The sequence below is a fragment of the Hwanghaeella sp. LZ110 genome (assembly GCF_048892525.1).
Taxonomy (GTDB): Bacteria; Pseudomonadota; Alphaproteobacteria; order UBA8366; family Aestuariispiraceae; genus Pacificispira.
The window spans coordinates 114,216-170,734 of record NZ_JBLZHT010000006.1; the positions used below are offsets into that span (position 1 = coordinate 114,216).

Here is a 56,519-nt window from a genome sequence, read left to right on the forward strand (position 1 = left end):
CATCAGCCATTCCTGCCCAAAGCCTGAATGCGTTGCAAAGGTCAGGGACCGCACTTCATCCTGTCGGCGCAATGCTTCCACGACCTGGGCGATATCCCCGAACCCGGTATTGACGGCATGCCACAGTCGAAGACCCGCCTCTGTCAGGGCGATGCGGTTATGACTGCGCACAAATAGCGGCCTACCCAATGAGTCTTCAAGCCCGCGAATATGACGGGTGACCGCAGGCTGGCTGATCCTTAACTCTTCTGCTGCCTTGGTAAATCCACCCAGACGCCCGGCGGCCTCAAAGACCGCCAGCGCATTCAACGAAGGCAGGCTGTGTCGAATTTCTTTCATAACTTTATGTTATGATAGGCATTGCCATTTTATGGGTTTTTTTGCGACACGAATTATTGAATTTTCCACCACAGTAGATAATGGCGAAAGGGCGTACCGTGGCTGGTTTTCAAATGAACTGGGAGTCCGGGTTTCTGGAATTGCACCATCAGGGTCAGGTCATCCCCCTGACAGCAGAATGGCTGCGGCAATTGAGCGATGCGCCAGACCAGATTGATCACAACAGCTATCAGCGTTTCTATGATCCAACCCAATTGCCCATCGACCTGGCAATTGTGGAGGCGGTGGCGAATGACCAGGGTGTCGACCTTCTGTTTTCCGATGGTCACCGGCATTTCTACCCGCTGGAGCGGATGATGATAGAGGCCGGGTTACAGACCCATCCTGACGACCTGCCGCAACCGACCCCCTGGACCATAGACACACTAGTGCCGCCAACCCTGCACTGGGAAAACCGCCATGACTCCTGGACCCGGCTTCAGGTTCTGGATGGATTCTTCAAATATGGATTTGCCCTGTTGCGCGACACGCCCAGCACGGAAGACAGCCTGTTGGATATCGCGCAGGTCTTTGGCCCCATCCGCGAAACCAATTGGGGGCGGCTGTTCAATGTCCGAACTGAAGCCGTGGCAACGGATCTGGCCTATACCGGGCTGGCGCTGACCGCCCACACGGACAACCCCTATCGCCGGTCAGTGCCGGGGATTCAGTTCCTGCACTGTCTGGCCAATGACGCCACGGGCGGTGAAAGTACGATTGTCGATGGATTGTCGATCTGCACCGCGCTGAAACAAGAATCGCCTGCGGAATATGATGTTCTAAGCAGCCTGCCGATTTCATTCCGATATCTGTCCAAGGATGTGAATGACCGGGAGACTGCGCCGATGATCCGATTGGATTCGTTTGGCAATCTGCGCCAATTGCGCCTGTCGACCCGCCTGGATTTCGCCCCTGCCGTTGACCCGGAAACTCTGAAAACCTTTTATGCAGGGCGTCGGCATCTGGCCCGTCTTGCGGCGGAACCCCGCTTCGTCTTTTCCTTCAAGTTAAAGAAGGGGGATTGCCTGATGATGGACAATCACCGCACCCTGCATGGCAGGACAGCCTTTGCCGAAGACGGATTTCGCTTTCTTCAGGGCTGCTATATCGACCATGATGGGCCCGAGAGCCAATATCGCACGTTAAGCCGTCATCTAAGGCAGGCACAGGACGCCCAGACGGCCGCTGCATAATCCCGACAAACGGGATCGATTGTAATTTGAGGAGAAGAGTGATGAGCACGGTTTCCTTCACCCGCATGAGAGATGGCACCCAAGCCGATTATGATCTGCTGCATCATTATGAGCAGGAATTCATCAATGGCCTGGCTGATCGCGTGCTGGACCATTTGAAAATGCTGGACGGGTCCCTGGGCGGCTATCAGATCAGCCGCTTTGAACATTCTCTGCAATCAGCGACACGGGCCCAAGCCGATGGCGCGGATATTGATTGGATCGTCACGGCGCTGCTGCACGATATGGGCGACACGCTGTCCCCGATGAACCATGATTCCATGGCTGCTGCTGTCCTGGCCCCCTATGTCCGGGAAGAATGCACCTGGGTCCTGAAACACCATGGCATTTTTCAGTTGAAATATTATGGGGCCAAGATCGGCGCCGACCCGGAAAGCCGCGCCAAATATATCGATGATCCGAATTATGAATCCTGTGTGACTTTTTGTGAGCGCTGGGACGAAAACTGCTTTGATCCCGGCTATAAAAGTGCACCGCTGTCACATTTTGAACCCATGGTGCGTCAGGTTTTCGCCCGTAAGGCTTGGGATCCGACTGTTCTGCTGCCAGGGGTTCAGGTGCCGATGATAGTTGAAAGCGCGAAGGTCGCCGCCTCAGCCTAGAGCATCATGCGCTCGCATAAGCGCAGGCAGGATACTCTAACCACTTGTTTTTTAATAAAATACGTCGTCACAAATGATTCAGTTTGTTCGGGGTTTGCTCTAAGCGAAGCAATTCGATGAAATGCTGCGCGGATGTCACTTCGCGCAATAATCGCTGATGCCGTTTTTCCGCCTCTTCATCCGTGCCCCATAACTCAGCCTGGAATGTCTCATCCACACGCGAGATCGCAAGGGCCTCCGGGGCTGTCAGGCGTCCCTCCACCACGGCAAGCGCCAGAAGGAAGGATCCATAGGCCGTGGTCATGACATGCAACGCTGTCAGGGTATGGGGATCAAAAGCCAGAGCGACTGCGGTGAACCGTGCCTTGTTCTCAGCAGGTTGTTCAACCGGCATGATCCCTGTCGTAACTGAAAAAGTGACATCATAGCGGGTCCTGGCCCAATCCAGGAGCGGATCCCACGCGTCTGCCTGACGCTGCGCCAGTTCGATTGGTTGATCGGCGCGGTAACACAGCAAGTCCGACGCCGCAAAACCCGACGCTTCCGCCGCAACGGCCTCCATTGCTCCGGAAACCCGATCAATCGCGGTGGAAGCAAAAGACATCAAGGGCATTGTATCAGGGATGATTTTATCCCCCTGAGCATTCCATTCCGCCGCCACGGCTTCCCCAAGAGCCAAACCTGGCAAAACAAGCGGTGCGCGGGCCGGCGTGCGCACGGGGCGACCATCCAAATTAACCATGTACCCGCTTTCCGTTTGCACGGTCGCAGCAGATTTATAAAATCGCTTCATATTTACTCCAAATCTTTGGGTTTTCTTAAACTTTATCCCATATGGTCAGATTATTGAGTTTTGGTCTTACAGATGAAATCGCTTGTGTGCATGCCAGATAGGTGCGCCTAAGTAAACGGTATAGGATTTTATAGGGTGATAGGATTTGGATCAATGCGAGGGCGATTGCTCTCAATTGTTGCTTTGGTTTTGGCAGTGGCGTTTATCGGCACAACAGCGACCAGTTATCACGTAACCCGGGATGCCCTGAAACAGAGCGTTGTAGAGACAGAGCTGCCGCTGACGGGCGATACGATCTATTCTGAAATTCAGGCCGACCTGGTCCAGCCGATCTTTATTTCCTCGCAAATGGCCAATGACACTTTTTTGCGGGATTGGATTTTGTCCGGCGAGACAGACCCCGAGGCTGTTACACGCTATCTGGAGTCGGTGCGGTCGAAATATGGATTTTTCACTGCTTTTTTCGTTTCTGAATTTTCCAGGCACTATTACCACTTTAGTGGCGTTACCAAAGCAGTCGATGAAAACGATCCCCGCGATGAATGGTTCTTTCGGGTACGGGGGATGACATCGGATTATGAAATCAACGTCGACCCCAATCAACAGCAAGACGACAAAACCACAATCTTCATTAATTATCGTGTTTATGACTACCAGAACCGTTTCATTGGTGTGACCGGTGTCGGCATGGATCTGGACACGATGGGGCAGATTATTAACCGCTATCGCAGTGATTTCAGCCGCACCGTCTATTTCATTGATCAAACCGGCAATGTCACACTGCATCCCAATCGAGAGATCAGCTATAAAAAGAGCATCACCGCCATTCCGGGCATAAGCGACATTGCCAATACCATCCTGAAAAATCCTGGAGAAAACTTTGAGTTTCAGCGGGACGACGAAACAATTTTGCTGAACACGCGCTATATTCCAGAGCTTGAATGGATCCTGATGGTGGAACAAAGCGAGTCGGACGCCACAAAAGCGGCGGGGCGCGGCATCACCTTAAATGTCATTATTGGCCTGGTTGCGATTCTTGTAACGGGGCTGGCCATATTCCTGGCGATTGCGCGGTTCCAAAACCGATTGGAAGAAATGGCGACGACAGACCCCCTGACGGGGCTGAACAATCGCCAGGTTTTTGACATTGCCTTGCGCCACGCCGTCGAACGAGCCAAACGGACTAAACAGCCGCTGTCAATTATCATTATCGACCTGGATCATTTTAAACTGATCAATGATCGCCACGGGCATCTGACCGGGGATGAGGTGCTGAAGTCTTCTGCAAACCTGCTGAAAGCCTCCGTCCGCACATCGGATATCCTGGCCCGATGGGGGGGTGAGGAATTTGTACTCCTAATGGAAAACTGCTCTCAGGAAGCCGCCCTTGAAGCCGCCGATTCACTGCGCCGGAAACTCAGCGAAAGCACACCCGTCAACACCTTGAAGGCCCTGAAACAAACAGCCAGCTTCGGTGTTGCCACATTGTCTGGAAACGAACAGCCAGAGGCATTGGTGGATCGTGCAGATCGGGCGCTGTACAAGGCCAAGCATGATGGGCGTAACTGCGTTCGTGCAGCCACGCCCACCCCAAACTAACCAGAGCCCGCTTTAGTTACCAAACAGGCCTTTCAGCGCACCGCCAACACCTTCTTCGATGGCCTTGCCAGGATCCTTGAGAACATCGGCCGGGGCAGACTGTTGCTGCGCTGGGGCATTCTCAACCTGTTCTTTGCTTTCCTCGACCTCTTTCTTACACGGATGATCCGCCGGAAGGTCACCAACCACTGCCAGCAGGGCGGGTGCAATACCGCCCGTCAACAGGCCCGTAACAATTCCCAAACCAATCGCCTTTGGATCCGGAATAACGGATGGATTGGCAAAGGTCCCTGTAATTGACAATGGAACACTGGTCAAACCACCCCCACCAGCAGGCTTTGCAGTCAGGTTCAGCTCTTCCGTCTTAAGGTTGATATTACCTTCTGTAATGACTGTGATTGGACCAGAGGCTGTATAACCCGCCTTGGTTTCCATCAGGCCATCTTTCAGATCATAGTCCAACACGGTGCAATCCATCACGACCCAGCCATTCTCGGTCGCCAATAAACCTGCCAGAGTATCGCCCATCGCATCCTCAAAAGCCTTCTTCAAGACGCGACTGTCATACAGGCTGACCAGGGTATTGCCTGTCAGAGAGCCTGCAATGGCACGCGGCGAGGCCCCGGCCCCTTTCAAATCGATATTCACATCCAAAGGTCCAACGATCTTGTCCCGCATACCGGCCCCGGCCAACAGCGACTCCAGACCCATTTTCTTACCCTCTATGGACACAGAGACAGATGGGTTGTCCTGGCTGCCATCCAGCGAGAGCGCACCATCCAGGGTGCCTGCGCCGACACCCGCTTTAAACGGGCTGACATCCAGCTTGCCATCCTCAAGCACGATTTTGATTTCAAAATCGGTCAGTTCCGCAACCGCTGCAACGAAGGTTGCTGCCTTGTATTCGATATCCGCATTCACAGACTTCATCACATCCAACGGCAGCGGATCATTCGGGATCAAGCGCCCATCAGACGAAGCGCTAGAGGTGCCCCCGCCCGTTGTTCCGCCAGATGTTGAGGCCTTCGAGGCACCCCCCTTGGCGGGTGGATTGACATCATTGATGTCGAACCGGGTTGAAGACAGCCGCGCCACAATGCTGGGGACGTCGCCTGTCGCATCAATGGTCGCGGTCCCAGCTATATCGCTGCCTCCAATTTTCGCTGTGAAGGGGTCCAGGGTTATGGGCTTGCCATTATCCCCCTTCAAACTGCCCGACACATCAACCGGCCCAATCGGTGGAATGCCCGGGGCCAGATCAGACAGGACCGACAGATTGGGGGAGATCACCTTAAACGCGACATCCGCCCCTGACAGTTTGACTAAATCGGTCACCGTGCCCTTGGCTTCGACCAGCAGCGTTTTTTCCGTGCCAAGGTTAAGGTCAAGCTGGCTGAGCGTCAGCACATCCTGTGCATCGCCTGCAACCTTCAAATTCAAATTCAGCGGGCCCAATGCGGGAACGGATGCATTGGAGAATGCCTTAACCAACGGAGACAGATTGCCAACTTCCGGTGACACGGCCTTAACCGACAGATCAACTCCCTTTTGCGCCAACAAATCCTCTATACCGCCATTGACCTGAACCTGAATGGTTTCAGGCTTGCCAAAGTCCACCGCCAAATCTGTCAGACCCAGGCCAGCCTCCATGCCGCCATTGACTTTCGCCGTCATCGACATCGGACCCATGTTGGGAATGCTTTGACCAGAGAATTCCTTAGCAATTGGAGACAGATTTCCAAGCTCCGGTGAATCGGCCGTAATATCCAACGCGATGCCATTCTGCTTCATGATATCCTTGATACCACCGCTAACGGCAAGCGTGACCATCTCCTGGGTGCCAAGATTGAGCGATAGGTCTTCGACGGACAGTTCATCTGCCAAATCACCGCGCACATTCAATGAAACATCCAATGGACCCAAAGCCGGGACTTTCTGACCGGAAAACTTCTGCGCAATGGGTGACAGATTGCCCACCTGATTGCTTTTTACCATAACGGCCAGATCGACACCTTCGGTCGCGACCGCGTTTTCAATTGTCCCATTCACCGTCACATGGATGACATCGGGAGATCCCATATCAACCACAAGCGGGTTGACTGACAGGTTATCCCCGTCGCCTTTCAGCGTTGCATCAACCTTGAAACCACCCAGCCGCGGCACATCGATACCCGCAATCTGGGCGACATTAGCCAATTCTTGCCCCAAGGCAGATACCTTAACATCAATGCCTTCCTGCCCGGCCAGATCTTGAATCTGGCCCTGAATTGCGACGTCGATTCCCGCCAGATTACCGACAAAATCAATCGGCGTTGGCTGACCGGAATCCGTCATTGTTTGCAAGGAGCCCATTTCGCCAGACATGACCAGATCCAGATCATCAAAAGCGGCATCCAGATTAAGCTTCAATGGATCGGTTTCCGATTGGCTGCCCAAGGTTAGTTCCGTCAGGGTAAACACCCGGTCCGGACCCAGGGCCGGGTCTTTCATGACCACTTCGACATCCGCAATGCGAACGTCGCGCAGAATCGGTAACACCAGATCGCCACCACCACTATATCCGCCACCGCTATGGCTTTCACCCGCATCGGATTTCATGTCAGCGTCGCTGGCGCCCGCCGTCTGAAACTGCGTATTGCTGACGCCTTGTTCATTCTTTTCGAGTATCGCACGGACGCCATCCACATGGGCCAGCGTGATATCCGGGGTGGATCCCAACAGAGAGAACAGCTTCAGGCTGACCTCAACAGAATCCACTTCCACCATATTTGGGCGAGACCCCCAATCGGCGTTACTGAGCGCAATGCCCGTCGCCTTCAACCGGGTATCGGTGCCCAATTCGAATTCAATCGGCCCCTCAATCACCAATGTGCGGCCGGTCGCATCCTTGACGGCGCTTTGGATTTCAGGTTTCCAATCATTCAAATCAATATTCAGGATATAGACGATTGCGCCGACCGATACGACGACCAGAACCGCCAGAAATCCGCCAAGAATTTTAATAAAACGTCGCATTATTCCGTGCTCCATAGGTTTTCAATTAAGCCGGGCAACTCAGCAAAGTGATTGGCAATCACACTGGCCCCGGCCTCTTTCAGCATCTCCGGGGCATGATACCCCCAGGAAACGCCGATTGCCTTGGCCCCGGCGCGCACCGCCATCGTCACATCAAAGATGGTATCGCCAATCACAACGGTTTGCCATGGGGAAACGCCCATTTCCGCCATTGCATTTATTAAGATTTCGGGGTGCGGCTTGCCGGGTCCGTCCTCACTTGTCTTCAGAATGCTGAAATGATGCGCAATGCCGTGACGCTGCAAAGTGTGGTTCAGGCCGCGTCGCCCCTTGCCGGTCGCAACACCCAGAACATAATGATCAACCTCGGACAGCGCCTCTAAGACACCACTACAGCAATCATAGAGCGGTTCTTCATACTTTCCAGCCGCGCGATCACTGACAAAGGCCTTGCGGCAGGCCAAAGTCAATTGCTGTAGAATTTCGGGGTCCCCATCCGGATGCAGGGCCCCGATCGCGTGATCCAGAGATGTCCCGATCTGATGGCGTATCTGGTCGGGCGTCGGCGGGACCAATCCCGCCCCTTGCCAAACCAGGGTCATGGTATCGACAATGATATGCCCGCTATCAACCAGGGTTCCGTCGCAATCAAAAACGATCAGGCGGGGTGTCGGCTCACTCATTGGTCATCTCACCCGCAGTCTTACTGTTCAAGTTCGGCGAAGGGATCTTCTATATCGGGACCCGATGTATCAAATTCAAACAGCGCAAGTGTACGCCGGAAATGGGAAGGCGGGGCCGCCTTGATCAACGTGCCCGCCCCAGAAATGCCGGGCGGCAGAACGATGGAGCGCGCATGCAGATGCATCCCCTTGGGCAATTCATCCCCGTCTGGAAAGGCCGCCTTGCCGCCATATTTCCCGTCACCCAGAATTGGCGTGCCCAGGGCGGCCAGATGGGCGCGAATCTGATGGGTGCGCCCAGTCCTGGGCCACAATGCCACCAGCGCCATCTTCTGGGCTGCCTGGTCCAGCACCTTAAATTCGGTGATGGCGACATCGCCATTTTCCTCGTCCGGTACGACTTTCTCGCCCCCGGGTCCACCGAGCTTCGACAGCGGTAAATGGATTGATCCTTCGTGAGGGGTCGGAACACCAACGGTGATGGCCCAGTAAATCTTTTTGACCTCTCGCCCTTTTAGCGCCTGCCCAAGAGCCGCAGCGGAATTCCGGTTCCGCGCCAGCAACATCACGCCGCTGGTATCCTTATCCAGGCGGTGCACCAGGCGGGGCCGGTCAATTTCCTCGAAATGCAGGAATTCCAGCATGGCATCGACATGCCGCTCTGTCTTGCTGCCACCCTGGACCGCCAGGCCCGGCGGCTTATCAATCGCCAGAACGGCGTCATTGCGGAAAATCACCAGCTTCTTGGCAAAGGCTTCATCTTTTGGATCAACCGGCTTGGGGGGGCGTTTATGGGGGGCCGTGGAGGCAGGTTCATAGGGTGGTACACGCACGGTTTGACCGGCACCGACGCGGGCATCGCTTTTCACCCGTCCGCCATCAATCCGCAGTTCCCCCTTGCGCATCGCCTTTTGCAGGCGACTGTGGGGCATGTCTGGAAACTTCAACTTGATCCAACGATCCAGCCGCATGCCGTCTTCATCATCGCGCACTTCCAGTGTTTGAACACCTTGCACCACAGTCTCTCCTAGAAATTATAAGGGGTCAGCCCAGAATTGCGCGCGCCAGCATCATGCCGGCATAAAGGCCCAACACAGCAAGGCAAACCGACCCCAGAGTGTAAAGCGCCGCCATTCCAAGATGCCCCCGGTTCAACAGGGAGACAATCTCCAGCGAGAATGTCGAAAATGTCGTAAAGGCACCCAGAACACCCACCGCCAGAAAGGCGCGCAGATTTGGCATCGGTTCCGCCAGATGCATAAAGACCTGAACCAGCACGCCCATCAGAAAGGATCCCAGAACATTCGTGACGAAAATTCCCCACGGGAACCCATCCCCGGTCCAGCGCATAACCTGGGCGGCGAAATAGTGACGGGCCAGCGCACCAACAGCGCCCCCCGCCGCAATGGCGATAATCGGGTTCATAAAAGACGTTATGCTGCGCCAATCAGCCAGATGCAAGGGCTGCTATCGGCAATTTCGAAACTCTGCCAAGACTAGTGCACCTGTCCCTTTCGCTTTCGGGTGCGCCTGGCCAGCATATTCAAAGCCTCAACACCGCCAGAAAATGCCATCGCCGCATAGACATACCCTTTTGGAACATGGACGCCAAAGCCATCTGCAATCAACAACATCCCAATCATCAGCAGGAAGCCCAGCGCCAACATCACAACTGTGGGATTCTGCTCAATAAACCGCGCCAGGGGACCACTGGCGACCAGCATCAGAATGACCGACACAATCACAGCACAGATCATGATGGGCAAATGTGGAGTCATCCCCACGGCGGTCAGGATACTGTCCAGAGAGAAGACCAAATCCAAGGCCAGAATCTGGACAATGGTAAGGCCGAAATTCATCACAACAGCGCGTTTGGGGTCGATTTCTTCTTCCACATCCGGGTCAACGGAATGGTGAATTTCCGTGGTGGCCTTCCAGACCAGGAACAATCCGCCCGCAATCAGTATAATGTCACGCCAGGAAAACTCTTCCCCAAAAACAGCAAATATCGGGTCGGTCAACCCGACCAGCACGAACAACAGACTCAACAGTAACAGGCGCATGATCAGCGCCCCGCCGATCCCGATCGTGCGGGCACGGGCGCGGTTTTCTTCCGGCAATTTATTGGTCAGGATGGAGACAAAGACCAGATTGTCGATCCCCAGCACGATCTCCATAACGATCAGGGTCAAGAGCGCAATCCAGGCTGCTGGGCTGACGACTAATGTGAGTATCTCTTCCATTCCAGGTCCCCTAATCCGTATCTGTTTCGCGGCGTTTGCGCCGAAGGCCATCCCAGTATTCTAAACGCTTCTTGATTTCCCGCTCGAACCCACGTTCCACTGGTTGGTACAGGGAAACGCGCGACATGGATTCTGGAAAGTAATTCTGGCCCGAAAAACCATCCGGGGCATCATGATCATAGGCATAGCCTTTGCCATAGCCCTGGTCCTTCATCATCGATGTCGGCGCATTCAGGATGTGTTTGGGCGGCATCAGGGAGCCGGTTTCCTTCGCCGTGCGCCGCGCCGCTTTATAGGCTGTGTAGGCAGCATTGGATTTCGGGGCGGTCGCCAGATAGATTACCGCCTGAGCCAGCGCCAGTTCCCCTTCCGGGCTGCCCAGCCGTTCATAGGTATCCCACGCCATCAAGGCCTGATGCGCCGCCTGAGGATCTGCAAGACCGATATCTTCATAAGCAAAACGCGCCAATCGCCGCGCGACATACAGAGGGTCTTCGCCGCCTTCCAAAATTCGGGCGAACCAATACAGCGCCCCATCACAATCCGATCCGCGTAAGGATTTATGCAAGGCACTGATCAGGTTGAAATGGCTATCCTGATGTTTGTCATAGACCGGCAGGCGTTTCTGAACCACACCGGCCAGGCCTTTCGGGGTCAGCTTTTCCGTGGTGCCCAGGGCAAACAGCGCTTCGGCCATGTTCAAAAGATACCGGCCATCGCCATCGGCCATGGCAATCAGGGCAGTGCGCGCGTCATCATCGACGGGCAGGCTGTGCCCTTCTGTTTCCTCAGCACGCTTCAGCATTTCACCCATCGCGGTCTCGTCCAGCCGATTGAGGACAAAGACCTGACACCGCGACAAGAGCGCAGCATTCAGTTCAAAACTGGGATTTTCCGTGGTCGCCCCGATCAGGATGATGGTGCCATCTTCCACCACCGGCAGGAATCCATCCTGTTGCGCGCGGTTGAAGCGATGGATTTCATCAACAAAAAGCAACGTTCCCTGCCCGGCCTGGCGACGGGAAAGGGCGCGATCAAAAACCTTGCGCAAATCCGCCACGCCGGAAAAGACAGCCGACAGGGGCTCGAACACCAATCCGCTGCCTTCTGCGATCAGGCGTGCCAATGTGGTCTTGCCACAGCCCGGCCCACCCCACAGAATCATGGAGGTCAGCCGCTTGTTATCCAGCATCCGGCGCAGGCTGCCCTGGGGCCCGATCAGGTGATCCTGACCATAGACTTCTGTCAGGTCCTTTGGGCGCAACCGATCCGCCAGGGGGCGGGGGGCATCTGCTTCGAACAGACCACCAGACAGTCCACCACCTGACACTCCGGGGGGCGGCGTTGCCATGCTGTCACCGGGCTTCGATGGTTCGGGTTTCCCCGTTGCGATCAAACACCATGCGCCATGTTCTGGGCGGATCAGACAAGACGTCGCGCAAATCTTCCGTCAGTTTGATCGCATAGTCATTCACAGATTTCAGCAAATCACCCGGACGCAGCCCCATCCGCGCGGCCGGTGATCCACGGGCAACTTCCATCACCATCACCCCAGAGCGATCCAATCGCAGATTTAATTCCTCCGTCAATGCCGGCGACAGATTAACAAAAACCGCACCCGCAAAGGGAGCATTGCTGCGCACCACGACCGGGTCTTTCGGGGGGTCTTCCGGCGGCACTTGCAACACAAAGTTTGCTTCCATCGCGGTGCCGTCTCGCAGAAATCTCAGTTTTACAGTCTGACCGACCCCTTTGGTCGCCACCCGGAAACGCAGGTTTTGGGCATCCTCAATAATCTTCCCATCTGCGCTGAGAATGATATCGCCCGATTTCAGGCCGGCCTGATCGGCAGGACCGTTCTGGCGCACATGTTCAACGATCAGGCCATGGGGAACATCCATTCCCAAGGCATTGGCAATATCCCAATCCACCACCTTGCTGTCAAAACCCAGCCAGGGGCGCAGCAGGGGCGTTCCAGATGTCGCGCTGGTCAGAATGGCTTTTACCATGATCGATGGAATGGCGAACCCGATGCCCTGGGACCCGCCGGTCTTTGAGAATATCGCTGTATTGATTCCGATGATCGACCCATCCATTGCAACCAACGCGCCCCCGGAATTGCCGGGATTGATCGCGGCATCGGTCTGGATAAAAGATTGATAGTCCGAGATATCCAGCGATGTTCGCGCCAGACCCGAAACAATCCCACTGGTCACCGTCTGACCAACGCCAAAGGGATTGCCAATCGCCAGCACCAAATCCCCAACCGCAACGGCATCAGAATCCCCCAGCCTGCCAACGGGCAAGGCCCCTTTTACATCGACCAATTGCAGGACCGACAGATCCGTGCGCTCATCCGATACCAGCACTGTTGCTTTAAATTCGCGCCGATCCCGCAGGATCACCTGAATATCATCCGCATCGGCGATCACATGATGGTTTGTCACAACCAGTCCAGACTCGGAAACAATGACGCCCGACCCCAGGGAGTTTTCCTGGCGGCGCTGTTGGGTACCGGGAAAGGCATTGCCGAAAAACCGCTGAAAGAAGGGATCGCTGAACAAGGGACTTTGCGGTCCCCGGGCGGCCACTGTCTTGCGGGTGTAAATATTCACAACCGCAGGAGCAACCGCATCCACCAAGGGCGCATAGCTGAGTCGTACCTGTTGCGCTGATTGGGGGACGACAGGCGTTGTTTCGGCGATGGCCCCTTGAGGAAGGGCCAACAGTCCGAAGAGCAGAACAACGCGGGGAATGAATTTCATGAATGTATCTCGCATGGCGGTAATCTAAGCATTCCATCGGTGTTTGGGAAGGCATTGCGACAATCCTTCCTGAACCAGACGCCGACAGAAAATCAGCCTAAAGAAAAAGGGCGGCCCGATTTCGGAACCGCCCTTCTGTCAATTCAGTGGCTTGCGCCTTATTCTTCAGTTTCGACCTTTTCAGCCACAGGACCGCTGTCCTGACCCTTGGCCAATTCGTCGCGTTCAACCAGTTCGATCACGGCCATCGGCGCGTTGTCGCCATAGCGGAAACCGGCCTTCAGAACGCGGGTATAACCGCCCGGGCGCGATTCATAGCGCGGGCCCAATACGTCGAACAGCTTCTTGACCATGGTTTCATCGCGCAGTTGCGAATAGGCCTGGCGGCGGCGATGCAGGCCACCCTTTTTGCCAAGCGTGATCAGCTTTTCCGCGACGCGCTTCAACTCTTTGGCTTTCGGCAGCGTGGTCACGATCTGCTCGTGTTTGATCAGGGCATTGGACATATTGGCAAACATCGCTTTGCGGTGTTCGGCTGTCCGATTAAGTTTCCGTCCGTCTTTCAGGTGCCGCATGGCTTTCGTCCTTTAAAATAACAATGGTTTCGGGTGCGTCTCCGCCGGTCGCTCTAGGCTACAGCCGACGGGGGACTTGAACGCGGTACTCTTACGCGCTGGGAAAGTCCTTCTTAAAAGGGCTCTTCCAGTTTCTTGGCCAGATCTTCGATATTCTCAGGCGGCCAATTGTTGATTTCCATACCCAGTGACAGACCCATCTGGCCCAGCACTTCCTTGATTTCGTTCAGCGACTTGCGACCGAAATTCGGGGTCCGGAGCATTTCCGATTCCGTCTTCTGAACCAGATCGCCGATATAGACGATGTTGTCGTTCTTCAGGCAGTTGGCAGAGCGAACCGACAGTTCCAATTCGTCGACCTTGCGCAGCATGTTCTTGTTGAACGGCAGTTCCGACGGGCGATCTTCTTCGGTACGGATTTCCGGCTCTTCGAAGTTGATGAAGACCTGAAGCTGATCCTGCAACACGCGGGCGGCCAGGGCTACGGCATCATCCGGGGTAACCGCGCCATTGGTTTCCAGCGACATGGACAGCTTGTCATAGTCGGTGACCTGACCAACGCGGGTATTTTCCACCTTGTAGGATACCTTGCGGACCGGGCTGAACACGGAGTCGACCGGGATCAGGCCGATTGGCGCATCTTCCGGACGGTTCTGGGTCGCAGGCACATAGCCCATGCCATTTTCAACGGTGAATTCGATGTTCAGTGACGCACCGCTGTCCAGCGTGCAGAGCGGCAGGTCGGGGTTCATGACTTCGATGTCATGGCCGGTTTCGATCATGCCAGCGGTCACTTCACAAGGACCTTCACAGGACAGGCGCATCTTCTTCGGGCCTTCGCCATGCATACGCAGAGCCAGGGCTTTCACATTCAAGACGATGTCAGTGACATCTTCCCGCACACCCTGGATCGAGGAGAATTCGTGCAATACGCCATCGATCTGGATTGCGGTGACCGCAGCGCCCTGCAAAGAGCTGAGCAAAACGCGACGCAGGGCATTCCCCAGCGTCAGGCCAAAGCCACGTTCCAGCGGCTCAGCAACAACAGTCGCGATGCGACGGGCATCATAGCCCGAGGCGATTTCCAGCTTCTTCGGCTTGATCAGGGCTTGCCAGTTCTTCTGGGCGTTCGCGGTAACATCATTCATGTTGGTTCTCGCCTCACAGCTAAAGTAAAAAAGGATCCTGCCTTATAATTCGATCCTATCAGATCGATGGCGGGATCGCGGCGCGCCCCATCCCGAAATCAGGGATGGGATCGCAAGCCGAAGAATTAAACCCGACGACGCTTGCGCGGACGGCAACCATTGTGGGGAATGGGGGTGACGTCGCGGATACCGGTAATCTGGAACCCAACCGACTGCAGCGCGCGCAGCGCCGACTCACGCCCTGAACCAGGACCCTTCACATTGACTTCCAGGGTCTTGACGCCGTGGTCCTGTGCCTTGGCACCCGCATCTTCCGCCGCCATCTGTGCCGCGAAAGGAGTGGATTTCCGACTGCCCTTGAAGCCCTTAGAGCCTGCAGACGACCAGGAAATCGTGTTTCCCTGCACATCGGTGATGGTGATCATCGTATTATTGAACGTCGAATTCACATGGGCGATGCCCGCTGCGATATTCTTCCGCTCTTTACGCTTACGAACCGGAGCCTTAGCCATAGTCTATTCCGTCCTTCATTTCGCACGCGGGTACAGAAATGCCCCGCGCCGCCCTGCCAACTGGCAGACCGTATTACTTCTTCTTACCAGCGATCGCGCGGGCAGGGCCCTTGCGGGTGCGCGCATTCGTGTGGGTGCGCTGACCCCGAACCGGCAGGCCCTTGCGGTGACGCAGGCCGCGATAGCAACCAAGGTCCATCAGACGCTTGATGTTCATCGCGACTTCACGGCGCAGGTCACCCTCTACCGTATAGTCCCGATCGATCACTTCACGGATCCGGGCCAGTTCATCTTCCCCCAGCTCGTTCACGCGCTTGGTGGGATCAATGGTGCATTTGCCCAAAATCTCTACAGATTTCGCAGGGCCAATGCCGGTAATGTAAGTCAGCGCGACCAGCACTCGCTTGTTGGTCGGGATGTTAACGCCGGCGATACGTGCCACGTCGCGTACTCCTTCAAACGTGTTTAGGAGACGTCTGCGACGTCTCCATCGATCAACTCAGATTACGATCAGATCAATTTTTTGAACTTTTTTAAGTCCGTCTCTTGATCTGCCTGGACCCTATCGGTCCCAAATTCGATTCAACTGCATGGCGTGACTCGCGAAGTCGCTTATATTTCAAGCGCTTCTGGACAACCACCCAGTAAAGCGCGCGGAGTATAGGGAAAACCGCCCGCTTGTCAACGCACCACCACCCTGAAAACATCCAGAGTTTCAGTTTTTCTTACACCATCATGACAAGGGTCTCGATCTTAACCGAGCACCTTCTCGATTTGACGGGTTACTTCGTCCATATCGGCCATGCCATCTACAGATTTCAGCATGCCCTTATCCGCATAATACGGCAGGATTGGCGCCGTCTGTGCGTGATAGGCTTCCAACCGTGATGTCACGGTTTCCGCATTGTCATCGGCGCGACGCTTAAACTCTGTCCCGCCGCATTTGTCACATATGCCTGGCTTTGCCGGCTTATGAAATGTGTCGTGATATCCCTGACCACAGGTCCCACAGGTATAACGCCCGGTGATCCGCTCTGTCAGTGCCGCGTCATCAACCTTCATTTCGATGACCGCATCCAAGGTCATACCTTTTTCTTCCAGCATCCCGTCCAGGGCTTCGGCCTGCGCAACCGTGCGCGGGAAACCGTCCAGGATAAAACCATTATTGCAGTCCGGCTGGTCAATGCGGTTGCCAATAATGCCAATCACCAGGGCATCGGACACCAGTTTGCCCGCATCCATCACAGCCTTTGCTTCCTTGCCCAGGGCGCTTTCGCTTTGTACTTCGGCGCGCAGCATATCGCCGGTAGACAATTGCACCATGCCGCGAGATTCTTCCAGACGCTTCGCCTGGGTTCCCTTCCCCGCGCCGGGCGGACCCAGCAGAATGATGTTCATCGTTTTTTCCCCCGCAGCTTGGACTTCTTGATCAGCCCTTCATACTGATGCGCAATCAAATGGCTTTGAATTTGCGTTACCGTATCCATCGTCACCGTGACAACAATCAACAACGTCGTTCCGCCAAGATAAAAAGGAACAGACAGGTTGGCGATCAGAATTTCCGGCAGGATACAAACGATTGCCAGATAGGCCGCACCAATCACCGTCAGGCGTGTCAGGACATAATCCAGATAATCAGCCGTATTCTTGCCGGGGCGAATCCCTGGAACAAAACCACCATTGCGCTTCAGATTGTCAGCGGTGTCGGTTGGATTGAACACAACTGCGGTATAGAAAAACGCAAAGAACACGATCATCGAGACATACAAGGCCAGATACAGGGGCTGACCATGGCCCAGATTGGCCGTCAGGAAGGACAGAATCCCACCATCAGTGCTGGACGGGCCAGAGAAATTAGCGACCGTCAACGGCATCAACAGGATCGAGCTTGCGAAAATCGGGGGGATCACGCCTGCCGTGTTAAGCTTCAACGGCAGGTGTGAGCTGTCGCCGCCAAACATCTTATTGCCAACCTGGCGCTTGGGATACTGAACCAGAATTCGGCGCTGAGCCCGCTCGACAAAAACAATGAACACAATCACAGCCACCGCCAGGATCAAAACACCCAGCAACAGGGGAGTGGACAGCTGGCCGCTGCGGCCCAGTTCAAAGGTCGCAGCCAGGGCAGCAGGGAAACCAGCCACAATCCCGGAGAAAATAATCAGCGAAATACCGTTACCGACGCCCCGCTGGGTGATCTGTTCGCCCAGCCACATCATGAAAACCGTCCCGCCAACCAGCGTGATAACCGCAGAGGCCCGGAAGAACATGCCCGGATCCACAACAGCACTGGCCCCGGTTGAGGTTTGCAGACCTTCCAGACCAACAGCGATCCCATAACCCTGAACCACAGCCAGAACGACGGTCAGGTAACGGGTATACTGATTGATTTTCTTGCGGCCGGTTTCGCCCTCTTTCTTCAATTGCTCCAGCGTTGGAAACACGGTGGTCAGCAACTGCATGATAATAGAGGCGGAAATGTATGGCATGATGCCAAGCGCAAAAATTGCCATGCGCCCGATGGCCCCGCCCGCAAAGGCGTTGACCATATCCAGCACGCCGCCGCGCTGTTGTTCGAAAATGTCATTCAGGATGGTCGGATCAATGCCCGGCAGAGGAATATAGGTTCCGATCCGGTACACAATCAATGCGCCAAGGGTAAACCACAGTCGCTGCTTAAGCTCTGTCGCTTTCGCGATCGAGCTGAAATTGAAGTTCGCTGCCAGTTGTTCCGCGGCTGATGCCATGGGTCTGTCCCGTCCTCATCCTCTGACCACCGGGGCGCGGATCCCACTTCTTCAGGAGGCTGAAGCCTGCAGGGACGCCCTGTGTGTGCACACATACCGTATATACGAGCATCGTATATAGGAAATGCGCGAGCGGGGCGAAAGGACTTTATCTCGTCTCATCGCCCCGACCCGCGCGTTACCGTCCGACCCTTACGGGCCAGCAGAAGTCTTACTTTGCGGCGAGCCGCGCCTCACGTTTTGTTGCCGCTTCTTTGCGACGCGCGACGCGCTTGCCTTCCTTCTTTGCAACCGGGGTCGGCACAGTGACAGAGCCACCGGCTTTTTCCACCGCATCGACTGCCGTTTTAGAAGCACCCGCAATGTCAAAATTGATCTTAGCCGTCAATTCCCCATTGCCCAACAGGCGCACGCCATCCCGGGCCTGGGTCAACAGACCGGACGCGACCAGCGCAGCCGCATCCACGGTCTTGCTGATGTCCAGCTTGCCGTCGTCGACCCATTTCTGGACGCGACCGATATTGACGGTGACAAAGTTCTTGCGGCTGACATTGTTAAAGCCGCGTTTCGGCACACGCCGATACAGCGGCATTTGCCCGCCTTCGAAACCATTGATCGACACGCCCGTGCGGGATTTCTGCCCCTTTACACCGCGACCACCGGTTTTGCCCTTACCGGACCCGGCACCACGGCCAACACGCATGCGGTCCTTGCGGGACCCTTCGTTGTCGACGAGTTCGTTGAGTTTCATGATACGCATCCTCAAACGCTTGCGAAAAGACGGTTGCTGGGGACAGCCCCCGGCGTTACTTGGTCTCTTCGACGATTTCCACCATGTGATGGACCTTGCGGATCATTCCGCGCACCGACGGGGTATCTTCCAACACCCGCGTGCGGCCCATCTTGTTCAGGCCCAGCCCGATCAGCGTGTCACGCTGTTCTTTGGGGCGACGGATCGGGCTACCGATCTGACGCACGGTCAGGGTTTTCTTATCAGCCATTGCTCATCGCCTCCTGGGCGCTGTTGTCCACGCCGTCATCACGACGACCGACCAGATCAGCGACCTTCAAGCCCCGACGGGACGCCACCATACGCGGTGACTGGCTGTTTTTCAGCCCGTCAAAAGCAGCCTTGATCATATTGTAGGGGTTGGACGTGCCAATAGATTTGGCAACAATGTCCTGAACGCCCAGGGCTTCAAACACCGCACGGGTTGGACCCCCTGCGATAATTCCCGTTCCCGGAGGGGCTGCGCGCATCATCACACGACCGGCACCGAAATGCCCCTTGATGTCATGGTGCAATGTGCGACCTTCCCGCAACGGCACGCGGATCATTGTCTTGCGGGCCTGTTCGGTCGCCTTGCGGATCGCTTCGGGCACTTCACGCGCCTTGCCTGATCCGAAGCCAACACGACCCCGGCCGTCCCCGACAATTACCAACGCGGCGAAGCCAAAGCGACGCCCACCCTTCACGACCTTGGCGACGCGATTGATCGCGACCAGCTTTTCGGTCAGATCCGGTTCGTTGCTGTCCCGGTTGCTATTGTCGCGGTCCCGATCGCGTCCGCGACCTTTACCACCACCATCTTCTCTCGGTCCTCGTGCCATATCAGCGGCTCCCGACTCTTAAAACGTCAGACCGGATTCACGCGCGGCATCCGCCAGCGCCTTCACCCGACCATGGAATTTATACCCGCCGCGATCAAAGACCACGACTTCTACACCAGCGTCTTTTGCCCGTGCCGCCAGCAATTTGCCGACTTCTGAAGCAGCCTCTACCGTTGCACCGGTCTTCAGCTTCCCTTTCAGATCCTTGTCGATCGAAGACGCTGCAGCCAGGGTACGCCCTGCCTGATCGTCAATGATCTGTGCATAGATCTGTTTGGAAGAGCGGAACACCGACAACCGCGGACGCCCATTCGCAAGTTTGCGGACCTTGAAGCGGGTCCGCTCTTTACGACGCTCGAATAATTCTTTCGTCTTGAGCATTTTACCCGTTCCTTACTTCTTCTTACCTTCTTTACGAAGGATGGTCTCGTCCGAATACTTAACGCCTTTGCCTTTGTAAGGCTCTGGCGGCCGATAGGCGCGAATTTCGCTGGCAATCTGACCGACGCGCTGTTTAGAGGCGCCGGAAATCGAGATCACGTTGCTCTTGTCGCCTTCCACAACGATCTTCAGATCGCTGGGGATTGGGAAATTCACGTCGTGGCTGAAACCAAGCGACAGCTTCAGGGTAGACCCCTGAACCGCCGCGCGATATCCAACGCCGTTCACTTCAAGACGCTTTGTGAAACCGGTGCTTGCCCCTTCAACCGCGTTTGCGATCAAGGCGCGGGTTGTACCCCAGGCCTGACGGGCGCGTTTGGTTTTCAGCAACGGGGTCACTGTGACCTTGCCGTCGTCAATCGTGACTTCGACATTTTCCAGAACCTTAACCAGCTGTTCGCCATTCTTGCCCTTGGCAGTAATGACGCCGTTGGCCAGCGTTACATCTACGCCGCTGGGGATCGTTACTGGATTGATACCAATGCGTGACATCGTTCTCTCCTCCCGATCAATAAACGCGGCAAAGGATCTCGCCACCGACATTCGCTTCGCGGGCTTCGGCGTCAGACATCACACCCCGGGGGGTAGAGAGGATCTGAATGCCAAGGCCGTTGTAGAAACGGGGCAAATCCTTAATTTTTGAATAGACGCGACGGCCCGGCTTGGACACGCGCGACACTTCCCGAATGGCGGGTTCGCCATCTGAGTATTTCAATTCGATCGACAGCTCCCGGATACCCTGGCGGACTTCCGACTCAGAATAACCACGGATGAACCCTTCGCGCTTCAATACGTCCAGAACACGCATGCGCATGTTGGATGCAGGAACCGGAACCACGGCCTTGCGGGCGTGTTGACCGTTACGAATGCGGGTGAGCATATCGCCAAGCGGATCACTCATAGACATGACTTGATCCTCCTTACCAGCTTGACTTGACCACACCGGGGACAAGGCCAAGAGAGGCCATGTCGCGCAGCGCGATACGGGAAATACGGAACTTGCGGTAGAAGGCGCGCGGACGCCCCGTGATTTCGCAACGATTGCGCACACGGATCGGGCTCGCATTCTTCGGCAGGCTATCCAGCTTGATCACCGCCGCGAACCGCTCTTCCGGAGCAAGGTCGCGATTGTGGATCAGTGCCTTAAGCGCCTCACGTTTTTTCGAATAACGCTTGGACAGCTTACGGCGGCGATTGTTCTTTTCAATGGAGCTTTTCTTAGCCATTGGATTTCTCTCCTCCGCCTTACGCTTTTTCGAACGGCATGTTGAACTTGGTGAGCAGGCTCAAAGCCTCCTCATTCGTTCCTGCCGTCGTGCAGATGATGATATCCATGCCGCGAACGTCTTCTACCTGATCGTATTCGATCTCAGGGAAAACAATCTGCTCGCGCAGGCCCATGGCATAGTTGCCGTATCCATCGAAGCTTTTGGCACTGATACCGCGGAAATCGCGAACGCGCGGCAGCGCGATGTTGATCAGACGGTCCAGAAATTCCCACATGCGGTCCGCGCGCAGCGTAACCTTGCAGCCAATTGCCATGCCATCACGGATTTTAAAGCCCGCGACGGATTTCTTGGCTTTGGTCGATACCGGCTTTTGCCCGGTGATTTGCGCCATTTCCGCAATTGCGTTCGTCAGCTTCTTACGGTCTGCCGACGCTTCGCCGACACCCATATTGACGACAATCTTGTCCAGCCGCGGCACCTGTAGGGCATTTTTGTACCCAAATTCCTGCAACAGGTCAGCTTTAACCTTCTCGTCGTAAAGCTGCTTCAGCCGCGGGACGTAACGATCTTCAGCCATCGCTCGTATCCCTTACCTTCCTAAAACCGTCGCCCTTAGGCGTCGATATTTTCGCCGGATCGCTTGGCAAAACGTACCTTGCGACCGTCCTCGAGAGTTTTGAAACCAACGCGAGTCGGTTCCCCTGTTTTCGGATCCTTGATCGCCAGGTTAGACAAGTCGATCATGGCTTCCTTTTCAACGATACCGCCCTGGGTCGTCTGGCTGGGGCGGGTATGGCGCTTGACCATATTCACACCCTGCACAGTGGCCCGGTTTTCTTTCGGCAATACCGTCAGAACTTCACCTTCTTTGCCCTTATCGCGGCCCGACAGGACCACAACAGTGTCGCCTTTTTTGATCTTCGCAGCCATATCAGATCACCTCCGGCGCCAGGGAAACGATTTTCATGAACTGCTTGGCACGCAGTTCGCGCACGACCGGGCCAAAAATACGCGTGCCGATCGGCTCTTTCGTTTTGTTGATCAGAACCGCCGCATTGGTATCGAACTTAATGGTCGATCCATCCGGACGGGCGATTTCCTTACGGGTCCGCACGATAACGGCGCGATGAACCGCACCCTTTTTCACGCGGCCGCGTGGAATGGCTTCCTTCACCGATACGACGATAATATCGCCAACCGATGCGAAGCGGCGTTTTGAACCGCCGAGCACCTTGATGCACTGGACTTTCCGGGCACCGGAATTGTCCGCTACATCGAGTGTGGTTTGCATTTGAATCATTGCACCTACTCCCGATCAGGTATCGACGTTAAGCGTCCGCGCCGACCAGCAATTCCCAAGACTTACGCTTGGAAATCGGCCGACATTCGCGGATGCGGACGTGATCGCCCACTTGCGCCGTGTTGTTTTCGTCATGCGCCATGAATTTCTTCGACAAGCGCACGAATTTTCCAAATACCGGATGCTTAACCCGGCGTTCGACCTTGACCACGATGGTCTTGTCAGTCGCGTTGGAGACCACTGTCCCCGTAAGAATGCGTTTCGGCATGAATCCGAACCTCCGTCTAAATCCGCGACCGTTAAGCCGTGGTTGCCTGCGCGGCGCGCTGGCGATCATTCATCAATGTCTTGATACGCGCGATATCGCGGCGCACCACCTGAACCCGCGCGGTATTTTCCAACTGGCCACCGGCCGCCTGGAAACGCAGGTTGAATTGTTCCTTTTGCAACTCGGTCAGTTGCGCTTTCAATTCGTCGTCCGTCTTGGGACGCAGATCCGTGATCTTGGTCATGACTTTGCTTCCTTACCCACCAATGCGGGTGACAATTTTGCACTTAATCGGCATCTTCGCGGCCGCAAGTTCAAATGCCACTGTGGCCAATTCAGGCGCCACGCCGTCCATTTCAAACATCACACGACCTGGCTTTACGCGGCAGGCCCAGAACTCAACGGACCCCTTACCTTTACCCATCCGGACTTCGGCAGGCTTTTGCGTGACCGGCACATCCGGGAAAATACGAATCCACACCTTACCCTGACGCCGAATGTGGCGGACCAGAGCACGACGGGCGGCTTCGATCTGACGTGCGGTAACACGGCCCGGCTCCATGGCTTTCAGGCCGATCGAACCGAAGTTCAGCGCGGTTCCACCCTTGGCATTGCCATGGATGCGGCCTTTATGCTGCTTGCGGTACTTCGTGCGCTTCGGTGACAACATCGTCTTGAACCCATTTTCTTAGAGGGGCGGATCATCAGACCCAGCCCATCATGTTCGCTTTCAGTGTCCAGCCGCCCAACAGAGGCGACCCTCAATTCCGGCAAACCCTTGCCGATAGTCTTAGCGGTTGCCACCGCCCGTATTGCCGGTGCTGGACGACGCTGTGCCGCCCTGTTCCGCCAAACGCTTGTCTTGGGCATATGGATCATGGGCCATGATTTCGCCCTTGAAGATCCAGACCTTTACACCACAGATCCCGTAGGTCGTGGCTGCTTCAGCCGTGCCATAATCGATATCCGCGCGCAACGTGTGCAGCGGCACCCGACCTTCGCGGTACCATTCCGTGCGCGCGATTTCCGCGCCGCCCAAACGGCCACCACAATTGATCCGGATGCCTTCTGCGCCCATGCGCATGGCATTTTGTACCGCACGCTTCATGGCGCGACGGAAAGCAACGCGACGCTCAAGCTGCTGCGCAATATTTTCAGCGACCAGCTTGGCATCCAGTTCCGGCTTACGGATTTCGATAATGTTCAGCGCGATGTCGCCGCCAAAGCGGGTCGACAAATCACGACGCAACTTTTCGATATCCTGACCCTTGCGACCGATCACAACACCCGGACGGGCAGTATGAATGGTTACACGGGCGCGGCCTGCCGGACGCTCAATCACCACACGGGAAATCCCGGCGGCCTGCAGCTTGTCCTGCAGATAGGCACGCATTGCAACATCTTTATGCAACAATTCTGCATAATTCTTATCGGCGTACCAACGAGAGTCCCATGTGCGGTTGATTCCAACGCGCAGACCGACTGGATTGATTTTCTGACCCATTATGCGGCCTCCTCACGCTCACGCACCACAATGGTGAGATTTGAAAACGGCTTTTGAATTTTGCCGACGCGACCGCGCGCCCGGGGGCGCATGCGTTTCATCACGAAGGCCTTGCCGACGAATGCTTCTTTGACATACAGCCGGTCAACGTCCAGCTGGTGATTGTTTTCCGCATTGGCCACAGCCGATTCCAGAGCCTTCTTCACCGTGTCCGCAATGCGGCGATGCGTGAAGGTCAGATCATGCAATGCCGAACCGACATCTTTGCCACGGATCATCGTCGCGACCAGGTTCAGCTTTTGCGGGCTGACCCGGATCGAGTGGAGGACCGAGCGGGCTTCCGTATCGGTCAGCGACCGTTCTCTTGCCGACTTACCCATCGTTACTTCCTCTTCGCCTTTTTATCAGCCGCGTGACCGTAATAGGTCCGGGTCGGCGCAAATTCACCGAATTTGTGGCCGATCATCTGCTCATTCACCATAACGGGAATGAATTTCTGACCGTTGTGAACGCCGAACGTCAATCCGACGAATTGCGGCAGAATGGTGGAGCGGCGGGACCAAGTTTTGATCACCTCCTTGCGGCCTGAATCGCGAGTCTTTTCTGCCTTTTTGAGAAGGCTCAACTCCACGAAGGGCCCTTTCCATACCGAGCGTGCCATGGTCTCTACCCTTACTTCTTCGCGTTACGGCGGCGGATAATGAATTTATCCGTCGACTTGTTGGAACGGGTGCGCTTGCCTTTGGTCGGCTTGCCCCACGGGGTCACCGGATGGCGACCACCAGAGGTGCGGCCTTCACCACCACCATGCGGGTGATCGACCGGGTTCATGACAACGCCACGAACTGACGGGCGCTTGCCCAGATGACGATTACGACCTGCTTTACCCAGGTTGATGTTCTGCTGATCCGGATTTGACACCGCACCGACCGTCGCCATGCATTCCGCACGAACGACGCGCAATTCACCAGAAGACAGCTTCAGCTGAGCATAGCCCTGATCACGACCAACCAACTGGGCATAGGTCCCAGCGGAACGGGCGATCTGACCGCCCTTGCCCGGCTTCATCTCCACATTGTGGATGATGGTCCCAATCGGCATATTGGCCATGGCCATTGCGTTACCGGGCTTCACATCGACCTTCTTACCAGCGATGATCTTATCACCGGCTTTGAGGCGCTGCGGGGCCAGGATATAGCTCAGCTCACCGTCGTCATATTTGATCAAGGCGATGAACGCCGTGCGGTTCGGATCGTATTCCAGCCGTTCCACAGTCGCCGAAACATCATGCTTCAGGCGCTTGAAATCCACGACGCGATAGCGGCGCTTTGCCCCACCGCCACGACGGCGCTGGGTAATGCGACCAGTATTGTTGCGTCCGCCATGCTTGTGCAGGCCTTCGGTCAGGGACTTAATCGGGTCCCCTTTATGAAGGTCTGAGCGGTCGACCAGAACCAGACCGCGCTGGCCTGGTGTGATCGGTTTATAGCTCTTAAGCGCCATTGCTTAACTCCTCTTTCGATCCGGTCTATCGATACGGCTTAAATGCCGGCACCGACGTCGATCGAATGCCCTTCTTCCAAACTCACCACAGCCTTTTTCCAGTCGCTGCGCACGCCCAAGCGGCCTTTAAAGCGCTTGGTCTTGCCTTTTACCAGCAACGTGTTCACGGCCTTTACCTTCACATCGAAGATCTTTTCGATCGCCGATTTGATTTCCGGTTTGGTCGCGTCATTGGCCACTTTGAAAACAACCTGACCATGTTCGCCAGCCAGCGTTGCCTTTTCGGTGATCACTGGTGCCAAGATGATGCGGTACATCCGCTCCATCGTAGGCGTCGATTTGTTGAAATATCTCCAGCTCATTTTAACCGTGCCTCCAGACCTTCGACGGCCGCTTTGGTCAAGACCAGCGTGTCGCGGCGCAGGATGTCGTAAACGTTGGCGCCCTGGGTTGGCAGAACATCGATATTCGGAATGTTCTGTGCAGCCAGCGCAAAATTGCGATCAAGTTCCGCACCGCCAACGATCAAGGCATTCGCCAGACCCATTGCGGCCAGTTGAGCCTTCAACAGCTTCGTCTTGGGCTCCGATGACAGCGCATCGTCCAGGATGATCAGCTTGCCAGCCGTCGCTTTGGACGACAGGGCATGCATCATGGCCAAACGACGGACCTTTTTCGGCAGATCAATCGAATGATCCCGAGGAGTCGGTCCGAATGCGCGCCCACCACCGCGGAAATGCGGGGCCTTACCGTTACCCTGACGGGCACGACCGGTGCCCTTCTGGCGGTAGATTTTGGCGCTGTTGCCGTTGATTTCTGCCCGGTTTTTGACCTTGTGGGTCCCGGCCCGACGCTTCGCCAACTGATAGTTGACCATACGTGCAAGGATGTCCTTGCGAGGCTCGAGCCCGAAGATGGCATCGCTTAGATCGATGTCACCAGCGGCCTTATTGTCGAGCGTGAGGATTTTGGTTTTCATTGTCCCTTACCCCTTACGCGCCGGACGGCTCGCCGTCGGTTTCAGATTCGACCGCAGGCGCTTGCGTTGCATCAGAAACCGGTGCGTCATCGGCGGCTGCCGCGACGGGGGTTTCATCTTCAACCGGCGCATTGGTCGGCTTGAGCGACGCCGGCGACGGAGCGCCTTCCGGCAAAGCTTTTTTCACGGCATCCTTCAACAGGATCCAGGCATTCTTGGAACCAGGAATGGCACCCTTCACCAGGATCAAGCCACGAGTAACATCCGTTTGCACGACTTGCAGATTCTGCTTCGTGATCTGGCTGGCACCCATATGACCGGCCATTTTCTTGCCCTTGAACACCTTACCCGGATCCTGACACTGACCGGTGGAGCCATGGGAACGGTGCGAGACAGACACACCGTGGCTGGCCCGCAGACCGCCGAAGTTGTGTCGTTTCATCGCGCCGGCAAAGCCCTTACCGATGGTGATCCCCGTGGCGTCGACCCATTGGCCGGCCAGGAAATGATCCGCCTGAAGCTCGTCGCCTGGGGCCAGCAGGTTTTCCGCATCTACACGGAATTCCGCCAGCTTGCGCTTCGGCTCCACGCTGGCCTTCGCGAAATGACCGCGCATGGCTTTAGTGGTGTGTTTCACCTTACGCTTGCCTAGACCCAGCTGCACCGCAGTGTAGCCATCGGTTTCCTGGGTGCGCACGGCAGTGACTTGCAGCCCGTCCATCTGCAGCACGGTCACTGGCACATGGGTGCCATCTTCCGTCCAGATGCGGGTCATGCCCAATTTCTTAGCGATAACGCCGGTTCTCATCGTTCCGTCCCCCGCGTCAGAGCTTGATTTCGACGTCGACACCAGCAGCCAGGTCGAGCTTCATCAGCGCGTCCACGGTCTGTGGGGTCGGGTCCACGATGTCCAACACGCGCTTATGCGTGCGAACTTCAAACTGCTCACGGCTCTTTTTATCGATGTGCGGCGAGCGCAACACCGTGAACTTCTCAATGCGCGTCGGAAGTGGGATAGGACCCCGTACTTCTGCGCCCGTCCGCTTAGCGGTGTTACAGATCTCCTTGGTCGACTGATCGAGGACCCGGTGATCAAACGCCTTAAGGCGGATACGAATGTTCTGGCTTTCCATGCCGTTCACCCTCTGTCATCCCCGCCCGCACTCATATGAGCCGTTTTGGGGAAGGCTTGCGGCAGTCTCCACCGTGGAGACCGCCGCTGTGTCTACTGTTATTACTTAATGATCGACGCGACGACGCCTGCACCGACGGTGCGTCCGCCTTCGCGGATAGCAAAGCGCAGACCTTCGTCCATGGCGATCGGGGCGATCAGTTCGACCTGCATCGATACGTTATCACCCGGCATCACCATTTCCGTGCCTTCCGGAAGTTCGACCATACCGGTCACATCCGTCGTGCGGAAATAGAACTGAGGACGATAGTTCGTGAAGAACGGTGTGTGACGGCCCCCTTCATCCTTCGTCAGAATATAGGCTTCGCCCTTGAACACCGTGTGCGGCGTGATCGAGCCCGGCTTCGCCAGAACCTGTCCGCGTTCCACATCATCCCGGCCAACACCGCGCAACAGCGCGCCAATGTTGTCGCCCGCTTCGCCGCTGTCCAGCAGCTTGCGGAACATTTCAACACCCGTCACAACCGTCTTCTGCGTCGCCTTGATGCCGACGATTTCAATTTCTTCGCCAACCTTGACAATGCCCGTCTCAACGCGGCCCGTCACAACAGTCCCACGACCAGAGATCGAGAACACGTCTTCGATCGGCATCAGGAACGGACGATCCTTCGGGCGTTCCGGCTGAGGGATATAGCTGTCAACAGCCGCCATCAGTTCCAGGATCTTCGCCTTGCCGATCGCTTCGTCACGGCCTTCCAATGCTGCCAGGGCAGAACCGGCAATAATCGGAATATCGTCGCCAGGGAAATCATAAGACGACAGCAGGTCGCGCACTTCCATCTCAACCAGTTCCAACAACTCTTCGTCGTCAACCTGGTCAACCTTGTTCAGGAACACAACAATCGCAGGAACGCCAACCTGGCGGGCCAGCAGAATGTGTTCGCGGGTCTGAGGCATCGGGCCGTCCGCTGCGTTCACAACCAGGATCGCGCCATCCATCTGTGCCGCGCCCGTGATCATGTTCTTCACGTAATCCGCGTGGCCAGGGCAATCAACATGCGCATAGTGACGCGCATCCGTCATATACTCAACATGCGCCGTGTTGATCGTGATACCGCGCGCCTTCTCTTCTGGCGCCTTATCAATGTTCGCGTAATCCATGAACGACGCGCCGCCGGTTTCCGCCAACACTTTCGTGATCGCTGCCGTCAACGTCGTCTTACCATGGTCAACGTGACCAATCGTGCCGATGTTGCAATGCGGCTTCGTACGCTGGAACTTTTCCTTACCCATGTCTCTTCTCCATACCCGGTCGGCGCTGTGCCGACTGATTCAAATTCAATCAGGCGTTAATCCACGAGGATCAGGCCAATTTTGCTTTCACCTCGTCGGCAACCGCTTGCGGCACCGGCTCATAGTGGTCGAACTGCATCGTGTACTGGGCGCGACCCTGGCTCAAAGAGCGCAGCGTGTTCACATACCCGAACATGTTTGCCAGCGGTACGCTTGCATTCACAACCCGGGCGATGCCGCGCTGATCCATGCTGCTGACCTGACCCCGACGGCTGTTCAAGTCGCCAATGATGTCGCCCATGTAATCGTCTGGTGTCACCACCTCGACCTTCATGATCGGCTCCAGCAAACGTGCACCAGCTTTTTCCATTGCCTCGCGGAACGCAGCCCGCGCGGCGATTTCAAACGCCAGAACCGAGGAGTCAACATCGTGATACGCGCCGTCTACCAAGGTAACCCCGAAATCGATAACCGGGAAACCGGCCATGATCCCGCTGCCCATCTGGGAAACAATACCCTTCTGAACGCCAGGAATGTATTCCTTGGGAACCGACCCGCCGACAATCTTGCTTTCGAAGGTGAAGCCTTCGCCTGGCTCATGCGGTTCAAATTCAAGCGTGATCTTAGCGAACTGACCTGACCCACCGGTTTGCTTCTTGTGGGTGTAGTCCACGGTAACCTTCTTCGTGATGGTTTCACGATAGGCAACCTGCGGCGCACCGATATTTGCGTCCACCTTGAATTCCCGCTTCATGCGGTCAACCAGAATATCCAGGTGCAATTCGCCCATGCCGGCAATGATGGTCTGGCCTGATTCTTCGTCGGTCTTCACGCGGAAGGACGGATCTTCAGAGGCCAAACGCTGCAGCGCCTGGGACATTTTTTCCTGGTCAGACTTGGTCTTCGGCTCAACCGCGATTTCGATAACCGGATCCGGGAATTCCATCCGTTCCAGAATGATCGGGTTTGCCGGATCGCACAGCGTATCGCCGGTCGTGGTGTTCTTCAGACCTGCAATAGCGACGATATCGCCCGCCATGGCTTCCTTGATGTCTTCCCGGCTGTTTGCATGCATCAACAGCATACGGCCGACGCGCTCTTTATTCTCTTTAACCGAGTTCTGAACATAGGAACCGGCTTCCAGAGACCCAGAATAAACGCGACAGAAAGTCAGAGATCCAACAAACGGGTCAGACATGATCTTGAAGGCCAGCGCAGAGAAAGGCGCTTCATCAGACGTCTTGCGTTCCAGCTTGGTTTCCAGATCCTTCACCGACACACCCTGGACGTTATCAACGTCTTTCGGGGATGGCAGGAAATCGACAACCGCATCGAGCAGCGTCTGAACACCCTTGTTCTTGAACGCGGTTCCGTTCAGCACGGGCACGAATGCGCCGGCCAGAGTGCCACGACGGATGCATTTATTCAGCGTATCGATATCGGGCTCTGTGCCTTCCAGATAGGCTTCCATGGCTGCATCATCAAATTCAACGACGAGCTCCACCAGCTTGTGGCGATATTCTTCGGCCTTGTCTTTCATATCGGCAGGGATGTCGACATATTCAAATGCCGCGCCCAGATCTTCACCCTTCCAGACAACGTGCTTCATGCGCACCAAGTCGATCAGGCCGTCATATTCAGATTCCGAACCAACCGGCAGATTGATGATGCACGGCGTTGCGCCCAGACGGTCGACAATCATATCGACACAGCGATAGAAGTCGGCACCCATGCGGTCCATCTTGTTGATGAAGCACATACGCGGCACTTTATATTTATCAGCCTGGCGCCAGACCGTTTCGGACTGAGGCTCGACACCGGCAACCGCATCAAACACAGCAACGGCACCATCGAGCACACGCAGGCTACGCTCCACCTCAATGGTGAAATCCACGTGGCCGGGAGTATCGATGATGTTGACGCGGTGATCCCGCCAGAAGCAGGTCGTCGCAGCAGACGTGATCGTGATGCCGCGCTCTTGCTCCTGCTCCATCCAGTCCATGGTCGCATTGCCATCATGAACTTCACCGATCTTATGAGACCGACCGGTATAGTACAGGATGCGTTCAGTAGTGGTCGTCTTACCCGCATCAATATGGGCCATAATGCCAATATTGCGGTAGCGATCGATCGGGGTCTGGCGTGACATCAGTGTCGCTCCTTACCAGCGATAATGGGAGAAAGCGCGGTTCGCATCAGCCATTTTATGCGTGTCTTCACGCTTTTTAATGGCGGCGCCGCGATTGTTTGAAGCATCCATCAACTCACCGGACAGACGCTCAATCATGGTGTTTTCAGACCGCTTGCGGGCCATATCGATCAACCAACGGAACGACAGAGCCTGGGCACGGGTCGGGCGAACCTCGACCGGCACCTGATAGGTCGCACCACCAACACGGCGGGAGCGCACTTCCAGATGCGGCTTCACATTTTCCACGGCTTCGTGGAAAACCTTGATCGGATCCACACCGCCCTTGCCCGCCATGCGGTCAAGTGCACCATAGACAATCCGTTCAGCGGTGGATTTTTTACCATCCAGCATCACAGAATTGATGAATTTCGACAGCACGAGGTCACCGAATTTTGCATCCGGGATGATCTCACGTTTTTCTGCACTATGACGACGTGACATTTCTTAAAGACTCCCGATCACTTCGGACGTTTCACGCCGTATTTCGAACGACGCTGTTTACGGTCTTTCACGCCCTGTGTATCGAGCGTGCCGCGAATGGTGTGGTACCGCACGCCGGGCAAATCCTTTACCCGTCCGCCGCGGATCAGCACAACCGAGTGTTCCTGAAGGTTGTGGCCTTCACCCGGAATATAGCTGGTCACTTCGTACCCATTTGTTAAGCGGACACGCGCAACCTTACGAAGGGCCGAGTTCGGCTTCTTCGGCGTGGTTGTGTAAACGCGCGTACATACGCCGCGTTTCTGCGGGCACGCTTCCAGAGCGGGAACTTTTTCCCGGACCGGTTTGTCTTTCCGCGATTTGCGGATCAGCTGGTTGATCGTCGGCATATGATCTTCCCGTCGCCGTTTCTATCTCTTAGGCGGCCCTCACGGCAGCCCGCTGTCTATCCAAATCGCATCACCCAAGCAAAACCCGCTTGGCAAGATACGAACCGTGACGTCGGCAGAAGGTTATCCTTCCCACCCCGTCACGCCTGAAACTTTCAAATCCCAACGACCCCATCCAAGCGGAGGAGATCGATACTCTAAATTCGATTTGCCAGAACTGCGTTTAGGCTCATACCGCTTCCGGTTTTGTGAAAAGCAATCCCTGGGGATTTTTCACTCAGTCGAAGCGTCTGATATGTCTCTTTCGAAACGGACCAGATCGGGCCTACCGCCAGCTCTCTTGAAGGCGCGCGGATACTATGCACGGACCCCCGCCACGTCAAGCGGGATTCTGTCCGTTTTTCATGGAATCTTCACGCAGGTTAATATTGCTGTATTTTACAGATTTGTGAAATTTAATTTCAAAAATGCGAATCATACTGTGCGAAGTGACCCCGCAATGGGGTCAACAGGGGTGCTGTACCAGGATTATGCGGCATCCAAACACGACACCCTGGCTCTGCAACGTATTTTCCAATGCATTTCACCAAAAACGCTTTTCTTTCGCACAAGACATATTCATGATTTGTAAGTTATTCCTTGGGGGGCGTGCATATGGTGATAAGAGTCTTGGTGCGTTTTTTGACGGTAGTTCTTCTGGCGCACAGTTTTGTGGTTTTCAGTGTCACGGTGTCACCGCCGCTGGCGCAGGCGCAAACCGCACTTCGGGTTGCCTATCTTATACCTGGCAGCAATAAGGAACCCTTCTGGCTCAGCGCCGCATCCTTCGCGCAGGCGGCAGCTGACGATCTGGGCTTCATTCTTGAAGTTCACTATGCCTTTAACGACGGGCGCAAGTTGCTGGAGATTGGCAAAGACGTTGCCAATCGCCCCAAGGACAAACCCAACTATATTATTTTTCATAATTATGAGGGGGCTGCCCCCTATATTATGAATGAGATTGAACGCAATAATCTATACGGCTTTGTTGTGGGGACAGGCCTTTCCGAGAATGTGCGCCAGACAGTAAAGGGACCCCGGGAGAAGTTCAAAAGCTGGCTGGGAGAAATCAAAGTCGATAATGTCGGTGGCGGCAACATGCTGGCCAAACTTTTGTTCCGGGCCGCATTTGAACGGGGCCTGACCAGCGCATCAGGTCGTTACACGATGGCATTGGTCAATGGCAGTGCCGGCGATTCCGCAGCTCAGGATCGGCAGGAAGGCGCTATTCTTGCGTCTAAGGAGTATTACCGGGGAGAGATCATCTCTCGCTCCATCGCCGATTGGTCCCGGATTAAAGCCCGCGCCATTGCAGCGCGCGCTTTTGAGAAAAACCCGACAACACCGATGTACTGGGTTGCCAATGATCTGATGGCACTTGGGATACTGGATACCTTCGAACGTACCCGGCGCATCCCCGGTCAGGACACATTGATCGGATGTTTCAACTGGTCGCCCTGGGCGTTGCAAGCGGTCGCCAACAATCAGATTGAATATGTGCTGGGGGGTCATTTTATTCATGCCGGCGCCGCTCTGGTGATGCTGTTTGATCATTCACGCGGGACTGATTTTCGGGACAAGGGGCTAAGCCAGGTCGCACGCTACGGCCTGGTTACCAAGACCAACGTCAAAGCGGTCTATCAAAGAATGATCAAGAATGATTATAGCAGCATCGATTTTCGGAAATTCAGTCGCGTCTTAAATCCGAATTGGCAGGACTATTCGTTTGACGCACTAACCTATCTCTCGGAAGTTCGCTGAACGCGAAATGCCCGTGACGTCTGATGCTTGCCGTGGCATTCATGCTGGGCTAGGCATGCGGACGAAAGGGGAAGTGCGTCATGCAATGGAGAGTACCGGGCGCGATCAGGGCGCTGCTGTTTGGTGTCATTTGTGTCGCGCAGATATGCGCCTTCAACCCTTCGGGATTGGCTGCCGGTCAGGGCGCGCCGCGCGTTCTTTTTATCAATCCCGCCCCGCCAGAGGATCAATATTGGACATTGGTCACCCGCATGATGCAGGCCGCCGCCCAGGATCTGGGGGTTGAACTGGAAGTCCAGCATGCCTTCCACAGCGGCGACTATACGCTGAAATATGCAACCCTGGCAGCAGAGCGCGCGGTCAAACCCCACTACATAATCTTCCGCAATGTCGATGAAATCGGGGAAGACGTGTTCAAGGTCACAGGCGCTGCGGGCATCAATACGATAACGATTGACGCGCCTTTTCAGGAAAAAGAATTGGCTCCTTTGGGGGGACCCAGAAAGACCTATCCCCGATGGCTTGGTCAAGTCGTCCCAAATTCGCTGGGAGCATCAGATCAGATGACACAGGTCCTGATCGGTGAAGTCATGCGACGGGGCTTTAAGGGTTTGATCGATATCGTTGCGATGACCGGTCCCGAAGACGATATAGGGTCCCAGGTGCGACTGTTCGGTCTAAAACGGGGGTTGAAAGACCATCGCAATGCCCGCCTGAAGCATGCCTTCCCCTCTGCCTGGGATTCAAAAGTCGCGGACAGGGAGGCATTCAAGGCCTTTCGCTATGCGCTGAATGCCCCTGTCTGGTGGGGCGCGGATGACAATATTGCCGAAGGCATGGTGAATGTCCTGCGCAATACGCACCGGAAACTGGGACAGGACACATTTGTCGGGGCCTTTAACTGGACACAACCGATGTTGACCGCCGTTGTCCAGAATCAGGTGCATTACCTGGCCGGTGGCAGCTTCGTGCAGGGGGCAGCCGCCCTGATCCTGGCGCATGATCATTTCCGGGGTAAGGACTTTGCGGAAGTCGGGCTGAATTATACGATGGATCTGGGGATTCTCTATCGGGACAATTTGAAATCGACCGGTCGGATCATGATTTCCGATGCCTGGGACCGGATTGATTTCCGACGGTTCAGCCGCGCCACAAATCCGGCGCTGACCCAGTATGATTTTACCGTAAACAGTTTCCTGCGCGCCGTTCTGGGCCAATAAACCACCGCCAATAAACCACCAATGAAAAAGGGCCCCGGATGTCTCCGAGGCCCCTGTTTTCATCAGGCGTATCTCTGCTTATTCAGCAGCGTTTGAGGTTTCATCCTCATCCGTATTTGCCGCAGCCGCAGCCTGTTCCGCTTCCAATGCAGCCTGAGCGGCGGCACGTTCAGCCTGAATGGCCTTATCACGGCTGTTGGCAACACCCCGCAGGCGCTTCATGACCGAGCCGGTACCGGCTGGGATCAAGCGACCCACGATGACGTTCTCTTTCAGCCCTTCCAGCGTATCGACCTTGCCGTTTACGGCGGCTTCGGTCAGCACGCGGGTGGTCTCCTGGAAGGAGGCCGCGGAGATGAAGGAGTTGGTCTGCAAGCTTGCCTTGGTGATCCCCTGCAGAACCGGCTTGGCGACGATGGGTGCCTTGCCTTTCTTCTCCAGGTTTTCATTCATGGTCTGCACTTCATAGCGATCCAGAATTTCACCAACCAGGTTATAGCTGTCACCCGGATGCTGAACTTCGACCTTCTGCAGCATCTGGCGGACGATCACTTCGATATGCTTATCGTTGATCTTCACGCCCTGCAGACGATAGACGTCCTGGATTTCCTTGCACAGATAATCGGCCAAGGCCTCAACACCCATGACTTCCAGAATGTCGTGCGGCACCGGGTTCCCGTCCATCAGCATTTCACCCTTTTGGATGAAATCGCCTTCCTGAACGGTGATGTGCTTGCCTTTCGGGATCAGGAATTCGGTTGGCTCCCGATCTTCTTCCGCGGGGCGGATGACGATCCGGCGCTTGGCCTTATAATCTTTCCCGAACTCGATATAGCCGTCCTGATCCGCGATAATCGCGAAGTCTTTCGGCTTGCGGGCTTCGAACAGCTCGGCAACACGAGGCAGACCCCCGGTGATGTCGCGCGTCTTCGAGCTTTCCCGTGGAATACGGGCCAGCACGTCCCCGGCCTTCACTTCGGTCTTGTTGTGGATCGACAGAATAGCATCACTGGACATGAAATAGCGGGCTTCCATGCCATTTGGCAGGGTCACGACGCCATCTTTTTCGTCCCGCAGGGTAATGCGTGGGCGCAATTCATTCCCACTGGCCTGCTGCTTCCAATCGATAACCACTTTCGAGGAAATCCCCGTCGCTTCATCGACCACGTCCCGCACCGACACACCTTCAACCAGGTCGACATAATGCGCGATACCGGCGGTTTCCGTGATGATTGGAATGGTATAGGGATCCCATTCTGCCAGGGTCTGGCCCCGCACAACATCGGCACCATCGTCAATCCGCAGACGCGCGCCATACGGCACACGGTGCTTCGCCCGCTCCCGGCCCAGCTCGTCCAACAGCACCAGTTCGCAGTTCCGACCCATGATGACCATGCGGCCTTCGGAGTCGATAACGACGTTCTTGTTCTGAATGGTCAGCTTACCGTCAATCGAGCTTTCGACTGAGTTCTGCTCTGCCCCACGCTGTGCGGCCCCACCGATGTGGAAGGTACGCATGGTCAGCTGGGTGCCAGGCTCGCCAATCGACTGTGCCGCGATGACGCCAATGGCTTCACCGATATTCACAACCGTTCCGCGGGCCAGATCACGACCGTAGCAAGTGCCACAGACGCCAACTTTGGTTTCGCAGGTCAGAACCGAACGGATCTTGACCGAGTCAATACCAGCGGTTTCGATGGCATCGGCTTCCGGCTCTGTGATCAGTTCACCCTTCTTGATGATGATGTCGCCGCTAAGCGGATCCACAACATCTTCTGCGGTGCAGCGACCCAGAATACGTTCGGCCAGGCCTTCGATCAGATCGCCGCCTTCAATCACGGCCCGCATGGTCAGACCCTGCGAGGTGCCGCAATCGCGTTCGACAACGATGGCATCCTGCGCAACGTCAACCAGGCGACGGGTCAGATAGCCAGAGTTCGCGGTCTTCAACGCCGTATCCGCAAGGCCCTTACGCGCCCCGTGGGTGGAGTTAAAGTATTCCAGAACCGTCAGCCCCTCCTTAAAGTTGGAGATGATCGGGGTTTCGATGATTTCCCCCGACGGCTTGGCCATCAGCCCGCGCATACCGGCAAGCTGTTTGATCTGCGCTGGTGACCCACGGGCCCCGGAATGCGCCATCATATAGACCGAGTTCAGGCTCTTCTTATCGCCGCCCTGCATGATTTTCATCATCTCGTCGGCGACCTTATCGGTCGTACCGGACCACAGATCGACCACCTTGTTGTATTTTTCAAGCTGGGTGATCAGGCCGTCCAGATACTGCTGTTCGTATTCCTTAACCTGCGCCTGAGCTTCATCGATCAGTTTGATCTTCGCTTCCGGCACCAACAGATCGTCCTTCCCGAAGGAAATGCCCGAACGACAAGCCCAGGCAAAGCCCAGACCCATCAAGCGGTCACAGAAGATCACCGTCTCTTTCTGACCGGTATGACGATAAACGATATCGATCAGGTTAGAGATGTCCTTTTTGGTCAACAAACGGTTGATCAGGCTGAAGGGCAGATGCGTATCGCGGGGCAGAATCTGGGCCAACAACATCCGGCCCGGCGTCGTAACCACACGCTGGCGGATTTCATTGCCCTCTTCATCCACGGTCTCATAGATCGATTTGATGCGGGTGTGCAGGCTGATTGCCTTGGTTTCCATCGCATGTTCGATTTCGGCCAAAGTCGCATAAGATGGCACACGGTGGGCTTTCGCCTTTCCGTCAGTGATCATCTTGAACGCTTTTTTCGCATCGGTTTCCAGGATGATATTGCTGGCATCATCGGCTTCACGCAGAACGATGTCTTCCCGCTCCATCGCCGCTGTCAGGGCCTCGATACCATCGATATGAATAACCGGGCTCGGGGCATCCGTCCGCTCATGGGTGATATAGTACAGCCCCAGAATGATATCCTGAGACGGCACAATAATCGGCTTACCATTCGCAGGCGACAGGATGTTGTTGGTCGACATCATCAACACGCGGGCTTCCAACTGGGCTTCCAGCGAAAGCGGTACGTGAACGGCCATCTGGTCCCCGTCAAAGTCCGCGTTAAACGCCGCGCAGACCAGCGGGTGCAGCTGAATGGCCTTCCCTTCGATCAGCTTGGGTTCGAACGCCTGAATGCCCAGACGGTGCAGGGTCGGCGCACGGTTCAGGAGGACCGGATGCTCGCGGATAACCTCTTCCAGGATATCCCAGACTTCCGGGCGTTCCTTTTCAACCAAGCGCTTGGCCGCCTTAATGGTCGACGCCATGCCATAGGTTTCAAGCTTGGAATAGATGAACGGCTTGAATAATTCCAAGGCCATCTTCTTCGGCAACCCGCATTGATGCAGCATCAATTCCGGACCCACCACGATGACCGAACGGCCGGAATAGTCGACGCGCTTGCCCAACAGGTTCTGGCGGAAACGACCCTGCTTGCCTTTGAGCATATCGCTCAAGGATTTCAGCGGGCGCTTGTTCGCACCGGTGATGACACGACCGCGACGGCCGTTATCGAACAGCGCATCGACAGATTCCTGCAGCATACGCTTTTCATTACGCACGATGATATCGGGCGCACGCAGTTCCATCAGACGACGCAGACGGTTGTTCCGGTTAATGACGCGACGGTACAGATCGTTCAGATCCGACGTTGCGAAACGGCCACCATCCAGAGGCACCAGCGGGCGCAGTTCCGGCGGGATAACCGGGACAACGTCCAGGATCATCCATTCAGGGCGCGCACCAGAAGCCAGGAAGGCTTCCAGCAGTTTCAGACGCTTCACCAGCTTCTTGCGCTTTGCTTCAGAACCGGTTTCAGCGATGTCTTCGCGGGTTTTCTCAATCGCTTCTTCAGGATCGATCTGCGACAGCATGGATTTCAGTGCTTCCGCACCGATTTCCGCCGTAAACGCATCTTCACCATACTTGTCCTGAGCGTCCAGATATTCTTCTTCCGACATCAGCGACTGAATCTTCAGATCGGTCAGACCCGGTTCCGTCACGACGTAGTTTTCGAAATACAGAACCCGTTCCAGATCCTTCAGGGTCATGTCCATCAACAGACCGATGCGGCTGGGCAGGGATTTCAGGAACCAGATATGCGCAACAGGTGACGCCAGCTCAATATGGCCCATGCGCTCGCGCCGGACTTTAGAGAGCGTGACTTCAACGCCGCATTTTTCGCAAACGATGCCTTTATACTTCATGCGCTTGTATTTACCGCACAAGCATTCGTAATCCTTGATCGGGCCAAAGATCCGCGCACAGAACAGGCCATCCCGTTCCGGCTTGAAGGTACGGTAGTTGATCGTTTCCGGCTTTTTGATTTCGCCGAAGGACCAGGAGCGGATACGCTCCGGCGAGGCCAGGGAAATCCGGATACTATCAAAGCTTTGGAGACCTTGGGGTTGTCCAAAAAGCTGCATCAACTCATTCATAGTGCTCTCCTTTGCGCCCGTTTAGCTTAGCGGCGCTGTCAAGCTTGGAGGGAAAGGCGACGGCAGTGGGGTTCTCCACCGCGTCACATTTCCTCCTGGATCAACTCCACATTCAGGCCCAGGGACCGAAGTTCCTTCACCAACACATTGAAGCTTTCTGGAATGCCGGCTTCGAAATTATCGTCACCACGCACAATCGCTTCATAGGTCTTGGTACGCCCAGACACGTCATCCGACTTCACCGTCAACATTTCCTGCAGGGTATAGGATGCGCCATAGGCTTCCAGTGCCCAGACTTCCATTTCCCCGAAGCGCTGACCACCGAACTGCGCCTTACCACCCAGCGGCTGCTGCGTAACAAGCGAATAAGGACCAATCGAACGGGCGTGGATCTTGTCATCGACCAAGTGGTGCAGTTTCAGCATATAGATGATGCCGACTGTCACCGGACGTTCAAAGACTTCACCGGTCCGACCATCGGTCAACCAGACCTGACCGGACTTCTGCAAGCCCGCCTTGGTCAACATATGGTTGATGTCGTCTTCCCGTGCGCCATCGAAAACCGGCGTGGCGATCGGAATACCGCGGGTCAGGTTGTTGGCCAGCTCAAGAAGCCCAGTATCATCCAGACTCTTCATTTCAGACTGGATCTCATCGGTTTCGTAGACACCATCCAAGGTTTCCCGAAGCGCGGTAATCTTGCCGCCTTCCTTATAGGATTCCAGGGCGCGGGCGACTTCATTGCCCAGGCTGGCGCAGGCCCAACCCAAATGGGTTTCCAGAATCTGCCCCACATTCATACGACTGGGCACCCCAAGTGGGTTCAGCACGATGTCGACATGGGTCCCATCTTCCAGATAAGGCATGTCTTCGATCGGCATGATCTTGGAGATAACACCCTTGTTGCCGTGACGACCGGCCATCTTATCGCCGGGCTGCAGCTTACGCTTCACCGCAACGAAGACCTTGATCATCTTCATGACGCCTGGGGGCAATTCATCCCCGGCCTGGACCTTTTCGACCTTATCGTCGAAACGGGCCTGAACGCGGGCAACGCTTTCGTCAAACTGCTTGCGCAGAATGTCCAGGTCGTCATTGGTCGCAGCATCATCCACCGCGATCTGGCGCAACTGACCATTGGTCAGCTCATCCAGGGCGGCCTGTTCAGCAACAGACCCGGTCTTGAAGCCCTTCGGCCCGGCCGTGACTTTCTTGCCTGCAATCATTTCCAGGAAACGGCTGCGGAAAGACCGCTCCAGAATGCCGCGTTCATCATCGCGGTCCAGAGCCAGTTTTTCAATTTCAGCGCGTTCAATTGCCAGCGCACGTTCGTCCTTGTCCACCCCACGGCGGGAGAAGACGCGGACTTCAACAACCGTCCCCTTGGTGCCAGGAGGCATGCGCAGGGATGTGTCACGAACGTCAGAGGCTTTTTCACCAAAGATCGCGCGCAGCAGCTTTTCTTCCGGGGTCATTGGGGATTCGCCCTTGGGCGTTACCTTTCCGACCAGGATGTCGCTGGCTTCGACTTCGGCCCCGATATAGACGATACCGGCTTCGTCGAGGTTCTTCAGAGCCTCTTCACCGACATTGGGAATATCGCGGGTGATTTCTTCCTGACCCAGCTTGGTATCGCGGGCCATGACTTCGTATTCCTCAATATGGATCGAGGTAAAGACGTCATCGCGCACGATCCGTTCCGAAATCAGGATCGAATCTTCGAAGTTGTACCCGTTCCAGGGCATGAACGCGACCAGCACGTTCCGGCCCAGGGCCAGTTCGCCCAGATCAGTGGACGGGCCATCACCGATGATATCGCCTGCGGAAATGTGATCCCCGACACGAACCAGCGGGCGCTGCGTGATGCAGGTCGACTGGTTGGAGCGCTGGAATTTCAGCAGGTTATAGATATCGACCGAGCTTTCCCGCGCTGCATCCGGATCGGTCCGGCGCACAACGATACGGGTCGCATCAACCTGGTCAATGATCCCATCATGCTTGGCAACGATGGCAACACCGGAGTCTTTCGCCACACGCGCTTCCATCCCGGTCCCGACCAGCGGGGCGACGGATTGCAGAAGCGGCACGGCCTGACGCTGCATGTTAGAGCCCATCAAGGCACGGTTCGCATCATCGTTTTCCAGGAACGGGATCAGCGCCGCAGCAACCGACACCAACTGGCGCGGTGATACGTCCATCAGATCCACATCCTGCGGCCGGGCGACCATATAGTCCCCACGGGCGCGACACTGCACCAGATCCTCGATCAGCATGCCATTGTCATCAACGGTGGAGTTTGCCTGCGCCACGGTGTAGCGGGTTTCTTCCATCGCGGACATATAGATCACCTCGTCGGTGACCTTGCCTTCGACGACACGACGATACGGCGTTTCAATAAAGCCGTATTTATTCACACGGGCATAGGTAGCCAGGGAGTTGATCAACCCGATATTCGGGCCTTCCGGCGTTTCAATCGGGCAGATACGACCGTAATGGGTCGGGTGCACGTCGCGCACTTCGAACCCGGCACGCTCGCGGGTCAAACCACCCGGGCCAAGCGCCGAAAGACGACGCTTGTGGGTGACTTCCGACAGCGGGTTGGTTTGATCCATGAACTGCGACAGCTGCGAAGAGCCGAAGAATTCACGCACAGCCGCCGCAGCAGGCTTCGCGTTGATCAGATCATGGGGCATAACGCTGTCGATATCGACAGAGCTCATCCGCTCCCGAATGGCGCGTTCCATGCGCAACAGACCGATGCGGTATTGATTTTCCATCAATTCCCCGACCGAGCGCACGCGCCGGTTACCCAGGTGATCGATGTCATCAATTTCACCGCGACCGTCTTTCAGTTCCACCAGAACCTTCATGATATGCAGAATGTCTTCCCGGCGCAGGGTGCGCTGGTGATCCGGCACGTCTTCCAGGTCAAAGCCCAGACGGGAATTCATCTTTACCCGGCCCACAGCCGACAGGTCATAGCGTTCTGAATCAAAGAACAGGCTGCGGAACAGCGCTTCTGCCGTTTCCAGCGTTGGCGGCTCGCCAGGGCGCATCACGCGATAGATATCGACCAGCGCGTCTTCACGGCTGATATTCTTGTCAGCCGCCAGGGTATTGCGAATCCACGGGCCGACAGTAACCAGATCGATATGCAGGGTTGGCAATTCGGAGATACCGATATCCACCAATTGCTGCAGGTTCTCTTCGGTCAACTCATCCCCGGCTTCGACGATGACCAGACCGTTGGATTCATCAATCAGGTCTTCAGCGACATAGCGACCGATCAGATCTTCCTGACGCGCCAGGACTTCCTTCACGCCCTGTTCCGACAGCTTCTTGATCAGACGCGGGGTAATTTTGCCTTCCGCTTCGATGATCACTTCGCCGGATTTGGCATCGACCAGATCATGGCGCAGTTTTTGACCGCGCAGACGTTCCGCATCAAAAGGCGTTTTCCAGCCTTTCTTGGTCAAGGAATACGTTACAGTGTCGTAAAAGGCCTTCAGGATGTCTTCTTTTGACATGCCCTGGGCCAGACCCGGATCCAGCGTTTCGCCTTCCTTGGCCAGTGCTTCACGCTTGGCAGCGGTTTCTTCATTGTCCAGCGCCAATAGCAGCGTCGTCGCCGGCAGTTTGCGGCGGCGATCGATACGGACATAGGCAAGGTCCTTGGCGTCGAATTCGAAATCCAGCCAGGAACCGCGATACGGGATAACGCGGGCGGCAAAGAGATATTTGCCGGACGAATGGGTCTTGCCCTTGTCATGGTCAAAGAACACACCCGGCGAGCGGTGCATCTGAGACACGATCACACGCTCGGTGCCATTGACGATGAAGGTACCGTGCTCCGTCATGAGCGGGATATCGCCCATATAGACTTCCTGCTCTTTGATATCGCGCAAAGAGCGGGCACCGGTTTCCTCATCCACGTCCCAAACCACTAGGCGCAGCGATACTTTCAACTGCGCGGTATAGGTCAGGCCCCGTTGGCGGCATTCCTCAACGTCGTATTTCGGGCGCTCTAATTCATAACGCACAAATTCCAAACGGCTGCGATCAGAAAAATCCTTGATCGGGAAGACGCCATTGAACACTTCCTGCAGCCCGACAACCTGTCGGTCCTCCAGCGGCACGCCGCTTTGCAAAAAGGCATCATAGGAGGTCTTTTGAACTTCGATCAGGTTGGGCATTTGCGCAACTTCGCCAAGACGCCCAAAACTTCTACGGATACGCTTCCGACCGGTGAACGACATCGCCATCTCGTTCCTCATCCTTCATCTGTTTGCACCCGATCCGCCACACCGCACCGCCTTGCACGGGCGCGGGAGATCAATGCGGTAAAATTCCGACCCGACCCAATTCCATCCAAACGACGCGCGTCTGTGCGGTGGGTTCGCCCCGGTTTCGCACCCCATTTTCCCATCCATCGCCGCATTCGCAGCGCGCCGGGACTCTGAGGCGCGTCGAGGGACGACGCCGAATGGCCTCGCCCCCCTTGTAAACGCCGTCGCAAGAGGACCCCGGACCAGGCCGGTTTGTCCCCTTGCGACGTAACCCGATTACTTCAGCTCGACGGTAGCGCCGGCTTCTTCGAGTTGCTTCTTCAGCTTCTCGGCTTCGTCCTTTGCAACGCCTTCCTTTACGGCTTTCGGCGCAGCTTCGACGAGGTCTTTAGCTTCTTTCAAGCCCAGGCCGGTGATGGCACGGACTTCTTTAATGACGTTGATTTTCTTTTCGCCTGCGGCGGCCAGAACAACGTCAAAGGAGTCTTTTTCTTCAGCAACCGGTGCAGCATCGCCGCCACCAGCAGCCGCTGCGACAGCAACCGGTGCTGCAGCAGAAACGCCCCATTTTTCTTCAAGCATTTTCGAGAGCTCAGCCGCCTCGATGACGGTCAGGTTTGAGAGCTCGTCGGCCAGTTTCTCTAGATCAGCCATTTCAATTCACTCCTAAGGCAGTTGTGTTGACTCGTGATTGTCCCGAGCCGCTCCTCAATTTGAATTCCCATACGCTGCGAACACGCGCGCCAACTGACCACCAGGTGCCTGAAGCACGCCAGCAATCCGTGTGGCAGGGGTCTGAATAAGTCCCACAAGCTTGCCCCGCAATTCGTCCAGCGATGGCAGTTTTGCCAACGCTACGACTTGTTCGGCATCAAGCCCGGAGCCATCCAGCCCCCCGGCAACGATTGAAATCTTCTCATTGGTCTTCTGGTAGTCGGTCACCACTTTGGCAGCCGCAACCGGATCTTTTGAGAAGGCAATCGCCGTCGGACCCGTGAACACCTCGTTCAGGTGCTCAAACTTCGTTCCCTTCAGCGCCAAACGAACGAGCGTGTTTTTGGTTACCTTGTAACCAGCACCCACGTCGCGCATCTTCTGCCGAAGGTCCGAGACTTCTGCTACGGTCAAACCTGATTGGCTGGTAACAACCACCAGGCTGGCCGTTTCAAACGTCTCGTGCAGCTCGGCGACCAGGGCTTCCTTTTTTGAACGGTCCACTGATCGTCTCCGCTAGTTTGGTTCCGCCGGATCCACACGGGGTCTATTGGAACCGGTTTTCAAAATCGAACGCGCCCACGTGACGCGCCCGCCTTCCTGCCCGGGAGGATGGAAATGACCAAGAGCAATCCGTCGCCGAACCGAACTCAATCATCCTTTATTCCAGTCCTACCTATCTCATGACGGCCAGAAGGCCTGCTTAAGGTCAGGTTGGCGAAATCGCTTTTCCAACCACCGTCAATCTCGGACAGATATTTACAGCATGATCCCCAGATGGGTCGGCGATCATGCTGCGCACTCTCCAGGACGATGGCCCAAAGGCCACCACCCTGAATTCTTCAGCCGCAGGTTATTGCGGTTGTGCCGATGCCAGGTCCAGCTTAATGCCCGGACCCATGGTCGACGAAATCGATACCTTCTGAATGAAGGTGCCTTTTGCGCCCGACGGCTTGGCAGTCTGGATCGCACCAACAAAGGCACGAACATTTTCTGCCAATTGATCAGGAGAGAAGCTCAACTTGCCAATACCGGCATGCACGATCCCGGCCTTTTCGGCACGGAACTGAACTTCACCCGCCTTCGCAGCCTTCACAGCATCCGCCACGTTTGGCGTTACCGTGCCCAGCTTCGGGTTCGGCATCAGGCCGCGCGGACCCAGCACCTTACCAAGGCGACCAACGATGGCCATCATGTCCGGGGACGCGATGACACGGTCGAAATCCATCATGCCGCCCTGTACTTGTTCCATCAGGTCTTCCGCCCCGACGAAATCAGCACCGGCTGCCTTGGCTTCATCCGCTTTATCGCCACGCGCAAACACGGCCACACGCACCGTTTTACCCGTACCGTGCGGCAGGGCGCACGCGCCACGGACCTGCTGATCCGCATGGCGTGGGTCAATGCCCAGATTCAGCGAAATTTCAATGGATTCATCAAAATTCACCTTTTTCGCCTTGGTCAGGAACCCAACCGCTTCTTCAAGACCATATTGCTTGTTGCGGTCCAGGCCCTCATAGACGGCCTTCATTCTTTTGCTCAGCTTTGCCATGACCGTTACCCCACAACCGTAATGCCCATGGAGCGCGCAGAACCCTTAATGGATTCCATCGCTGCTTCCACGGAGACAGCATTCATGTCTTTCAGCTTGGTTTCGGCAATCTCGCGCACCTGGGCGAGCGTCACCTGACCAACCTTATCCTTGTTCGGCACACCAGATCCTTTGCCGATCTTGGCGGCCTTTTTCAGGAAATAGGCTGCCGGCGGGGTCTTGGTCACAAAGGTAAAGCTGCGGTCTTCATAGGCCGTGATCACAACAGGGGTCGGCGTGCCGGGTTCCATCTGTTGAGTCGCGGCGTTGAAAGCCTTACAGAATTCCATGATGTTAATACCGCGCTGACCCAATGCAGGACCAACTGGCGGAGACGGGTTTGCTTGCCCCGCCTTGATTTCGAGCTTGATGTAGCCCGCGATTTTCTTCTTTGCCATTTCGAACCTCTATCTCTCTTTGTTGACATCGACGCCTCACCCTTCAGGGGCAATCTTCCGATGCTAGGTCACGCCGCGGGTGTAACGGCCCCCGGTGGTCTTTTCCGGGACAGGCCTACCGCGACGGTTTTTCGATCGCTATTGCCGATCCGAACTGCCTCAGAGTTTTTCAACCTGAGAATATTCGAGATCAACCGGTGTCGCGCGACCGAAGATCGACACCAAAACCTTAAGCCGGGCTTTTTCTTCATCCACATCTTCAACGGTGCCGTTAAAGGAGGTGAAGGGCCCGTCGCTGACACGCACCTGCTCGCCAATATCAAACGTGATCGACGGTTTGGGCCGATCAACGCCTTCCTTGACCTGCTCCAGAATGCGCATTGCTTCTTTTTCCGAAATCGGCGACGGACTCTTATCCGCGCCCAGGAAACCGGAAACCTTTGCCGTGTTGCAGACCAGATGCCAGGTCAGATCGTTCATTTCGCAATGGACCAGCACATAGCCTGGGAAGAACTTGCGCTCTGCGTTCACTTTCTTGCCGCGGCGCATTTCGACAACGGTTTCGGTCGGAACCTCAACTGTTTCGAACATATCTTCCAGGCCCTGTGTCTTCACCTGCTCCATGATCGACTCGGCGACCTTTTTTTCCGAGCCCGAATACACGTGCACTACGTACCAGCGTTTCGCCACGTCCAACCTCTCGTTCCAACACGGGACCGCATGACCGTCATGCGCATCCTTTAATTTCCATTCAAAATTCCAGGCTTACTGCCCAAGAATCAATTGCACCAAAAAGGCGATCACGCCGTCCACGGCCAGAAAAAACAACGCCATGATAACGACCATAACAAACACCATCAGGGTCGCGACGCCGGTTTCCTTGCGGGTGGGCCAAGTGACCTTATTGGCCTCTTGCCGAACCTGCCGGACGAACTGTGCGGGATTTGTCTTCGCCATAATCCTTCGTTCCACCTTATCGCGCCGCCTGGGGTACGCCCTTGCGGTTATGCTTTTACCTATGTTGGGCGGTTTGATTTCTCAAGCCACCTGGGCTCTGGACAAGGCGCCCGAACCACTTCAATCTTCATCCCACAGGCGCCCCGTCAGATCGCGTCTGATTTCGCCATGCGGAAAACGCGGGAACTGCGCCCCGCGAAACCGGCGTGGTTTAAGCCCTCTGAGCCCAGAGTACAACACCCGAAACGCAAAAAACGTGTCCACACCATAAAAAAGTCACGCGCACCCGCGAGCAAACTCGGCGGATGCAACGGTGACTTTTTCCACTCCCACCTCAATCTGACCAATCAAGCAATTGATCTGATTAAGAAATCTGGCAGGGGCACAAGGACTTGAACCCTGGACCTACGGTTTTGGAGACCGTCGCTCTACCAACTGAGCTATACCCCTTCACGCGAACGTGTACTGTGCTGTCACAGGTGCGGGGATCTTAAACAATCCCCGCACTTTGACCAAACCTTATATGATACCCTTACTTAATGATCGACGCGACGACGCCTGCACCGACGGTGCGTCCGCCTTCGCGGATAGCAAAGCGCAGACCTTCGTCCATGGCGATCGGGGCGATCAGTTCGACCTGCATCGATACGTTATCACCCGGCATCACCATTTCCGTGCCTTCCGGAAGTTCGACCATACCGGTCACATCCGTCGTGCGGAAATAGAACTGAGGACGATAGTTCGTGAAGAACGGTGTGTGACGGCCCCCTTCATCCTTCGTCAGAATATAGGCTTCGCCCTTGAACACCGTGTGCGGCGTGATCGAGCCCGGCTTCGCCAGAACCTGTCCGCGTTCCACATCATCCCGGCCAACACCGCGCAACAGCGCGCCAATGTTGTCGCCCGCTTCGCCGCTGTCCAGCAGCTTGCGGAACATTTCAACACCCGTCACAACCGTCTTCTGCGTCGCCTTGATGCCGACGATTTCAATTTCTTCGCCAACCTTGACAATGCCCGTCTCAACGCGGCCCGTCACAACAGTCCCACGACCAGAGATCGAGAACACGTCTTCGATCGGCATCAGGAACGGACGATCCTTCGGGCGTTCCGGCTGAGGGATATAGCTGTCAACAGCCGCCATCAGTTCCAGGATCTTCGCCTTGCCGATCGCTTCGTCACGGCCTTCCAATGCTGCCAGGGCAGAACCGGCAATAATCGGAATATCGTCGCCAGGGAAATCATAAGACGACAGCAGGTCGCGCACTTCCATCTCAACCAGTTCCAACAACTCTTCGTCGTCAACCTGGTCAACCTTGTTCAGGAACACAACAATCGCAGGAACGCCAACCTGGCGGGCCAGCAGAATGTGTTCGCGGGTCTGAGGCATCGGGCCGTCCGCTGCGTTCACAACCAGGATCGCGCCATCCATCTGTGCCGCGCCCGTGATCATGTTCTTCACGTAATCCGCGTGGCCAGGGCAATCAACATGCGCATAGTGACGCGCATCCGTCATATACTCAACATGCGCCGTGTTGATCGTGATACCGCGCGCCTTCTCTTCTGGCGCCTTATCAATGTTCGCGTAATCCATGAACGACGCGCCGCCGGTTTCCGCCAACACTTTCGTGATCGCTGCCGTCAACGTCGTCTTACCATGGTCAACGTGACCAATCGTGCCGATGTTGCAATGCGGCTTCGTACGCTGGAACTTTTCCTTACCCATGTTCTCCGCTTCCCTACCGTTTGCGACCGATCCGGATCGCTGATGACCATTGCCTTGCGAAAACCCGCGACAGGCACCCTTAACCAACTGTTCGGGCCGACCAATTGCGCCGACTTACTGGAGCGGGTGAAGGGAATCGAACCCTCATAGCCAGCTTGGAAGGCTGGAGCTTTACCATTAAGCTACACCCGCAAAAAACATAGCCACAGGGCCAAGTCTTTTGCCCTATGACACCGCACATCACGACAAATCAGCCAGCCTACAGGGTCACAGCCCATCAGGCGCTCGTCGGTGGTGGAGGGAGTTGGATTTGAACCAACGTAGGCATAGCCAACGGATTTACAGTCCGTCCCCTTTAACCACTCGGGCATCCCTCCACGATACCGACGCAGCCGTGTCGCACGGCGAAACGGGGTTTAGTGTTCCCTCCCGTTCTTGTCAACGGACAATATCTGGAAAACATGCAACTATTCTAAGGGACTTGGTCATATCGCAGAAGACTGGGTCATATCGCAGGAGACTGGCATATTTTGTATCTTGCTCTCTTGCCGCAGCGCAGACTTCATCGTAAGAGCCATGTCATGATAAAACACACTCCTTCTAAAGGCCCCGCCAGAGATGCACGCAAAGCCGGGCATTTTGGAAAGAAGGCCCCCCGTGATCCCGGCTCCACTGAAAATGCCGCCGGCCAAAAATCAAACCGTGGAAAAGAGGCCCGAAAAGGTGGCCCGAAGGTTCCTGGCGGCAATCGCTATTGGTTGACGGGAACCCATCCCGTTCTGGCGGCTTTGGCTAATCCAGAGCGCCGGATCAATCGTCTGCTGGCGACAAAAAACGCTTTGGAGGTGATCCAGCAGGCCGCAGAACAGCGAGGCATCACGCCGGAAGTGGTGGACCGCAACGAGATTGAACGTCTGACCGGCCCGGATGAGGTTCATCAGGGCCTCGCCCTGGATGTCTTTCCGCTGGAGCCCCTGGCGTTGACAGACCTTCCCGATGCGCAACAGGGCCACCCCATCCTGATCCTGGATCAGGTGACCGATCCCCGCAATGTTGGCGCAATCTTAAGATCTGCCGCCGTTTTCGGGGCCGCAGCGGTCGTCGTCCAGGATCGGCATGCCCCGCCGGAAACAGCCGTGCTGGCAAAGGCGGCGTCTGGCGCGCTGGAAACCACCCCGCTTGTCCGGGTGGGGAACCTGGCCCGTGCAATGGCAGATATCAAGCAATTGGGATATTGGACCGTGGGTTTATCTGGTGCAGCCCAGGAAACCTTATCCGCCCTGCCGACGGACCGACCCATCGCCCTGGTATTAGGGGCGGAAGGGGACGGCATGCGCAGGCTGACTGAAGAAGCCTGTGATAAAATTCTGAAAATCGCCATGCGACCAAACGCGGTGGGATCGCTGAATGTCTCCAATGCAGCCGCAGTCGCCCTTTTTGCCGCTGTAAATTCTCAGCCACAGAAGATAGAGGATTGATTTTCACCGCCAGCAAGGCTAGACCCCATCCAAATAGTCGTGAGAGCGCTATGGGCCGGATTAGCTCAGCTGGTAGAGCAGCGGTTTTGTAAACCGAAGGTCGCGGGTTCGACTCCTGCATCCGGCACCAGTTTTCTTCTGAAATTAAAGGGTGCGGCGCTGTTTTTATGGCACCCTGTTACCCTTCTAACCAAAAGATCCAGAGCATTTTAAAAGACCTTTCTTTCTAGAATCTGTTTCAATGCGGATCACTCTGGCAAATTGACTAGGAAGAGATATCCCATTGTTCCATCCGTTGAGGCGCATCCGCGCCATCCTTTCGCTAGGCGTAACGGGCCTGCTGTTCGCGCTGGCAATGCTGCCTTTGAAATCTACAGATTTCATTGATTTTAGTCTCTTACCCTTTTTATACATCCTGCCTTTTATTGTGGTTCTGCTTCTGCTGACCGCCATCATCGACGCGTGTCACAGCCACCGCTTTCAAATGCGACTTTCTAACCCCGCCAAAGAATGGCGCGCTCTGCCTTCCTTAATATGTCGCGGGCTGTTTGTGACAACCTTTGGAAGCAGAAGCGATGTGGGTCCACAAACAGCGCATGGGACGATTCAAGGCAGGCTTGGCTGGATATTGATTTCAGGACTTATGGCCCTGTTGGGACTGTGGATCCTATGTCGGGAATACCTAACCACATCAATCAATCTGGATATCCAAGTTTGGCAATTCGGTGCTGCCATAACCTTGGCAGGCCTGTTGAGCCTGTGGTGGGGCAGGCGGTTTCATTTTGCGCGACTGCAGGCTGCTGGCGATGTCCCGCTGGTCCTGAAACAGTTCTCAAGAGTTGTAATCTGCAGTCTTGTTTCACAAGTGCTGGCTCTGATCAGCTTTTCCCTTATCTTGCGCGCATCTGGTGCCGATACCGATTTCACCATTCTGTTGGCTGGCGCCGCTGTGGTTTGTTTCGCCGCTGCCTTGCCGATCGGATTGAACGGCTGGGGCGTTCGTGAGCTCGCGGCACTCTTTGTTTTTGGCATATCTGGGGTAAGCCCCGGTATCTCCGTCTTGGCCGCCATCACTTTTGGGCTGGGCCAAGCCGTCGCCTCCGCCCTAATTCTGGCCCTCTTTCAAACAACACCAAGAGATAGGGTGAGAAACGAGACACCCCCTGAATCCGGCCTAAAATTTATACATTTGATGCACCCGTCCAGCGGTAACATCGCCCGGACTACGACAACCGCATCGCTTGTCTTATGGTTTGGCCTGTTCGCGGCCATTTTGTTGTTTTTCCAGTTCAAATTTACGTTAGGTGGCTTGACCATCACCCTTAACCTGGCAGACCCCATCGCCTTAGGGTTTCTTGCTACCGGCATCATATTCGTGGCGTTCAGGGTGAATGTGATGTTCAGATTGCCGCGCCTTGCCTGGTGCTGGCTTGCGGGTATGACCATAATCCTTGGCCTGACATTTCTGATCGGCGTTGATAAGTTTGGTGTGACGTCCTGGGCACTGACAAACCGACTTGCCGGATGGGTCGTGCTTATGGGATATGCGGTCTGTGGCGCAGCAATAATCACCGTCTTCGGCGCTGTTGGCCGCAAAAGAATGCTGGAAACCATTCTAGCAACCACGGTATCGGTAGTTCTTGTCCATAGCTGCGCACGACTTGGCTATGCCTCCGGACTTCTGGACACTCAGCCACCGCTCAATTTTGAGGGATTCGCCACGAATCGGAACAGTTTCGCTTTTCAGACTCTAATCGTGTTTGGCCTCTGCATCGCCACCTTTAAACCAAACAAGCAGTTACCCGGTGCCCTTTTTACAGTTGCAATCACGATTTTGATTTATGCCATTCTGCAGAGTGGCTCCTTGACGGGAATCATTTCGACCGTGATCCTGTCACTGATTTTGGGGTTTCACTTAAAACATCAGCGACGCCGCCTGTTGATAGCCGCAATGTCGGCGCTGGTGCTTTGGAAGGTTGGGGGTGTCCTGGCGACCGAGGCAATCGACTACATACAGAGTATCATGTCTCCTCCTTCAGTACCGCGTGACAGGCGATTCCGCGCAATCACGCACCTGCTTTTCATTGAAAGTTCGATCACGGCGCGATTGCTGTCCGTCCAGGCCGCGCTGCAGGCTTTCCTGCAGAACCCTGTCTTCGGGGCTGGTCTGGGATGGGGCATTCATTCCATCATGAGTGCCACCGGAGAGAAAATTGTTATCCACTCAACGTATTTGTGGATTCTTGCTGAAACCGGTCTTGTCGGCTTTATCGGTGCCTTTTGGTATCCGTGCATGGTTCTACTACCCAAGGTTCGGGACCTCATCACACACCATTCAAATCAAGTTCGAATGGTTTCCATAAAGGCGGCACCAGGGCTTTGGGCACTGGTTATCAGTGTTTGTTTTGGCCTGTTCAGCATTACCCATGAAATTGGGTATCAGAGACTGTTATGGCTGATGATCGGCGCTGCATGCGCAATACCGATCGGCGCCCGCAGATCCAAGACTGCTCGTTGATTGAAAGTCGTCGATCAAAATATATCTGCCAGAGTGATGCGACCCGTTATGCTGTAATAGACAGTCGCTGAAATCTCATAGCCTAAGATACGCCACCGGGACAGGCCACTGACCGTTGGCAGGAAATCCGCCGCGTCTATTACAGCAGCAGGCCCCGAACCGGTCGGCCAGAAACGAACATCGGAAACACCCGCCGCCCGCAGGCAAGCCACAGCACGCCGGGAGTGGATCATATCAGTGACAGCATACAGCCCCGTCCATCCGTTCTGCCGCAGGATCGCATAGGAATTATTGGCGTTTTCCCATGTGTTCAGAGACTCCCTTTCGACATAAATTTTGCCCGAAAATCCTCTAAAATTCAAAAATTCTGCTATGGCTTCGGCTTCTGATCGGCCTTCCCCATGAGTGATGCCCCCCGAAATCAATAGAGGGGTGCCAAGAGTGTTTGCCAACCACATTCCCTCAAACCCACGCATCAATGAATTGCCGCTGGGCCAGATGTTCCCATGGTCGTCAGAGCCCAACCCGCCCCCAAAAACCAGAACCGCCATATTGGGCGAGGGTTGTGACAGGCCGAAATCCTGCGCCTCCACAGCCCATATTTCTGATGCGATCCTGGAAGACACCGGCAATGACAGCACAAGAAGAAGCAACGCTGACAGTTTCAGCAGCAGATTGCCACGCCTCAAACCCTGACGGATGCACAGAAACAAGACCCCCAGAAGCACACCCCAAAGAGCCAGATTAGGAAGAATATCAGCGCCGAATGATTTCATCCCATGACCTTATTGGATAATTGTGCTCTCGATGGCACCGGATGCGGGCGGGGGCGTATTACCCAATCGCCGGAGAAAGTCCTGTTGCGCCGCCAATTCCTGCCGTTTCAGGCGGATGAGTTCCCGCAACTCAGGATAGGCGCCCTCTGATCCCTGGACCGCCGCGCGATAGGCATCCTTTATTCCTGCGCGGGCCGCAAATTCACGGGCGACGGCATTGTAATCATCCGGGGCAGCCGGCGTGCTGCCATCCTGGGCCATATCCAGCCATCGATCTACTGCGCGGCTATCCAACCCGGTCGCCGGGTTTTCCCGGGCATTTTCCATCATAGCCGACGCAACATTGTACTGAGCCGCCGGCAAGCCATTCTGCGCCGCTGCGATCAGCCAATCCATCCCCTGCGTGCGGTCATTGGGATCCGTGGAGCGACGCAAGGCAAGACCGACCAGATTCCGGGCCTGAATATCGCCATCCTGGGCCAACAGGCGCAATTTGGCCAGGACATCCAGCCCACCCCCGGCATTCAGTTTCAGGCGCAAGGCCTGTACTGTATCCCCCGGCTGTAGGACAGGATCAGAGGCGACCGCAAGCGACGGCGCCTGCGCCGTTGTCGGGATTGGAACCGACAGACCCGCCAATGCGTCCTGTGCCAGTTGGGCCCGCCTGTCCGCATCCAAAGATCGCGCCAGGGCATCGCGCTGATCCGCCGCCCCGTGCGCCCCCAATGCCGTGGCCCGGACGAACCAGAAATATGCCTGATCCAGATCCTTGGAAACACCATAGCCATTGGCCAACATCCACCCCAGATCCAAGGCTGCGGGTGGATAGTCCTGTTCGGCGGCAGCCCGCAGCCACCGAACCGCCTGAAAATCGTCCTGCCCGACACCATCGCCGGATTCATAGGCCAGGCCTAACTGATACTGAGCCTCTGCCTTGCCTGCCGCTGCCCCCGCCTGCAGGGCAGCAATATCCGCCGCATACCCTGCCGTGCTGATACCAAACAGGATCACAATCACAGACACGAAACGCAGAATGAGGGAATTGGGCATGGCTTTCATGGCGCTGTTTTGACCCCCAGGCCACCCTGTTGGCAAGCCGATATCGGATGGACGTGGTTCCGAATCACAGCGTAGAGTGACTTGTGTTGAAATTCTATTGAGAAATTGAGGCTTTCATGGCTGAGGAAAAGGGCGGCGAGGAAGAAAACGGCGCTTTGGCCGCCGCCGCTAAAAAAGTGATCGGCAAGGCGAGCAACAGCAGCGCGGTCAATAAAATCTCCGTCGATATCACGGCGGTGCTGGGCACTGCTGAAATGAAAGTCGCAAACTTGCTGAAAATCGGGCGCGGCGCCGTGATTGAATTGGACCGCAAGGTTGGCGATACCGTTGAGGTGCGCTGTAACGGCATGCCGATCGGTCGGGGCGAGATTGTCGTGGTGGACGATCACCTGGCCGTATCATTCACCGAAATCTACAACAAATCCCAAATCGACGATTAGGCTTTAGCCTTTTAGAATTTGGAACAGGAATACGCCGGATTCGGGTTCGCTTGCCTCCAGGCTGTGGCCAAAAGTCTCACAAAACGCGCGAATATCCGCCGGAGAGCCAGGGTCTGTCGCACGAATGTCCAACCGGTCCCCCGGCGCCAGTCCCTTAAGTGCCTTGCGCGCCTTCAAAACCGGCAGGGGACATTTCAGGCCCGTTGCATCCAGTTCAACTGTCTTCATGTAACGATCCGCTTCCATTTATCGCAATTAACATAAATCAACGCACATTTTTTGTCTGTTGCCCGGATTGACGACAGGGGCAGGCGCGGGCCATTGTGGGGATGGTGATTAACTCAGCAATCACATTTACCTAGGCGGCCTGCGCACTGCGCGTTTCTTAAGATATCGTTGGGGGATATCTTAAACGCAAGGACACCGCGCCGCAAATGGGGGCCGACGCGCAGATGCATATATACCTGCCGATCGCCGAGATGTCGGTGAATATCTTCCTCATTCTGGGGATGGGCGCGGGTGTGGGGGTCA

Annotated in this window: 61 protein-coding genes and 4 tRNA genes (2 of these 65 cut by a window edge); 10 read left to right on the forward strand and 55 right to left on the reverse strand. The window is 55.7% G+C overall.

The features are described 5' to 3' along the window. Nucleotides 1-339, reverse strand: partial view of a LysR family transcriptional regulator gene (locus ACOSDM_RS13655; RefSeq protein WP_420725093.1) — the start only. 576 nt of this gene lie to the left of the window's left edge; only the first 339 of its 915 coding nucleotides appear in the window; its start codon is at nt 337-339; its stop codon lies off the left edge, out of view. A gap of 98 nt (nt 340-437) precedes the next feature. Here ACOSDM_RS13655 and ACOSDM_RS13660 point away from each other — a divergent pair, with 98 nt between their 5' ends. Together ACOSDM_RS13660 and ACOSDM_RS13665 are read left to right on the forward strand one after the other, a co-directional pair. Continuing rightward, nucleotides 438-1,571 (forward strand): TauD/TfdA family dioxygenase, encoded by a 1,134-nt coding sequence (locus ACOSDM_RS13660; protein ID WP_420725094.1) that lies wholly within the window; start codon nt 438-440, stop codon nt 1,569-1,571. Between the two features lie 41 nt (nt 1,572-1,612). Continuing rightward, on the forward strand, nt 1,613-2,233 hold the full coding sequence (locus tag ACOSDM_RS13665) for an HD domain-containing protein (RefSeq protein ID WP_420725095.1): 621 nt from the start codon (nt 1,613-1,615) through the stop codon (nt 2,231-2,233). Nucleotides 2,234-2,300: 67 nt separating this feature from the next. On the opposite strand, the gene ACOSDM_RS13670 is transcribed toward ACOSDM_RS13665, so the two are convergent. Further along, complete coding sequence (locus ACOSDM_RS13670; RefSeq protein WP_420725096.1) at nt 2,301-3,026, reverse strand: ATP12 family chaperone protein; 726 nt, start codon at nt 3,024-3,026, stop codon at nt 2,301-2,303. Between the two features lie 153 nt (nt 3,027-3,179). Here ACOSDM_RS13670 and ACOSDM_RS13675 point away from each other — a divergent pair, with 153 nt between their 5' ends. Then, entirely contained in the window at nt 3,180-4,625 is a 1,446-nt protein-coding gene (locus ACOSDM_RS13675) for a sensor domain-containing diguanylate cyclase (protein WP_420725097.1), read from the forward strand. Nucleotides 4,626-4,637: 12 nt separating this feature from the next. Here ACOSDM_RS13675 and ACOSDM_RS13680 read toward each other — a convergent pair whose 3' ends face one another. From ACOSDM_RS13680 to rpsL, 38 genes are all read right to left on the reverse strand, one after another. Further along, on the reverse strand, nt 4,638-7,640 hold the full coding sequence (locus ACOSDM_RS13680) for an AsmA family protein (RefSeq protein ID WP_420725098.1): 3,003 nt from the start codon (nt 7,638-7,640) through the stop codon (nt 4,638-4,640). Then, nucleotides 7,640-8,323 carry an HAD-IA family hydrolase gene (locus ACOSDM_RS13685; protein ID WP_420725099.1) on the reverse strand — a complete coding sequence of 228 codons (684 nt, stop codon included), beginning with the start codon at nt 8,321-8,323 and terminating at the stop codon, nt 7,640-7,642. The genes ACOSDM_RS13680 and ACOSDM_RS13685 overlap by 1 nt, the downstream gene beginning before the upstream one ends. 20 nt (nt 8,324-8,343) lie before the next feature. Next, on the reverse strand, nt 8,344-9,339 hold the full coding sequence (locus ACOSDM_RS13690) for an RluA family pseudouridine synthase (RefSeq protein ID WP_420725100.1): 996 nt from the start codon (nt 9,337-9,339) through the stop codon (nt 8,344-8,346). 28 nt (nt 9,340-9,367) lie between these two features. Next, nucleotides 9,368-9,748 carry a fluoride efflux transporter CrcB gene (gene crcB / locus ACOSDM_RS13695; protein ID WP_420725101.1) on the reverse strand — a complete coding sequence of 127 codons (381 nt, stop codon included), beginning with the start codon at nt 9,746-9,748 and terminating at the stop codon, nt 9,368-9,370. Between the two features lie 71 nt (nt 9,749-9,819). After that, the gene (locus ACOSDM_RS13700; RefSeq protein ID WP_420725102.1) at nt 9,820-10,566 is read right to left on the reverse strand and encodes a TerC family protein; all 747 of its coding nucleotides are present in this window, start codon (nt 10,564-10,566) and stop codon (nt 9,820-9,822) included. 10 nt (nt 10,567-10,576) lie between these two features. After that, entirely contained in the window at nt 10,577-11,917 is a 1,341-nt protein-coding gene (locus ACOSDM_RS13705; RefSeq protein WP_420725103.1) for a replication-associated recombination protein A, read from the reverse strand. Nucleotides 11,918-11,921: 4 nt separating this feature from the next. Next, nucleotides 11,922-13,346 (reverse strand): Do family serine endopeptidase, encoded by a 1,425-nt coding sequence (locus ACOSDM_RS13710; protein WP_420725104.1) that lies wholly within the window; start codon nt 13,344-13,346, stop codon nt 11,922-11,924. Between the two features lie 143 nt (nt 13,347-13,489). Next, nucleotides 13,490-13,906: a 50S ribosomal protein L17 gene (gene rplQ, locus ACOSDM_RS13715; protein WP_420725105.1), complete on the reverse strand. Its 417-nt coding sequence runs from the start codon at nt 13,904-13,906 to the stop codon at nt 13,490-13,492. A 113-nt stretch (nt 13,907-14,019) separates the two neighbouring features. Continuing rightward, a complete protein-coding gene (locus ACOSDM_RS13720) occupies nt 14,020-15,054 on the reverse strand; it encodes a DNA-directed RNA polymerase subunit alpha (protein ID WP_420725106.1) in 1,035 nt (344 codons plus the stop codon). A 125-nt stretch (nt 15,055-15,179) separates the two neighbouring features. After that, entirely contained in the window at nt 15,180-15,566 is a 387-nt protein-coding gene (rpsK, locus tag ACOSDM_RS13725) for a 30S ribosomal protein S11 (RefSeq protein WP_420725107.1), read from the reverse strand. Nucleotides 15,567-15,639: 73 nt separating this feature from the next. Next, nucleotides 15,640-16,008, reverse strand: coding sequence for a 30S ribosomal protein S13 (gene rpsM, locus ACOSDM_RS13730; protein WP_420725108.1), 369 nt, complete (start codon nt 16,006-16,008; stop codon nt 15,640-15,642). A gap of 311 nt (nt 16,009-16,319) precedes the next feature. Continuing rightward, on the reverse strand, nt 16,320-16,964 hold the full coding sequence (locus ACOSDM_RS13735) for an adenylate kinase (protein ID WP_420725109.1): 645 nt from the start codon (nt 16,962-16,964) through the stop codon (nt 16,320-16,322). Next, nucleotides 16,961-18,313 (reverse strand): preprotein translocase subunit SecY, encoded by a 1,353-nt coding sequence (gene secY / locus ACOSDM_RS13740; protein ID WP_420725110.1) that lies wholly within the window; start codon nt 18,311-18,313, stop codon nt 16,961-16,963. Before secY ends, ACOSDM_RS13735 begins: the two co-directional genes overlap by 4 nt. A 211-nt stretch (nt 18,314-18,524) precedes the next feature. Further along, complete coding sequence (rplO, locus tag ACOSDM_RS13745) at nt 18,525-19,064, reverse strand: 50S ribosomal protein L15 (RefSeq protein ID WP_420725111.1); 540 nt, start codon at nt 19,062-19,064, stop codon at nt 18,525-18,527. 55 nt (nt 19,065-19,119) lie between these two features. Beyond that, complete coding sequence (gene rpmD, locus ACOSDM_RS13750) at nt 19,120-19,314, reverse strand: 50S ribosomal protein L30 (protein ID WP_420725112.1); 195 nt, start codon at nt 19,312-19,314, stop codon at nt 19,120-19,122. Continuing rightward, complete coding sequence (rpsE, locus tag ACOSDM_RS13755; protein ID WP_420725113.1) at nt 19,307-19,924, reverse strand: 30S ribosomal protein S5; 618 nt, start codon at nt 19,922-19,924, stop codon at nt 19,307-19,309. The genes rpmD and rpsE overlap by 8 nt, the downstream gene beginning before the upstream one ends. 18 nt (nt 19,925-19,942) lie before the next feature. Continuing rightward, on the reverse strand, nt 19,943-20,305 hold the full coding sequence (gene rplR / locus ACOSDM_RS13760; protein WP_420725114.1) for a 50S ribosomal protein L18: 363 nt from the start codon (nt 20,303-20,305) through the stop codon (nt 19,943-19,945). Nucleotides 20,306-20,317: 12 nt separating this feature from the next. Next, a complete protein-coding gene (gene rplF / locus ACOSDM_RS13765; protein WP_420725115.1) occupies nt 20,318-20,857 on the reverse strand; it encodes a 50S ribosomal protein L6 in 540 nt (179 codons plus the stop codon). A gap of 16 nt (nt 20,858-20,873) precedes the next feature. Further along, nucleotides 20,874-21,272, reverse strand: coding sequence for a 30S ribosomal protein S8 (gene rpsH, locus ACOSDM_RS13770; protein ID WP_420725116.1), 399 nt, complete (start codon nt 21,270-21,272; stop codon nt 20,874-20,876). 13 nt (nt 21,273-21,285) lie between these two features. Beyond that, nucleotides 21,286-21,591, reverse strand: a complete 306-nt coding sequence (gene rpsN, locus ACOSDM_RS13775) for a 30S ribosomal protein S14 (RefSeq protein ID WP_420725117.1) — start codon at nt 21,589-21,591, stop codon at nt 21,286-21,288. Between the two features lie 19 nt (nt 21,592-21,610). After that, complete coding sequence (rplE, locus tag ACOSDM_RS13780; RefSeq protein ID WP_420725118.1) at nt 21,611-22,171, reverse strand: 50S ribosomal protein L5; 561 nt, start codon at nt 22,169-22,171, stop codon at nt 21,611-21,613. A gap of 35 nt (nt 22,172-22,206) precedes the next feature. Then, a complete protein-coding gene (gene rplX, locus ACOSDM_RS13785) occupies nt 22,207-22,524 on the reverse strand; it encodes a 50S ribosomal protein L24 (protein WP_420725119.1) in 318 nt (105 codons plus the stop codon). A 1-nt stretch (nt 22,525) separates the two neighbouring features. Further along, nucleotides 22,526-22,894, reverse strand: coding sequence for a 50S ribosomal protein L14 (gene rplN, locus ACOSDM_RS13790; protein ID WP_420725120.1), 369 nt, complete (start codon nt 22,892-22,894; stop codon nt 22,526-22,528). A gap of 28 nt (nt 22,895-22,922) precedes the next feature. After that, a complete protein-coding gene (rpsQ, locus tag ACOSDM_RS13795) occupies nt 22,923-23,162 on the reverse strand; it encodes a 30S ribosomal protein S17 (protein WP_420725121.1) in 240 nt (79 codons plus the stop codon). 31 nt (nt 23,163-23,193) lie between these two features. Beyond that, complete coding sequence (gene rpmC, locus ACOSDM_RS13800; protein ID WP_420725122.1) at nt 23,194-23,406, reverse strand: 50S ribosomal protein L29; 213 nt, start codon at nt 23,404-23,406, stop codon at nt 23,194-23,196. A gap of 12 nt (nt 23,407-23,418) precedes the next feature. After that, the gene (gene rplP, locus ACOSDM_RS13805; protein ID WP_420725123.1) at nt 23,419-23,832 is read right to left on the reverse strand and encodes a 50S ribosomal protein L16; all 414 of its coding nucleotides are present in this window, start codon (nt 23,830-23,832) and stop codon (nt 23,419-23,421) included. A gap of 120 nt (nt 23,833-23,952) precedes the next feature. Continuing rightward, entirely contained in the window at nt 23,953-24,666 is a 714-nt protein-coding gene (gene rpsC, locus ACOSDM_RS13810; RefSeq protein WP_420725124.1) for a 30S ribosomal protein S3, read from the reverse strand. Further along, complete coding sequence (gene rplV, locus ACOSDM_RS13815; protein WP_420725125.1) at nt 24,666-25,046, reverse strand: 50S ribosomal protein L22; 381 nt, start codon at nt 25,044-25,046, stop codon at nt 24,666-24,668. The genes rpsC and rplV overlap by 1 nt, the downstream gene beginning before the upstream one ends. A 2-nt stretch (nt 25,047-25,048) precedes the next feature. Then, a complete protein-coding gene (gene rpsS / locus ACOSDM_RS13820; RefSeq protein WP_420725126.1) occupies nt 25,049-25,327 on the reverse strand; it encodes a 30S ribosomal protein S19 in 279 nt (92 codons plus the stop codon). Nucleotides 25,328-25,338: 11 nt separating this feature from the next. Beyond that, nucleotides 25,339-26,169, reverse strand: a complete 831-nt coding sequence (rplB, locus tag ACOSDM_RS13825) for a 50S ribosomal protein L2 (RefSeq protein ID WP_420725127.1) — start codon at nt 26,167-26,169, stop codon at nt 25,339-25,341. Nucleotides 26,170-26,207: 38 nt separating this feature from the next. Next, nucleotides 26,208-26,495 carry a 50S ribosomal protein L23 gene (locus ACOSDM_RS13830; RefSeq protein ID WP_420725255.1) on the reverse strand — a complete coding sequence of 96 codons (288 nt, stop codon included), beginning with the start codon at nt 26,493-26,495 and terminating at the stop codon, nt 26,208-26,210. 32 nt (nt 26,496-26,527) lie between these two features. Then, nucleotides 26,528-27,148: a 50S ribosomal protein L4 gene (rplD, locus tag ACOSDM_RS13835; protein ID WP_420725128.1), complete on the reverse strand. Its 621-nt coding sequence runs from the start codon at nt 27,146-27,148 to the stop codon at nt 26,528-26,530. A gap of 13 nt (nt 27,149-27,161) precedes the next feature. Beyond that, nucleotides 27,162-27,956, reverse strand: coding sequence for a 50S ribosomal protein L3 (rplC, locus tag ACOSDM_RS13840; RefSeq protein ID WP_420725129.1), 795 nt, complete (start codon nt 27,954-27,956; stop codon nt 27,162-27,164). A 16-nt stretch (nt 27,957-27,972) separates the two neighbouring features. Next, nucleotides 27,973-28,281 carry a 30S ribosomal protein S10 gene (gene rpsJ / locus ACOSDM_RS13845; RefSeq protein ID WP_169626973.1) on the reverse strand — a complete coding sequence of 103 codons (309 nt, stop codon included), beginning with the start codon at nt 28,279-28,281 and terminating at the stop codon, nt 27,973-27,975. Nucleotides 28,282-28,382: 101 nt separating this feature from the next. Further along, complete coding sequence (gene tuf, locus ACOSDM_RS13850; protein ID WP_420725130.1) at nt 28,383-29,573, reverse strand: elongation factor Tu; 1,191 nt, start codon at nt 29,571-29,573, stop codon at nt 28,383-28,385. 70 nt (nt 29,574-29,643) lie between these two features. Continuing rightward, entirely contained in the window at nt 29,644-31,722 is a 2,079-nt protein-coding gene (fusA, locus tag ACOSDM_RS13855; protein ID WP_420725131.1) for an elongation factor G, read from the reverse strand. Between the two features lie 12 nt (nt 31,723-31,734). Continuing rightward, entirely contained in the window at nt 31,735-32,205 is a 471-nt protein-coding gene (rpsG, locus tag ACOSDM_RS13860; protein WP_420725132.1) for a 30S ribosomal protein S7, read from the reverse strand. A gap of 17 nt (nt 32,206-32,222) precedes the next feature. Beyond that, entirely contained in the window at nt 32,223-32,594 is a 372-nt protein-coding gene (gene rpsL / locus ACOSDM_RS13865; RefSeq protein WP_420725133.1) for a 30S ribosomal protein S12, read from the reverse strand. 681 nt (nt 32,595-33,275) lie between these two features. Between rpsL and ACOSDM_RS13870 the strand changes: the two genes are divergently transcribed. After that, nucleotides 33,276-34,394, forward strand: a complete 1,119-nt coding sequence (locus ACOSDM_RS13870; RefSeq protein ID WP_420725134.1) for a substrate-binding domain-containing protein — start codon at nt 33,276-33,278, stop codon at nt 34,392-34,394. Between the two features lie 80 nt (nt 34,395-34,474). Then, nucleotides 34,475-35,614, forward strand: coding sequence for a substrate-binding domain-containing protein (locus ACOSDM_RS13875; RefSeq protein WP_420725135.1), 1,140 nt, complete (start codon nt 34,475-34,477; stop codon nt 35,612-35,614). Nucleotides 35,615-35,692: 78 nt separating this feature from the next. Here ACOSDM_RS13875 and rpoC read toward each other — a convergent pair whose 3' ends face one another. The 12 genes from rpoC to ACOSDM_RS13935 form a co-directional block, all read right to left on the reverse strand. After that, complete coding sequence (gene rpoC, locus ACOSDM_RS13880; RefSeq protein WP_420725136.1) at nt 35,693-40,048, reverse strand: DNA-directed RNA polymerase subunit beta'; 4,356 nt, start codon at nt 40,046-40,048, stop codon at nt 35,693-35,695. A gap of 83 nt (nt 40,049-40,131) precedes the next feature. Beyond that, the gene (rpoB, locus tag ACOSDM_RS13885; RefSeq protein WP_420725137.1) at nt 40,132-44,310 is read right to left on the reverse strand and encodes a DNA-directed RNA polymerase subunit beta; all 4,179 of its coding nucleotides are present in this window, start codon (nt 44,308-44,310) and stop codon (nt 40,132-40,134) included. 300 nt (nt 44,311-44,610) lie between these two features. Then, entirely contained in the window at nt 44,611-44,988 is a 378-nt protein-coding gene (gene rplL / locus ACOSDM_RS13890) for a 50S ribosomal protein L7/L12 (protein ID WP_420725138.1), read from the reverse strand. A gap of 54 nt (nt 44,989-45,042) precedes the next feature. Then, the gene (gene rplJ / locus ACOSDM_RS13895) at nt 45,043-45,552 is read right to left on the reverse strand and encodes a 50S ribosomal protein L10 (protein WP_420725139.1); all 510 of its coding nucleotides are present in this window, start codon (nt 45,550-45,552) and stop codon (nt 45,043-45,045) included. Nucleotides 45,553-45,901: 349 nt separating this feature from the next. After that, on the reverse strand, nt 45,902-46,600 hold the full coding sequence (gene rplA, locus ACOSDM_RS13900) for a 50S ribosomal protein L1 (RefSeq protein WP_420725140.1): 699 nt from the start codon (nt 46,598-46,600) through the stop codon (nt 45,902-45,904). Between the two features lie 5 nt (nt 46,601-46,605). Further along, nucleotides 46,606-47,037, reverse strand: a complete 432-nt coding sequence (gene rplK / locus ACOSDM_RS13905; RefSeq protein ID WP_420725141.1) for a 50S ribosomal protein L11 — start codon at nt 47,035-47,037, stop codon at nt 46,606-46,608. Between the two features lie 159 nt (nt 47,038-47,196). Beyond that, nucleotides 47,197-47,727: a transcription termination/antitermination protein NusG gene (nusG, locus tag ACOSDM_RS13910; RefSeq protein WP_420725142.1), complete on the reverse strand. Its 531-nt coding sequence runs from the start codon at nt 47,725-47,727 to the stop codon at nt 47,197-47,199. A 75-nt stretch (nt 47,728-47,802) separates the two neighbouring features. Then, a complete protein-coding gene (gene secE / locus ACOSDM_RS13915) occupies nt 47,803-47,994 on the reverse strand; it encodes a preprotein translocase subunit SecE (protein WP_420725143.1) in 192 nt (63 codons plus the stop codon). 374 nt (nt 47,995-48,368) lie between these two features. Further along, nucleotides 48,369-48,444 (reverse strand) — tRNA-Trp (locus ACOSDM_RS13920). 82 nt (nt 48,445-48,526) lie between these two features. Beyond that, nucleotides 48,527-49,717, reverse strand: coding sequence for an elongation factor Tu (tuf, locus tag ACOSDM_RS13925; protein WP_420725130.1), 1,191 nt, complete (start codon nt 49,715-49,717; stop codon nt 48,527-48,529). A gap of 118 nt (nt 49,718-49,835) precedes the next feature. After that, a tRNA-Gly gene (locus ACOSDM_RS13930) sits at nt 49,836-49,909 on the reverse strand. A 100-nt stretch (nt 49,910-50,009) separates the two neighbouring features. After that, nucleotides 50,010-50,094 (reverse strand) — tRNA-Tyr (locus tag ACOSDM_RS13935). A gap of 204 nt (nt 50,095-50,298) precedes the next feature. On the opposite strand from ACOSDM_RS13935, the gene rlmB reads away from it, so the two are divergent. The 3 genes from rlmB to ACOSDM_RS13950 all read left to right on the forward strand — a co-directional run bounded on the left by rlmB (nt 50,299) and on the right by ACOSDM_RS13950 (nt 53,713). Then, nucleotides 50,299-51,195 (forward strand): 23S rRNA (guanosine(2251)-2'-O)-methyltransferase RlmB, encoded by an 897-nt coding sequence (gene rlmB / locus ACOSDM_RS13940; protein ID WP_420725144.1) that lies wholly within the window; start codon nt 50,299-50,301, stop codon nt 51,193-51,195. A gap of 54 nt (nt 51,196-51,249) precedes the next feature. Next, nucleotides 51,250-51,325, forward strand: a tRNA-Thr gene (locus ACOSDM_RS13945). A 447-nt stretch (nt 51,326-51,772) separates the two neighbouring features. Next, on the forward strand, nt 51,773-53,713 hold the full coding sequence (locus ACOSDM_RS13950; protein ID WP_420725145.1) for an O-antigen ligase family protein: 1,941 nt from the start codon (nt 51,773-51,775) through the stop codon (nt 53,711-53,713). A gap of 14 nt (nt 53,714-53,727) precedes the next feature. Here the strand turns inward: ACOSDM_RS13950 and ACOSDM_RS13955 are convergent, their stop codons facing one another. Both ACOSDM_RS13955 and ACOSDM_RS13960 read right to left on the reverse strand, forming a co-directional pair. Beyond that, nucleotides 53,728-54,489 carry a YdcF family protein gene (locus tag ACOSDM_RS13955; protein WP_420725146.1) on the reverse strand — a complete coding sequence of 254 codons (762 nt, stop codon included), beginning with the start codon at nt 54,487-54,489 and terminating at the stop codon, nt 53,728-53,730. 9 nt (nt 54,490-54,498) lie between these two features. Then, nucleotides 54,499-55,548, reverse strand: coding sequence for a tetratricopeptide repeat protein (locus ACOSDM_RS13960; RefSeq protein WP_420725147.1), 1,050 nt, complete (start codon nt 55,546-55,548; stop codon nt 54,499-54,501). A 116-nt stretch (nt 55,549-55,664) separates the two neighbouring features. Between ACOSDM_RS13960 and fliN the strand changes: the two genes are divergently transcribed. After that, entirely contained in the window at nt 55,665-55,988 is a 324-nt protein-coding gene (gene fliN / locus ACOSDM_RS13965) for a flagellar motor switch protein FliN (RefSeq protein ID WP_420725148.1), read from the forward strand. A gap of 3 nt (nt 55,989-55,991) precedes the next feature. Here fliN and ACOSDM_RS13970 read toward each other — a convergent pair whose 3' ends face one another. Beyond that, the gene (locus ACOSDM_RS13970) at nt 55,992-56,216 is read right to left on the reverse strand and encodes a sulfurtransferase TusA family protein (protein ID WP_420725149.1); all 225 of its coding nucleotides are present in this window, start codon (nt 56,214-56,216) and stop codon (nt 55,992-55,994) included. A 224-nt stretch (nt 56,217-56,440) separates the two neighbouring features. Here ACOSDM_RS13970 and ACOSDM_RS13975 point away from each other — a divergent pair, with 224 nt between their 5' ends. Further along, nucleotides 56,441-56,519 carry the 5' portion of a sulfite exporter TauE/SafE family protein gene (locus ACOSDM_RS13975; protein WP_420725150.1) on the forward strand. Its footprint extends 860 nt past the window's final position, so the window shows 79 of its 939 coding nt (coding positions 1-79); the start codon lies at nt 56,441-56,443; its stop codon lies off the right edge, out of view.

Coding starts and splice junctions, on each gene's coding strand:
- ACOSDM_RS13665 (WP_420725095.1), top strand. CDS start 1,613: ATGAGCACGGTTTCCTTCACCCGCATGAGAGATGGCACCCAAGCCGAT.
- ACOSDM_RS13670 (WP_420725096.1), bottom strand. CDS start 3,026: ATGAAGCGATTTTATAAATCTGCTGCGACCGTGCAAACGGAAAGCGGG.
- ACOSDM_RS13675 (WP_420725097.1), top strand. CDS start 3,180: ATGCGAGGGCGATTGCTCTCAATTGTTGCTTTGGTTTTGGCAGTGGCG.
- ACOSDM_RS13680 (WP_420725098.1), bottom strand. CDS start 7,640: ATGCGACGTTTTATTAAAATTCTTGGCGGATTTCTGGCGGTTCTGGTC.
- ACOSDM_RS13685 (WP_420725099.1), bottom strand. CDS start 8,323: ATGAGTGAGCCGACACCCCGCCTGATCGTTTTTGATTGCGACGGAACC.
- crcB (WP_420725101.1), bottom strand. CDS start 9,748: ATGAACCCGATTATCGCCATTGCGGCGGGGGGCGCTGTTGGTGCGCTG.
- ACOSDM_RS13700 (WP_420725102.1), bottom strand. CDS start 10,566: ATGGAAGAGATACTCACATTAGTCGTCAGCCCAGCAGCCTGGATTGCG.
- ACOSDM_RS13705 (WP_420725103.1), bottom strand. CDS start 11,917: ATGGCAACGCCGCCCCCCGGAGTGTCAGGTGGTGGACTGTCTGGTGGT.
- ACOSDM_RS13710 (WP_420725104.1), bottom strand. CDS start 13,346: ATGCGAGATACATTCATGAAATTCATTCCCCGCGTTGTTCTGCTCTTC.
- rplQ (WP_420725105.1), bottom strand. CDS start 13,906: ATGCGGCACCTGAAAGACGGACGGAAACTTAATCGGACAGCCGAACAC.
- ACOSDM_RS13720 (WP_420725106.1), bottom strand. CDS start 15,054: ATGAATGATGTTACCGCGAACGCCCAGAAGAACTGGCAAGCCCTGATC.
- rpsK (WP_420725107.1), bottom strand. CDS start 15,566: ATGGCTAAGGCTCCGGTTCGTAAGCGTAAAGAGCGGAAGAATATCGCA.
- ACOSDM_RS13735 (WP_420725109.1), bottom strand. CDS start 16,964: ATGAACATCATTCTGCTGGGTCCGCCCGGCGCGGGGAAGGGAACCCAG.
- secY (WP_420725110.1), bottom strand. CDS start 18,313: ATGGCATCAGCCGCGGAACAACTGGCAGCGAACTTCAATTTCAGCTCG.
- rplO (WP_420725111.1), bottom strand. CDS start 19,064: ATGAAACTCAACGAACTCGTCGACAACGAAGGGTCCCGCAAGGACCGC.
- rpmD (WP_420725112.1), bottom strand. CDS start 19,314: ATGGCTGATAAGAAAACCCTGACCGTGCGTCAGATCGGTAGCCCGATC.
- rpsE (WP_420725113.1), bottom strand. CDS start 19,924: ATGGCACGAGGACCGAGAGAAGATGGTGGTGGTAAAGGTCGCGGACGC.
- rplR (WP_420725114.1), bottom strand. CDS start 20,305: ATGCTCAAGACGAAAGAATTATTCGAGCGTCGTAAAGAGCGGACCCGC.
- rplF (WP_420725115.1), bottom strand. CDS start 20,857: ATGTCACGCATTGGTATCAATCCAGTAACGATCCCCAGCGGCGTAGAT.
- rpsH (WP_420725116.1), bottom strand. CDS start 21,272: ATGTCTATGAGTGATCCGCTTGGCGATATGCTCACCCGCATTCGTAAC.
- rpsN (WP_420725117.1), bottom strand. CDS start 21,591: ATGGCTAAGAAAAGCTCCATTGAAAAGAACAATCGCCGCCGTAAGCTG.
- rplE (WP_420725118.1), bottom strand. CDS start 22,171: ATGGCTGAAGATCGTTACGTCCCGCGGCTGAAGCAGCTTTACGACGAG.
- rplX (WP_420725119.1), bottom strand. CDS start 22,524: ATGGCTGCGAAGATCAAAAAAGGCGACACTGTTGTGGTCCTGTCGGGC.
- rplN (WP_420725120.1), bottom strand. CDS start 22,894: ATGATTCAAATGCAAACCACACTCGATGTAGCGGACAATTCCGGTGCC.
- rpsQ (WP_420725121.1), bottom strand. CDS start 23,162: ATGCCGAAACGCATTCTTACGGGGACAGTGGTCTCCAACGCGACTGAC.
- rpmC (WP_420725122.1), bottom strand. CDS start 23,406: ATGACCAAGATCACGGATCTGCGTCCCAAGACGGACGACGAATTGAAA.
- rplP (WP_420725123.1), bottom strand. CDS start 23,832: ATGTTGTCACCGAAGCGCACGAAGTACCGCAAGCAGCATAAAGGCCGC.
- rpsC (WP_420725124.1), bottom strand. CDS start 24,666: ATGGGTCAGAAAATCAATCCAGTCGGTCTGCGCGTTGGAATCAACCGC.
- rplV (WP_420725125.1), bottom strand. CDS start 25,046: ATGGGTAAGTCGGCAAGAGAACGGTCGCTGACCGATACGGAAGCCCGC.
- rpsS (WP_420725126.1), bottom strand. CDS start 25,327: ATGGCACGCTCGGTATGGAAAGGGCCCTTCGTGGAGTTGAGCCTTCTC.
- rplB (WP_420725127.1), bottom strand. CDS start 26,169: ATGGCGCTTAAGAGCTATAAACCGATCACACCAGGCCAGCGCGGTCTG.
- ACOSDM_RS13830 (WP_420725255.1), bottom strand. CDS start 26,495: ATGGAGCGGATGTACCGCATCATCTTGGCACCAGTGATCACCGAAAAG.
- rplD (WP_420725128.1), bottom strand. CDS start 27,148: ATGAAAACCAAAATCCTCACGCTCGACAATAAGGCCGCTGGTGACATC.
- rplC (WP_420725129.1), bottom strand. CDS start 27,956: ATGAGAACCGGCGTTATCGCTAAGAAATTGGGCATGACCCGCATCTGG.
- rpsJ (WP_169626973.1), bottom strand. CDS start 28,281: ATGGAAAGCCAGAACATTCGTATCCGCCTTAAGGCGTTTGATCACCGG.
- tuf (WP_420725130.1), bottom strand. CDS start 29,573: ATGGGTAAGGAAAAGTTCCAGCGTACGAAGCCGCATTGCAACATCGGC.
- fusA (WP_420725131.1), bottom strand. CDS start 31,722: ATGTCACGCCAGACCCCGATCGATCGCTACCGCAATATTGGCATTATG.
- rpsG (WP_420725132.1), bottom strand. CDS start 32,205: ATGTCACGTCGTCATAGTGCAGAAAAACGTGAGATCATCCCGGATGCA.
- rpsL (WP_420725133.1), bottom strand. CDS start 32,594: ATGCCGACGATCAACCAGCTGATCCGCAAATCGCGGAAAGACAAACCG.
- ACOSDM_RS13875 (WP_420725135.1), top strand. CDS start 34,475: ATGCAATGGAGAGTACCGGGCGCGATCAGGGCGCTGCTGTTTGGTGTC.
- rpoC (WP_420725136.1), bottom strand. CDS start 40,048: ATGAATGAGTTGATGCAGCTTTTTGGACAACCCCAAGGTCTCCAAAGC.
- rpoB (WP_420725137.1), bottom strand. CDS start 44,310: ATGGCGATGTCGTTCACCGGTCGGAAGCGTATCCGTAGAAGTTTTGGG.
- rplL (WP_420725138.1), bottom strand. CDS start 44,988: ATGGCTGATCTAGAGAAACTGGCCGACGAGCTCTCAAACCTGACCGTC.
- rplA (WP_420725140.1), bottom strand. CDS start 46,600: ATGGCAAAGCTGAGCAAAAGAATGAAGGCCGTCTATGAGGGCCTGGAC.
- rplK (WP_420725141.1), bottom strand. CDS start 47,037: ATGGCAAAGAAGAAAATCGCGGGCTACATCAAGCTCGAAATCAAGGCG.
- secE (WP_420725143.1), bottom strand. CDS start 47,994: ATGGCGAAGACAAATCCCGCACAGTTCGTCCGGCAGGTTCGGCAAGAG.
- tuf (WP_420725130.1), bottom strand. CDS start 49,717: ATGGGTAAGGAAAAGTTCCAGCGTACGAAGCCGCATTGCAACATCGGC.
- rlmB (WP_420725144.1), top strand. CDS start 50,299: ATGATAAAACACACTCCTTCTAAAGGCCCCGCCAGAGATGCACGCAAA.
- ACOSDM_RS13955 (WP_420725146.1), bottom strand. CDS start 54,489: ATGAAATCATTCGGCGCTGATATTCTTCCTAATCTGGCTCTTTGGGGT.
- ACOSDM_RS13960 (WP_420725147.1), bottom strand. CDS start 55,548: ATGAAAGCCATGCCCAATTCCCTCATTCTGCGTTTCGTGTCTGTGATT.
- fliN (WP_420725148.1), top strand. CDS start 55,665: ATGGCTGAGGAAAAGGGCGGCGAGGAAGAAAACGGCGCTTTGGCCGCC.
- ACOSDM_RS13970 (WP_420725149.1), bottom strand. CDS start 56,216: ATGAAGACAGTTGAACTGGATGCAACGGGCCTGAAATGTCCCCTGCCG.